The 55,781-nt window shown below is 64.3% G+C and carries 54 protein-coding genes and 1 pseudogene (1 of these 55 running past the window's edge); 30 read left to right on the top strand and 25 right to left on the bottom strand.

All coding sequences use genetic code 11. The features are described from left to right. On the top strand, positions 1-150 hold the 3' portion of the coding sequence (locus U1R88_RS18985) for a DUF1176 domain-containing protein (RefSeq protein ID WP_322432656.1). The gene continues 363 nt to the left of window position 1, outside the view; only the last 150 of its 513 coding nucleotides appear in the window; its start codon lies beyond the left edge, outside the window; it ends in the stop codon at positions 148-150. 84 nt (positions 151-234) lie between these two features. Then, positions 235-891, top strand: a complete 657-nt coding sequence (locus tag U1R88_RS18980; protein WP_322432655.1) for a TetR/AcrR family transcriptional regulator — start codon at positions 235-237, stop codon at positions 889-891. An 8-nt stretch (positions 892-899) separates the two neighbouring features. Here the strand turns inward: U1R88_RS18980 and U1R88_RS18975 are convergent, their stop codons facing one another. Further along, a complete protein-coding gene (locus U1R88_RS18975; RefSeq protein ID WP_322432654.1) occupies positions 900-1,571 on the bottom strand; it encodes a L,D-transpeptidase in 672 nt (223 codons plus the stop codon). Positions 1,572-1,678: 107 nt separating this feature from the next. Here U1R88_RS18975 and U1R88_RS18970 point away from each other — a divergent pair, with 107 nt between their 5' ends. The 3 genes from U1R88_RS18970 to U1R88_RS18960 all read left to right on the top strand — a co-directional run bounded on the left by U1R88_RS18970 (position 1,679) and on the right by U1R88_RS18960 (position 4,452). Next, positions 1,679-2,665 (top strand): LysR family transcriptional regulator, encoded by a 987-nt coding sequence (locus U1R88_RS18970; RefSeq protein WP_322432653.1) that lies wholly within the window; start codon positions 1,679-1,681, stop codon positions 2,663-2,665. A 144-nt stretch (positions 2,666-2,809) separates the two neighbouring features. Then, the gene (locus tag U1R88_RS18965; RefSeq protein ID WP_068291451.1) at positions 2,810-3,199 is read left to right on the top strand and encodes a YciI family protein; all 390 of its coding nucleotides are present in this window, start codon (positions 2,810-2,812) and stop codon (positions 3,197-3,199) included. After that, positions 3,196-4,452 carry an RNA polymerase sigma factor gene (locus U1R88_RS18960; RefSeq protein WP_068291449.1) on the top strand — a complete coding sequence of 419 codons (1,257 nt, stop codon included), beginning with the start codon at positions 3,196-3,198 and terminating at the stop codon, positions 4,450-4,452. The genes U1R88_RS18965 and U1R88_RS18960 overlap by 4 nt, the downstream gene beginning before the upstream one ends. A 68-nt stretch (positions 4,453-4,520) precedes the next feature. Here the strand turns inward: U1R88_RS18960 and U1R88_RS18955 are convergent, their stop codons facing one another. Beyond that, on the bottom strand, positions 4,521-5,261 hold the full coding sequence (locus tag U1R88_RS18955; protein WP_322432652.1) for an SDR family oxidoreductase: 741 nt from the start codon (positions 5,259-5,261) through the stop codon (positions 4,521-4,523). 105 nt (positions 5,262-5,366) lie between these two features. Here U1R88_RS18955 and U1R88_RS18950 point away from each other — a divergent pair, with 105 nt between their 5' ends. Further along, on the top strand, positions 5,367-6,293 hold the full coding sequence (locus U1R88_RS18950; protein WP_322432651.1) for a LysR family transcriptional regulator: 927 nt from the start codon (positions 5,367-5,369) through the stop codon (positions 6,291-6,293). Between the two features lie 24 nt (positions 6,294-6,317). Here the strand turns inward: U1R88_RS18950 and alkB are convergent, their stop codons facing one another. From alkB to U1R88_RS18935, 3 genes are all read right to left on the bottom strand, one after another. Next, positions 6,318-6,956, bottom strand: a complete 639-nt coding sequence (gene alkB, locus U1R88_RS18945) for a DNA oxidative demethylase AlkB (protein WP_322432650.1) — start codon at positions 6,954-6,956, stop codon at positions 6,318-6,320. 75 nt (positions 6,957-7,031) lie between these two features. Next, the gene (locus U1R88_RS18940; protein WP_322432649.1) at positions 7,032-7,826 is read right to left on the bottom strand and encodes a DUF72 domain-containing protein; all 795 of its coding nucleotides are present in this window, start codon (positions 7,824-7,826) and stop codon (positions 7,032-7,034) included. Between the two features lie 87 nt (positions 7,827-7,913). Continuing rightward, on the bottom strand, positions 7,914-8,612 hold the full coding sequence (locus U1R88_RS18935) for a helix-turn-helix transcriptional regulator (RefSeq protein WP_322432648.1): 699 nt from the start codon (positions 8,610-8,612) through the stop codon (positions 7,914-7,916). 119 nt (positions 8,613-8,731) lie between these two features. Here U1R88_RS18935 and U1R88_RS18930 point away from each other — a divergent pair, with 119 nt between their 5' ends. Then, positions 8,732-9,367, top strand: a complete 636-nt coding sequence (locus U1R88_RS18930) for a LysE family translocator (protein WP_322432647.1) — start codon at positions 8,732-8,734, stop codon at positions 9,365-9,367. Positions 9,368-9,574: 207 nt separating this feature from the next. Here the strand turns inward: U1R88_RS18930 and U1R88_RS18925 are convergent, their stop codons facing one another. Both U1R88_RS18925 and U1R88_RS18920 read right to left on the bottom strand, forming a co-directional pair. Beyond that, positions 9,575-10,171, bottom strand: coding sequence for a TetR/AcrR family transcriptional regulator (locus U1R88_RS18925; RefSeq protein ID WP_322432646.1), 597 nt, complete (start codon positions 10,169-10,171; stop codon positions 9,575-9,577). A gap of 88 nt (positions 10,172-10,259) precedes the next feature. Continuing rightward, on the bottom strand, positions 10,260-11,090 hold the full coding sequence (locus U1R88_RS18920) for a rhomboid family intramembrane serine protease (protein ID WP_322432645.1): 831 nt from the start codon (positions 11,088-11,090) through the stop codon (positions 10,260-10,262). 394 nt (positions 11,091-11,484) lie between these two features. Between U1R88_RS18920 and U1R88_RS18915 the strand changes: the two genes are divergently transcribed. The 3 genes from U1R88_RS18915 (at position 11,485) to U1R88_RS18905 (ending at position 15,481) form a co-directional block, all read left to right on the top strand. Beyond that, the gene (locus U1R88_RS18915; RefSeq protein WP_322432644.1) at positions 11,485-13,305 is read left to right on the top strand and encodes a DEAD/DEAH box helicase; all 1,821 of its coding nucleotides are present in this window, start codon (positions 11,485-11,487) and stop codon (positions 13,303-13,305) included. Between the two features lie 364 nt (positions 13,306-13,669). Next, positions 13,670-14,875 (top strand): elongation factor Tu, encoded by a 1,206-nt coding sequence (gene tuf / locus U1R88_RS18910; protein WP_322432643.1) that lies wholly within the window; start codon positions 13,670-13,672, stop codon positions 14,873-14,875. Positions 14,876-15,100: 225 nt separating this feature from the next. After that, on the top strand, positions 15,101-15,481 hold the full coding sequence (locus U1R88_RS18905; protein WP_322432642.1) for an endonuclease domain-containing protein: 381 nt from the start codon (positions 15,101-15,103) through the stop codon (positions 15,479-15,481). Between the two features lie 117 nt (positions 15,482-15,598). Here U1R88_RS18905 and U1R88_RS18900 read toward each other — a convergent pair whose 3' ends face one another. Next, on the bottom strand, positions 15,599-16,510 hold the full coding sequence (locus tag U1R88_RS18900; RefSeq protein WP_322432641.1) for a GntR family transcriptional regulator: 912 nt from the start codon (positions 16,508-16,510) through the stop codon (positions 15,599-15,601). A gap of 324 nt (positions 16,511-16,834) precedes the next feature. Here U1R88_RS18900 and U1R88_RS18895 point away from each other — a divergent pair, with 324 nt between their 5' ends. The 3 genes from U1R88_RS18895 to U1R88_RS18885 are packed head-to-tail and all read left to right on the top strand — an operon-like array spanning position 16,835 to position 20,708. Then, the gene (locus tag U1R88_RS18895) at positions 16,835-18,451 is read left to right on the top strand and encodes a sugar ABC transporter ATP-binding protein (protein WP_322432640.1); all 1,617 of its coding nucleotides are present in this window, start codon (positions 16,835-16,837) and stop codon (positions 18,449-18,451) included. Continuing rightward, positions 18,448-19,740: an ABC transporter permease gene (locus U1R88_RS18890; RefSeq protein WP_322432639.1), complete on the top strand. Its 1,293-nt coding sequence runs from the start codon at positions 18,448-18,450 to the stop codon at positions 19,738-19,740. The genes U1R88_RS18895 and U1R88_RS18890 overlap by 4 nt, the downstream gene beginning before the upstream one ends. A 47-nt stretch (positions 19,741-19,787) precedes the next feature. Beyond that, on the top strand, positions 19,788-20,708 hold the full coding sequence (locus U1R88_RS18885) for a substrate-binding domain-containing protein (RefSeq protein ID WP_322432868.1): 921 nt from the start codon (positions 19,788-19,790) through the stop codon (positions 20,706-20,708). A 149-nt stretch (positions 20,709-20,857) separates the two neighbouring features. Here U1R88_RS18885 and U1R88_RS18880 read toward each other — a convergent pair whose 3' ends face one another. Further along, positions 20,858-21,709: an EamA family transporter gene (locus U1R88_RS18880; protein ID WP_322432638.1), complete on the bottom strand. Its 852-nt coding sequence runs from the start codon at positions 21,707-21,709 to the stop codon at positions 20,858-20,860. Between the two features lie 183 nt (positions 21,710-21,892). Continuing rightward, complete coding sequence (locus U1R88_RS18875) at positions 21,893-22,813, bottom strand: metallophosphoesterase (protein WP_322432637.1); 921 nt, start codon at positions 22,811-22,813, stop codon at positions 21,893-21,895. Positions 22,814-23,118: 305 nt separating this feature from the next. Here U1R88_RS18875 and dapA point away from each other — a divergent pair, with 305 nt between their 5' ends. Together dapA and U1R88_RS18865 are read left to right on the top strand one after the other, a co-directional pair. Further along, positions 23,119-24,042, top strand: a complete 924-nt coding sequence (dapA, locus tag U1R88_RS18870) for a 4-hydroxy-tetrahydrodipicolinate synthase (protein WP_322432636.1) — start codon at positions 23,119-23,121, stop codon at positions 24,040-24,042. Between the two features lie 205 nt (positions 24,043-24,247). Further along, complete coding sequence (locus tag U1R88_RS18865) at positions 24,248-24,664, top strand: hypothetical protein (RefSeq protein ID WP_322432635.1); 417 nt, start codon at positions 24,248-24,250, stop codon at positions 24,662-24,664. A gap of 32 nt (positions 24,665-24,696) precedes the next feature. Here U1R88_RS18865 and U1R88_RS18860 read toward each other — a convergent pair whose 3' ends face one another. Continuing rightward, the gene (locus tag U1R88_RS18860; protein WP_322432634.1) at positions 24,697-25,944 is read right to left on the bottom strand and encodes an MFS transporter; all 1,248 of its coding nucleotides are present in this window, start codon (positions 25,942-25,944) and stop codon (positions 24,697-24,699) included. 141 nt (positions 25,945-26,085) lie between these two features. Beyond that, complete coding sequence (locus U1R88_RS18855) at positions 26,086-26,640, bottom strand: AAA family ATPase (RefSeq protein WP_322432633.1); 555 nt, start codon at positions 26,638-26,640, stop codon at positions 26,086-26,088. A gap of 399 nt (positions 26,641-27,039) precedes the next feature. Between U1R88_RS18855 and U1R88_RS18850 the strand changes: the two genes are divergently transcribed. Then, positions 27,040-28,614: an ABC transporter substrate-binding protein gene (locus U1R88_RS18850; RefSeq protein ID WP_322432632.1), complete on the top strand. Its 1,575-nt coding sequence runs from the start codon at positions 27,040-27,042 to the stop codon at positions 28,612-28,614. A 35-nt stretch (positions 28,615-28,649) separates the two neighbouring features. Here U1R88_RS18850 and U1R88_RS18845 read toward each other — a convergent pair whose 3' ends face one another. Next, positions 28,650-29,711, bottom strand: coding sequence for a calcium:cation antiporter (locus tag U1R88_RS18845; protein WP_322432631.1), 1,062 nt, complete (start codon positions 29,709-29,711; stop codon positions 28,650-28,652). A 211-nt stretch (positions 29,712-29,922) separates the two neighbouring features. Between U1R88_RS18845 and U1R88_RS18840 the strand changes: the two genes are divergently transcribed. Together U1R88_RS18840 and U1R88_RS18835 are read left to right on the top strand one after the other, a co-directional pair. Beyond that, positions 29,923-30,570 carry a YiiX/YebB-like N1pC/P60 family cysteine hydrolase gene (locus U1R88_RS18840; RefSeq protein WP_322432630.1) on the top strand — a complete coding sequence of 216 codons (648 nt, stop codon included), beginning with the start codon at positions 29,923-29,925 and terminating at the stop codon, positions 30,568-30,570. A gap of 103 nt (positions 30,571-30,673) precedes the next feature. After that, entirely contained in the window at positions 30,674-31,426 is a 753-nt protein-coding gene (locus U1R88_RS18835) for an SDR family NAD(P)-dependent oxidoreductase (RefSeq protein WP_322432629.1), read from the top strand. A gap of 30 nt (positions 31,427-31,456) precedes the next feature. Here the strand turns inward: U1R88_RS18835 and U1R88_RS18830 are convergent, their stop codons facing one another. Both U1R88_RS18830 and U1R88_RS18825 read right to left on the bottom strand, forming a co-directional pair. Beyond that, on the bottom strand, positions 31,457-32,092 hold the full coding sequence (locus U1R88_RS18830) for a TIGR02466 family protein (protein ID WP_245314856.1): 636 nt from the start codon (positions 32,090-32,092) through the stop codon (positions 31,457-31,459). 93 nt (positions 32,093-32,185) lie between these two features. Further along, entirely contained in the window at positions 32,186-32,431 is a 246-nt protein-coding gene (locus U1R88_RS18825) for a DUF1127 domain-containing protein (protein ID WP_322432628.1), read from the bottom strand. Positions 32,432-32,568: 137 nt separating this feature from the next. On the opposite strand from U1R88_RS18825, the gene U1R88_RS18820 reads away from it, so the two are divergent. Further along, the gene (locus U1R88_RS18820) at positions 32,569-34,077 is read left to right on the top strand and encodes a winged helix-turn-helix domain-containing tetratricopeptide repeat protein (protein WP_322432627.1); all 1,509 of its coding nucleotides are present in this window, start codon (positions 32,569-32,571) and stop codon (positions 34,075-34,077) included. 30 nt (positions 34,078-34,107) lie between these two features. On the opposite strand, the gene U1R88_RS18815 is transcribed toward U1R88_RS18820, so the two are convergent. The 4 genes from U1R88_RS18815 to U1R88_RS18800 all read right to left on the bottom strand — a co-directional run bounded on the left by U1R88_RS18815 (position 34,108) and on the right by U1R88_RS18800 (position 38,524). Continuing rightward, positions 34,108-34,500 (bottom strand): GFA family protein, encoded by a 393-nt coding sequence (locus tag U1R88_RS18815; protein WP_322432626.1) that lies wholly within the window; start codon positions 34,498-34,500, stop codon positions 34,108-34,110. Between the two features lie 1,035 nt (positions 34,501-35,535). After that, positions 35,536-36,426: a LysR family transcriptional regulator gene (locus U1R88_RS18810; RefSeq protein ID WP_068291406.1), complete on the bottom strand. Its 891-nt coding sequence runs from the start codon at positions 36,424-36,426 to the stop codon at positions 35,536-35,538. A 176-nt stretch (positions 36,427-36,602) separates the two neighbouring features. Then, positions 36,603-37,565, bottom strand: a complete 963-nt coding sequence (gene trxB / locus U1R88_RS18805) for a thioredoxin-disulfide reductase (RefSeq protein WP_068291404.1) — start codon at positions 37,563-37,565, stop codon at positions 36,603-36,605. Positions 37,566-37,579: 14 nt separating this feature from the next. After that, positions 37,580-38,524: a mitochondrial fission ELM1 family protein gene (locus tag U1R88_RS18800; RefSeq protein WP_322432625.1), complete on the bottom strand. Its 945-nt coding sequence runs from the start codon at positions 38,522-38,524 to the stop codon at positions 37,580-37,582. 211 nt (positions 38,525-38,735) lie between these two features. Between U1R88_RS18800 and U1R88_RS18795 the strand changes: the two genes are divergently transcribed. After that, positions 38,736-39,107, top strand: a complete 372-nt coding sequence (locus tag U1R88_RS18795; protein WP_082979910.1) for a septal ring lytic transglycosylase RlpA family protein — start codon at positions 38,736-38,738, stop codon at positions 39,105-39,107. A gap of 97 nt (positions 39,108-39,204) precedes the next feature. On the opposite strand, the gene U1R88_RS18790 is transcribed toward U1R88_RS18795, so the two are convergent. After that, positions 39,205-39,642: a MarR family winged helix-turn-helix transcriptional regulator gene (locus U1R88_RS18790; protein ID WP_322432624.1), complete on the bottom strand. Its 438-nt coding sequence runs from the start codon at positions 39,640-39,642 to the stop codon at positions 39,205-39,207. Positions 39,643-39,740: 98 nt separating this feature from the next. On the opposite strand from U1R88_RS18790, the gene U1R88_RS18785 reads away from it, so the two are divergent. The 3 genes from U1R88_RS18785 to U1R88_RS18775 all read left to right on the top strand — a co-directional run bounded on the left by U1R88_RS18785 (position 39,741) and on the right by U1R88_RS18775 (position 42,636). After that, positions 39,741-41,348, top strand: coding sequence for an FAD-dependent monooxygenase (locus U1R88_RS18785; RefSeq protein WP_322432623.1), 1,608 nt, complete (start codon positions 39,741-39,743; stop codon positions 41,346-41,348). Continuing rightward, on the top strand, positions 41,345-41,701 hold the full coding sequence (locus U1R88_RS18780) for a hypothetical protein (protein WP_322432622.1): 357 nt from the start codon (positions 41,345-41,347) through the stop codon (positions 41,699-41,701). Before U1R88_RS18785 ends, U1R88_RS18780 begins: the two co-directional genes overlap by 4 nt. 173 nt (positions 41,702-41,874) lie before the next feature. Further along, on the top strand, positions 41,875-42,636 hold the full coding sequence (locus U1R88_RS18775; protein WP_322432621.1) for an SDR family oxidoreductase: 762 nt from the start codon (positions 41,875-41,877) through the stop codon (positions 42,634-42,636). Positions 42,637-42,724: 88 nt separating this feature from the next. On the opposite strand, the gene U1R88_RS18770 is transcribed toward U1R88_RS18775, so the two are convergent. Then, the gene (locus tag U1R88_RS18770; RefSeq protein WP_322432620.1) at positions 42,725-43,927 is read right to left on the bottom strand and encodes a pyridoxal phosphate-dependent aminotransferase; all 1,203 of its coding nucleotides are present in this window, start codon (positions 43,925-43,927) and stop codon (positions 42,725-42,727) included. Positions 43,928-44,113: 186 nt separating this feature from the next. On the opposite strand from U1R88_RS18770, the gene U1R88_RS18765 reads away from it, so the two are divergent. The 5 genes from U1R88_RS18765 to queC all read left to right on the top strand — a co-directional run bounded on the left by U1R88_RS18765 (position 44,114) and on the right by queC (position 49,659). Continuing rightward, positions 44,114-44,530, top strand: coding sequence for a hypothetical protein (locus U1R88_RS18765; RefSeq protein WP_322432619.1), 417 nt, complete (start codon positions 44,114-44,116; stop codon positions 44,528-44,530). A gap of 161 nt (positions 44,531-44,691) precedes the next feature. After that, positions 44,692-45,435: an NAD-dependent epimerase/dehydratase family protein gene (locus U1R88_RS18760; RefSeq protein ID WP_322432618.1), complete on the top strand. Its 744-nt coding sequence runs from the start codon at positions 44,692-44,694 to the stop codon at positions 45,433-45,435. Between the two features lie 280 nt (positions 45,436-45,715). Beyond that, positions 45,716-47,773: an elongation factor G gene (locus U1R88_RS18755; RefSeq protein ID WP_322432617.1), complete on the top strand. Its 2,058-nt coding sequence runs from the start codon at positions 45,716-45,718 to the stop codon at positions 47,771-47,773. 183 nt (positions 47,774-47,956) lie between these two features. Next, positions 47,957-48,892 (top strand): oxygen-dependent tRNA uridine(34) hydroxylase TrhO, encoded by a 936-nt coding sequence (gene trhO, locus U1R88_RS18750; RefSeq protein ID WP_322432616.1) that lies wholly within the window; start codon positions 47,957-47,959, stop codon positions 48,890-48,892. 62 nt (positions 48,893-48,954) lie between these two features. Beyond that, the gene (queC, locus tag U1R88_RS18745) at positions 48,955-49,659 is read left to right on the top strand and encodes a 7-cyano-7-deazaguanine synthase QueC (RefSeq protein WP_322432615.1); all 705 of its coding nucleotides are present in this window, start codon (positions 48,955-48,957) and stop codon (positions 49,657-49,659) included. A 19-nt stretch (positions 49,660-49,678) separates the two neighbouring features. On the opposite strand, the gene U1R88_RS18740 is transcribed toward queC, so the two are convergent. Further along, positions 49,679-50,368, bottom strand: coding sequence for a lysozyme inhibitor LprI family protein (locus U1R88_RS18740; protein ID WP_322432614.1), 690 nt, complete (start codon positions 50,366-50,368; stop codon positions 49,679-49,681). Beyond that, positions 50,365-51,219 carry a PA3715 family protein gene (locus tag U1R88_RS18735; protein ID WP_322432613.1) on the bottom strand — a complete coding sequence of 285 codons (855 nt, stop codon included), beginning with the start codon at positions 51,217-51,219 and terminating at the stop codon, positions 50,365-50,367. The genes U1R88_RS18740 and U1R88_RS18735 overlap by 4 nt, the downstream gene beginning before the upstream one ends. A 160-nt stretch (positions 51,220-51,379) precedes the next feature. On the opposite strand from U1R88_RS18735, the gene U1R88_RS18730 reads away from it, so the two are divergent. Then, a complete protein-coding gene (locus U1R88_RS18730; RefSeq protein ID WP_322432612.1) occupies positions 51,380-52,090 on the top strand; it encodes a GNAT family N-acetyltransferase in 711 nt (236 codons plus the stop codon). 96 nt (positions 52,091-52,186) lie between these two features. On the opposite strand, the gene U1R88_RS18725 is transcribed toward U1R88_RS18730, so the two are convergent. Then, entirely contained in the window at positions 52,187-52,561 is a 375-nt protein-coding gene (locus U1R88_RS18725; RefSeq protein WP_322432611.1) for a lysozyme inhibitor LprI family protein, read from the bottom strand. A 158-nt stretch (positions 52,562-52,719) separates the two neighbouring features. On the opposite strand from U1R88_RS18725, the gene uvrB reads away from it, so the two are divergent. Then, positions 52,720-55,422, top strand: a complete 2,703-nt coding sequence (gene uvrB, locus U1R88_RS18720) for an excinuclease ABC subunit UvrB (protein WP_322432610.1) — start codon at positions 52,720-52,722, stop codon at positions 55,420-55,422. A gap of 64 nt (positions 55,423-55,486) precedes the next feature. On the opposite strand, the pseudogene U1R88_RS18715 reads toward uvrB, so the two are convergent. Continuing rightward, positions 55,487-55,781: pseudogene (locus tag U1R88_RS18715) on the bottom strand (GIY-YIG nuclease family protein); the annotation flags it as partial.

Raw genomic sequence — 55,781 nt, 5'->3', positions numbered from 1 at the left:
CAGACCCTGCAGGATCACCATTCCTTGCAATTGCAAGCCCTGGACGGAAGCCTCGCGGTGAATGTCTCGCTTGCCGGCGCCGCTGCCGCCTGGTTCTACATGGACGAACGGCTCGGAAGGGATGCCCCTCCCGCCGAGCCTGCGATATGAACGGTGGATCGCGGGAGGGGGAACCTTGCGCCCGCCTCTACGCACGTATACTCCTTCGACCCCGAAATCATCGCAGGCGCGGGCATGGCCAGGAAGAAAGCACCCCCTCCCCCCCAATCGAGTCCGGCGCTCCAGGCCAAGCGCCCTCGCAATGCCGCGGCGACGCGCGAAGCCATCCTGCAATCGGCCTTGATCGCCTTCTCGCGCGCGGGCTATGACGGCGTCGGCCTGCGCGAAATCGCTGGCGAAGCCGGCGTCACCGCCATCCTGGTGAATCGCTATTTCGGTTCGAAGGAAGAGATGTTCGCAGAGGCGGCCAAGATCGCCTGCGCCGACCCCAGCCTGTTCGAAGGCGATGCCGCCACCCTTGCCGACCGCGTGGCGCAGGCGATGGTGGCCAACCCTCCCGGCGAGAGCGCTGGCGTCGATCCGTTCCGGCTGATGCTGCATTCGGCCTCCAACCCCAGGGCCGCCGAAATCCTGCGCGAGACCGTCACTGCGCAATTGGAGCGACCGCTTGCCGCCGGCCTGCCCGGAAAGGACCGGCCGGAACGCGCTGCCCTGTTCCTCGCGCTAATCGCCGGCGTTGCGCTGATGCGGGACGTGATCGCCAGTCCCGCCCTCGCCGAGGCCGACCCGTCGGCGCTGGCCAAGCGGCTCGCCCAGATGCTCAAGCCCCTGGTCGACGACAAGCCGACCAAGAAGAGCGACAAGCCCCAGCAACTCAGCCTCGGGTTTTGAGACGGGCTCTAAGCGGTCGGCGCATCGGCCGGAAGCACGACCACGGCCGTCCCGACGGGAACGCGCCGATGAAGGTCGATGATGTCCTGATTGAGCAGGCGCACGCAGCCTGACGACACCATGGTGCCGATCGTCCAGGGCTCGATTGTGCCGTGCAGCCGGTACAGCGTGTCGCGCCCATCCTTGTACAGATAGAGAGCACGCGGGCCGAGGGGATTACCGGGGCCGCCAGGCAAGCCGGCGGCATATTTGGCATAGCGTTCGGGCTGGCGCCGGATCATGTTGGCCGTCGGCGTCCAACGTGGCCATGTAGCCTTGCGGGCGATGGTTGCGCGGCCTTGGAAATTGAAAGCCTCTTCCTTGCCGACACCGACGCCGTAGCGCAGGGCTCTCCCCTCCTCCAGCACGAGATAGGCATAACGAGCGGCAGGATCGACCACGATCGTGCCGGGTTGCTCCTGCGTCGTATAGGCAACCTCCCGGCGCAGATATTGCGGCTTCACGCGGCGCAGATCAATGGCAGGCACGGCGAAGGGCTCTGACTCGATGGCTCCGTAGAGCAGGGCTTGTTCCGGGTCGACCGGCACCTCCTGCATGCTTAGCTCGGGTTTGCGGTCCTGCGCGCATCCAGCAGCCAAGAAAGGCAAACCAATCACAAAACTACGCCTGCTTATCATCATCACGCCTTCCGCAACGCCACTGACACGGCACGGAGGCCATTGAGCCCGATGACACCGCTCGCGTCCATATGTTATGATGCTATGGTAATCATAACCAAGAGGCATGAATGGACATCGCGATCGCCTTGCGCGCTTTCGTCCGTACCGTCGAGCGCGCTTCGGTAACAGCAGCGGCGCGTGACCTTGCCGTCTCGCAGCCCGCCGTCACCAAACATCTGCGCAATCTCGAACGGCATGTCGGCGCGAGACTATTGGAACGGTCCTCGCGCATCGTACGCCCGACACCGCAGGGACAGGCCCTTTACGAAGCGAGCCGAGGTGCTCTCGCTACCATCGACGCGGCCCTGGAAGGTGTCCGGCATGACATGGGGACCATTGAAGGCCCGCTCCGGATGCATGCGCCCTCCTGCATCGGCGTCAGGCACCTGCATCCAATCGTCATGGCATTCCAGAAACGCCATCCCGCCGTTACGGTCGATCTCATCCTTGAGAACCGTGATATCGACCTTGTCTATGAAAACTTCGACTTGGCGGTGAGGTATGGACGCCCCGCCGGCCAGGAACTCATCATCCGCCGTCTCGGCTTGATCCGGCGTATCCTGGTCGCGGCGCCGGGTTTCCTCGCCCGGTTCGGGCCGATCGACACGCCGGAGCGACTGTCGGAAATCAGCATCGTCAGCAGTGCCAGGCTGCTTTCGCCGCGCGACACTCTGGCATTGCAGCATCGCGGCGGCGAAACGCTCGACCTGCCCGCCCAGCCTATCCTGCGAACCAATGACGCCGAAGTCATCACCGCTACGCTCTTGCAAGGGCACGCGGCCGGACCGGTCCAGCAATTGCTGGTGAATGGCGAGCTTGCCGAAGGACGTCTGATCCGGATCCTGCCCGACTACGTCGTCCGCCCAACGGAAGCCTTCCTGGCTTTCCCCTCGGTTCGCTATATGCGTCCCGTGGTACGCGCCTTCACCGACTTCACCATTGCAGCGCTGCGCCAGATCGACGGCATCGACTCGACAGAAAACGATGCATTCCAGCTCTCTTTTGGTCCCGATGCCACGATGCCGGCTCCCTGCGGCATAGAGACGACAATCTAAATACGGCTTGATTGCTATCGGTGTGTTTGCGCAGGGGCGATCGGGCCTCTCCGACTGCAGGCGCCAAAAGAACATGAATTGTTCCGCCCCCTCATGTCGGGTACCTCTTGGTTCGTTCGTCCTTGGCTCAAGAGGAAGCAGACAATGCGATATACGATCCTTTGCTACAATTACGAAGACGTCGTCGGTGCCTGGACCAAGGAAGAGGACGACGCCGTGATGGCACGCCTGCAGAAGGTACATGAAAAGGTCGCCGCGGCGGGCAAGCTTGGCCCGGTGGTGCGGCTGCTGCCGACCACCGCAGCCACCACTTTGCGCAAGACCGGCGGCGATCCCCTGGTGATCGACGGCCCCTTCGCCGAGACAAAGGAGCAATTGCTCGGCTTCTATGTGGTCGACTGCGAAAATCTCGAGGAAGCGCTCGATATCGCCCGTGATCTCGCCAAGGCCAATCCCAGCATCGGTTCCTATGAGATCCGCCCGCTTTCGATCTTCCAGCCCGGGGTACTCGGACAGAAGGCGCATGCAACATGACGGATGCGGCCTGGATCAACAGCGCGCTCGCCTCTGCCCGCCCACAGGCCATGGGAGCGCTGCTGCGCTATTTTCGTGACCTCGACACCGCCGAGGAAGCCTATCAGGAAGCCTGCCTGCGCGCGCTGAAGAGCTGGCCGAAAAACGGCCCGCCGCGCGATCCCACCGCCTGGCTGATCTTTGCCGGCCGCAATTCCGGCATCGACGCCAAGCGCCGCGAGAAGAAGCAGGAAGCCCTGCCGGACGAGGACCAGATTTCCGATCTCGGCGATGCAGAAGCCGAACTCGCCGAACGCCTCGACGGCCAGCATTATCGCGACGACATCCTGCGCCTGCTCTTCATCTGCTGCCACCCCGATCTGCCCGGCACCCAGCAGATCGCCCTTGCCTTGCGTATCGTCTGCGGGCTCAGCGTCAAGCAGATCGCTCGCGCCTTCCTGGTTGGCGAGGCGGCGATGGAACAGCGCATCACCCGGGCCAAGGCGCGCATCGCCAATGCCGACGTGCCTTTCGAGGCGCCGGGCGCGGTGGAGCGCTCGGAGCGCCTCGGTGCCGTGGCCGCCATGGTCTATCTGATCTTCAACGAGGGCTATTCGGCCGGTGTCGAGGATGACGGCAGCCGCGCCCAGCTCTGTGACGAGGCCATTCGCCTCGCCCGCCTGCTGCTGCGCCTGTTCCAGACCGAACCCGAGATCATGGGATTGACGGCGCTGATGCTGCTCCAGCATGCGCGCTCGCCAGCCCGTTTCGACGCCGAGCGCCAGATCGTGCTGCTGGAAGATCAGGATAGGCGCCTATGGAACAGCCAGATGATCGCCGAAGGCCTCGCTTTGATCGACAAGGCCACCCGACACGGCAGCCCCGGCAGCTATCAGCTCCAGGCCGCCCTCGCCGCGGTGCACGCCAGGGCAGCGACGCCTGAAGACACCAATTGGCGCCAGATCGATTTCCTCTATGCGCTGCTGGAGGAGATCCAGCCCTCGCCCGTGGTCACGCTCAATCGGGCCGTGGCCGTTTCGAAGACACAGGGGCCCGAAGCCGCGCTCGCCATGATCGAGCCCCTGGAAGCCCGCCTCTCCGGCTATTTCTACTTCCACGGTCTCAAGGGCGGCCTGCTGTTGAAACTCGGCCGGGGCAAGGAGGCGCATCAGGCTTTCGACCAGGCCATTGCCCTCGCCAGCACCGCGGCAGAGGCCAATCATATCCGCCAGCATCTGGACAGGCTGGTGAAGGACGCCGCGGCGCAGGCATGACGCCATAGGAGCCATGCCGCGCGACAACCTTCTCCCCGGGAGGTCTTCTCACTTTCGTGGGCGCGGCCTCAGATCAGCCCGCCATTGGCCCTCAAGGTCTGCCCATTGATCCAGCTGCCATCCGGGCCGGCCAGAAAGGCGACTGCCGCGGCAATGTCGTCCGGCGTACCGAGCCGCTCGAGCGGCGCCATGCGGGTATAATGCTCGATCAATTCCGCCGATTTGCCGCTGAGGAAGAGATCGGTTGCCGTCGGGCCCGGTGCGACGGCGTTGACCGTAATCGCCCGCCCACGCAGTTCCTTCGCCAGTACGCTGGTCAAGGCTTCGATGCCGGCCTTGGTCGCGGCATAGATGCCGTAGCCTGGCTGGCGCAGGCCGACGACACTCGACGAGAAGTTGATGATGCGCCCACCCGTGCGCAACCGCCGCGCCGCCTCGCGCATGGTGTTGAAGCTGCCCTTGAGATTGACCGACACCAGCCGATCGAAACCGTCATCGTCCGTCTCAGCGAGCGGGGACAAAGCGATGATGCCGGCATTGTTGACCAGGACGTCCACGCCGCCGAAAGCCGCCTGCACCGCCTCGAACATAGCGGCCACAGCCGCGGGATCGCTGACATCGGCCTGCACCGCCAGCGCCCGGCCTCCCGCGCTCTCGATCTCGCGAACCAGGGCCTCAGCCCGTTCAGTGTTGCCGGCATAATTGACGACGACTGCGAAGCCATCATGCGCGAGGCGCCGGGCGATGGCAGCGCCGATACCGCGCGAGGCGCCGGTGACGAGGGCGACTTTGCTGTCATTCATGGTCATTTTGTTCTCCGTGACGTGAGGTTGATCGCTGAAAGGTACTATCCACCTTCTGTCTCTTCGGATAATCATGCGAAATTTGATATGACTATTCGGATACGGGGAACAATGGATCGTTTCGACGCCATCAGGCTCTTCACCCGCATCGTCGAGCGCCGCAGCTTCACCCGGGCGGCACAGGACTTCGGCCTGCCACGCTCCACCGTGACCGAGGCGATCCGTCAATTGGAGACGCGCCTTGGCGTCCGCCTGCTCCAGCGCACCACCCGCGTCGTCACTCCGACACTGGACGGCGAGGCCTATTATCATCGCTGCCTTGCCATCCTTGCCGACATCGAGGATGCCGAAGCGGCCTTTGGCGACACCAAGCCCCGCGGATTGCTGCGCATCGACGTGCATGGCACGCTCGCCCGGCATTTCCTGATGCCCGGCCTCGCCGATTTCCTGGAACGCTATCCGGGCCTGCAGCTCCATATCGGCGAGGGGGACCGCCTGGTCGATCTCGTGCGCGAAGGCATCGATTGCGTGATCCGCACCGGCGATCTCCAGGACAGCTCGATGGTGGCTCGCCGCGTTGCCATGCTTGCAGAGGCCACCTGCGCAAACCCCGCCTATCTCGCCCGCCACGGCGTGCCGGCCACGCCGGACGACCTCGAGGGTCACCGCATGGTCGGCTTCGTTTCCTCGGCGACCGGTAGCGTCATGCCGCTCGAATTTCAGGTGGACGGCACCATACGCCATGTCAGCCTGCCCACTGCGCTGACGGTTACCGGGTCGGAAGCCCTGTTCGGCGGGGCGCTGGCCGGGCTGGGGCTCATCCAGGTGCCGCGTTACCATCTCCTGCCCTATTTCGCCGATGGCAGGTTGATCGAAGTGCTGCCGGCCCACCCGCCGACACCGACGCCCGTCTCCCTGCTCTATCCGCAGAACCGCCAGCTTTCGCCGCGGGTTCGCGTCTTCATCGATTGGGTAGCGAGAAGCTTCGCCGATTGGGCCGATGCCGGGGTGATTTCCCGGTCACCGGGGCCAGCGTGATAGGCTGGCGCCTCCTGTCAGGCGTCAGGTCTTGCGGAAGGTCAGGTTGATGCGATTGCGCCCCAGGCGAGGATGCTGGCCTTCCTTCAGCGGCAGGATGCCGTGATAGGCCAGACGCGCCGGACCGCCCCATACCATCACGTCGCCATGCTGCAGCGGCACCTTGCTCGGCCTGTCGCTGCGTGACAGGCCACCGAACTGGAACATGGCGGGCAGGCCGAGCGAGACCGAGACGATAGGCTTGCTGAAATCGCGCTCGTCCTTGTCCTGATGCAACGACATCTTGGCCCCGGGCTCATAACGATTGATCAGGCAGGCGTCCGGTTCGAAGCCGGGAAATCCTGCCTCCGCCGCCGCCGCGCGTGCGAGGACGGCGAAGGCCCCGGGCATCTCCGGCCAGGGCTGGTCCGTCTCGGGATCTTCCGCCGTGTAGCGATAGCCGCGCCTGTCGGTCACCCAGCCGGCCCGGCCGCAATTGGTCATTGCAACCGACATGGTGAAGCCGCCAGGCGTGACCATATGGCGGAACGGGGCGGCGGCCACCACCGTATCGAGAGCGGCAAGCAGGGCCTCTTCGCTGGCGAGGGCACGGCCGCCGAACAGCACGGCGCCCTCTGCTATGTCGAGGCGGCTGGGCTGGTCGAAGCTGAACAGATCCATCATTTGCTTGTTCTGGCCCATAATCTGGGCGCCTGTGTGACCCAACGGCAGCGTCCCTGCCCTGTTCTCCGACGGCGTTTACAAGCGCTCGATCAAGGCCTTGGCCGCAGTGGGGGCCTTGGGCTTGAAGCCGTTGATCATGAAGACGAAGACGTCGCGGCTGGCCGCCTGGGAGGGTTTCTTGTCCGAGGTCTTGTCGAGATCGGCAGGCTCGCCGCCCTTGGCCCAGGCCTTGGCCCGCTCGGCCCAGTTGTCCAGCGCAGCGGCGGCATAGCCAAGCTCTTCTTCTTCTTTCGCCGCCTGTAGTCGCGCGTAGACAAAGGGAGCCGTGACATCATGGATATGCGGAAAATCCGCCTTGTCGGTCAGGACGATGCCGACATCATAGGCCCGTACCAGCTCGATGAATTCCGGTACATTGAAGCTGTCGTGGCGGACCTCGACGACGTGGCGCAAGGCATGGCCCTCATGGCTCTTGGGCAGGAGCTTCAGGAAGCCCTCGAAATCGGCCGGATCGAACTTCTTGGTGGGCATGAACTGCCAGTTGATCGGCCCGAGCTTGTTCTTCAATTCGACGATGCCGCTGCCGATGAACATGTCGATCGACTTTCCGGCCTCCGACAGCACCTTCTTGTTGGTGGCGAAGCGGTTCGCCTTCATCGCGAAGACGAAATCATCCGGCGTCTCCGCATGCCATTTGGCGAAGCTCTCCGGTTTCTGGGAGCCATAATAGGTGCCGTTGATCTCGATCGCCGTCACCTGGCGGCTGGCGTATTCGAGCTCCCGCTTTTGGGTCAGGTCGGCGGGGTAGAAGCTGCCGCGCCACGGCTCGAAGGTCCAGCCGCCGATGCCGACGCGGATTTGGCCAGTCATGCGAATTCTCCCGATTTGTTCTCGGTCGACAACCGACCATAGCACGCTGAGTCAGGCAACCCGAAACCTCTGGCCTATGAGTGCTCCTTATCCTGCCTGCCCCTGGTTGATCTGCCAGCCCGAAATCCACAATTCACGCAAGCGGTCGCCGTCATGGCGGAAATATTGTCCCGTCGGTGTCAAGGACAAGGCACGATCGACGCGGAAGTTGCGGATTGCGTGGCGAAGTTCGCACCAGGCCACCAGGACGAAGGCCTGCGAATAATAGATCAGCGCGAGCGGGCGGATCGTTCGCCGCGTCTGTTGTCCCTGTTCGTCGCGATAGTCGAGATCGAGCTTCTCCTCGTCGCGGATGGCCCGGCGCACCAGGCCGAGGTCGATGCGCTCGGGCGTCGGCGCGATGTCGCCCCAGGCATGCAGCGTGCGCGAGGAGAACAACTGGCGCAGGGGCTCGGGCACCGCACCCGCCAGTTTCGCGCCGGCTCGCCGCGAGGCCTGCGTCAGTTCGGGATCGCCGGCGCGTTCGATCAGGGCCAGGCCGAGCATCACCGCCTCGGTCTCCTCGATCGAGAACATCAAGGGCGGCAGGTCGAAACCCGAGCGCAGGACATAGCCGATGCCCCGTTCTCCCTCGATCGGCACCCGCATGGCCTGCAGTGCGGCGATGTCGCGATAGATCGAACGCATGGTGACTTCCAGGGCCTCCGCGATGGCGGCGGCCGTGACCGGTTTCCTCGCCAACCTGAGAATCTGGATGATCTCGAACAGACGTGCCGCCTTGCGCATGAGACCCCTTCACAACTGACACATCCTTGTCAGTTGCCTCTCTCTATAGAGGCAACCAACCCTTTGAAAAAGCGGCGAGGATGTCAGCGAACAGGCCTCGCCCCTGGCTGGCAACTGACATGACCTATACCGACAATCTCTGGCTCTTCCTCATCCTGCTCGCCGGCATCATCATCGTACCGGGCATGGATATGCTCTTCGTACTCGCCAATGCCCTGACGGGCGGACGGCGCGCGGGCCTTGCCGCGACCACGGGCATCATGGCAGGCGGCGTCTGCCATACCTTGTTCGGTACGGTCGCCGTCGCCGCCCTCAGCCGGCTGGTCCCGGCCCTCGCCACCGCCATGATCGTGGTCGGCTCTGCCTACATGATCTGGATCGGCATCCGGCTGCTGCGCAGCTCGATCACCGTCGGCGAGGTCGAAACCGGCCACGCTGCGGCGCTGGCGCGCATATTCGGTCAAGGGCTGATGACCTGCCTGCTCAATCCGAAAGCCTGGCTGTTCGTGCTGGCGGTCTATCCGCAATTCCTCAACCCGCGCTTCGGGCCGCTCTGGCCCCAGGCTGTGGTGATGGGCCTGATGACGGTGCTGCTCCAATTTGCCGTCTATGGCGGACTGGCCCTGATGGCCGCCCGCGGGCGCGACGCCCTGACGTCGAGCCCCGCCCTCACCATTTGGGCCGGGCGCAGCGTGGGATTGCTGCTGGTGGCGATTGCGGCCTTCGGCCTCGCCCACAGGCTCCCCAGCCTGTGATACCAGGTTGCCGAATTGTTGACCCGTTGGTGCGAAAGGCTCTGTCATCCCCGGCGGGGTCTTCGACCCTGGGAAGGGGATCCAGGGGCTAAAGGTCGCGTCCCATGGCCCCTGGATTCCCTTCCCCTCGCCACGCTCGGCCGGGAATGACAGCGCCCGCATTGCAGGCATCGGTCAAACATTATGCGACCTGGTATAAGCGCCGCCTCAGCTCCGGCGCGCGTCCCTCGTCAAGGCGGCGAGAGCGAACTCGACGGTCTGACGCAGGCTCTGCGTGTCCGCACCGGCCTTGCCGCTGACCTTGAGGCCGCGCAGGGTCGCCTGAATGAAACGCGCGGCCCCTTTGATATCCGTGGCCGTACCGATTTCGCCCTCTGCCCTGGCCTTGCGCAGGCTGCCCTCCAGCGCCGCATCGAGCGCGGCCTCGCTCTCGGCGAGCATGCCGGCGATTTCTTCGTCGTTCCGACCGAACTCGACGATCGCGCCGACATTCATGCAACCGAGTGCCCGGAAGGAGGGATCGGCTTCCGCCACCGCCAGCAGCATCCGGCGGATCCCGGCGAGGGGCGATGCTTCCGCGTCGAGCTGCGCCAGCTGATTGGCGAGATTGACCGCCTGATAGCGCCCGAGCGCCTCCAGATAAAGGCGGCGCTTGTCGCCGAACGTGTCATAGAGGCTCTGGCGGCCGATCTTCATCGCCACAAGCAGATTGTCGGTGGATGCCGCCTCGAAGCCCTTGGCCCAGAATACGGCGGTGGCGCGCTTGAGCGCCTCGTCACGATCGAATTCTTTCGGTCTTGCCATGTCAGCAGAAACACCGTTTCGGACAGATTTGTCAATAATTTTGTTGCAATGCACAAGAGCAGGAGTCGTTCCTACCAGATCGGTCCGGCTAAGACCCGCTGTCGCCGGACATCACGCGCTCTCCCCATCGACTTTCGATCGCCGCAAATGTTGGGAACAACGCAAGACAACTCAAGCCGATATGCGGGATGTCGGCATGCAGCAGCGGCACCGTGAACGAGTGCCACCATCGTCCCTCCCCAATCCCCATCGGATGGCCGAGGCCTCCAAGGACCTGAAGGGTCTCGATGGTCGGCACGACCGGCCTTCCCGTCTCGCCGAAGGCGAAGACCTGCTCAACGATGAAAATCGCCGCCAACAGAGCCATCAATATCCAGACAAAGACCTGCCTTCTCAATTTGGCCGCTCGTTCCGGCGTCGACAATTCCGCCGCGGACAACCGCGGCGCATGGAGGATCTTCTCCATCTGCCCGGCAGCGCCGAAACGACGCCCGAACAGGGACAAGGGCCAAGCGCGGCGCTTCGAAACGTCGACGGCGATTGCCCTGGTGGCATAGCCCTTGCCACGGCTCTTATGGCCCGAGAGGCGGGACTTGTCTGTTCGGCCGATCGCACGAGAGCCGATCTCATAGATCGTGATTGCGAGTTTTGCGGAAGCCGGCAGCGAGCCGGCGATATGCCGCGCAAGACCCGCGAGGCTCTGCGCCGGCATGGTGAAGATCTTGCCCTCTGCGCTGTCGCAGTTGACGATCGCGGCAATAGAGACACGGTTGCCGGCCGATCTGGTCAGCACATAGTCGCAGTGCTGCAGCAGCTCCTCCGATTGGGGCAAGGCTCCCAGCCTGTAGCCACGTTTGGCGACCAGATAGCGAGCGTAATAGCGGAAAAAAGGTTCGCGCTCCGTCGCAGACTCTTCCATCGGTTAGCCATTCCTCTCCCGCCCGCTTCTGCGATGTTTGCATGAGCGCCTGTCTGTTTGGCAATACGGATTCGGGCGCCGACGCGCGCGCCTGCCGGGTTTGTTGCGGCGAGCAATCATCCTCCGGCGGACACTGCAGGTAGGAAGAGCACTGGCCTGCCGTGAAAGGCCAATAACGCCGTCTCCACCGCTCATGCGCTCGCCGTCATGCCGGAAACGCGCAGCAGTATCGCGTGATCGCCCTCGCAATTGCCGATGATTTGCTGTATTGGGCTCCTCCATCAGTGAAATCCTGCAGAAGTGGACGCTGGCGCGCGGACTTTATTCCCGTGGGCGCGCCGCCCCCGACCCGGCATTTCACATGACCGGTTTTCCTCATCGACAGGCTTTCCCCGTGACCCTTCCTTCCCTGAACCCGGCCCTTCGCCAGGCTCTGACCGATCGCAATTACGAAGAACTGACCCCGGTTCAGTCGGCTGTGCTGGCCGATCACGCCGCTGACCGCGACCTGCTCGTCTCCGCCCAGACCGGCTCGGGCAAGACGGTCGCTTATGGCCTGGCCATCGCACGCGACCTGCTCGGTGACGATGAGCGCTTCGAACAGGCCGATGCGCCCCTCGCCCTCATCATCGCTCCGACCCGCGAACTCGCCATCCAGGTCGAGCATGAATTGCTCTGGCTCTACCAGAAAGCTGGCGGGCGCGTGGTTTCCTGCGTCGGCGGCATGGACCCGCGCCGCGAGCGCCGCCTGCTCGCCGACGGCGCCCATATCGTGGTCGGCACGCCCGGCCGCCTGCGCGATCACATCGAGCGCAAGGGCATCGATCTGTCGGCCCTGCGCGCCGTGGTGCTCGACGAGGCCGACGAGATGCTCGACCTCGGCTTCCGTGAGGATCTCGAATTCATCCTCAAATCCACCCCCGACGACCGCCGCACACTCCTCTTCTCGGCAACAATGCCCAAAGGCATCGTCGCCATCGCGCGCACCTATCAGAAGGACGCATTGCGCATCGAGGTGAAGACCGCCGAGCGCGGCCATGCCGACATCGAATACCGCGCCATCCGCGTCTCCCCCAAGGAGACCGAGCACGCTGTCGTCAACCTGCTCCGCCTCGTCGCCTCCCCCACCACGATCGTGTTCTGCAATACGCGCGAATCCGTGCGCCATCTGCATGCGACCCTGCGCGAGCGCGGATTTTCAGCCGTTCTGCTCTCGGGTGAACTCGGCCAGCACGAGCGCAACCAGGCGCTGCAGGCCCTGCGCGACGGCCATGCCCAGATCTGCGTCGCCACCGACGTGGCGGCGCGCGGCATCGACCTGCCCAATCTCGGCCTGGTCATCCATGCCGACCTGCCCACCGACGCCGAGAAACTGCAGCATCGCTCGGGCCGCACCGGCCGCGCCGGCCGCAAGGGTATCAGTGCCCTGCTGGTGCCGATGTCGCGCCGCCGCAAGGCCGAGATCATGCTCAGCCAGGCTGGCGTGAAGGCCCAGTGGATGGGCCCGCCGACCGCCGACGAAATCCGCGTGCTCGACCAGCAGCGCATGCTGGAAGATCCGCTGCTGACGGAAGCTCCCGGCGAGGAAGACCTGGCCATCGCCAAGCTGCTGCTCGAAAACCGCAGCGCCGAGGACATCGCTGCCGCGCTTGCCCGCGTCTACCGTTCGCGCCTGCCCGAGCCGGAGGAGATCAGCGATCCCGGTGACAGCTTTGAGCGACGCGACCGCAAGCCGTCGCGTTTCGAGCGCGACGATCGCTATGGCCGCGACGAGCGTCCTTCCCGCTTTGAGCGCGACGACCGTCCCGAACGCTCCGAGCGCCCGCGTCGCTTCGAGCGGGACGAGGCGCCGTCCGATCCCAATGCCGTGCTGTTCCGCCTCTCGATCGGGCGCCGCAACAATGCCGATCCGAAATGGTTGCTGCCGATGCTCTGCCGTCGCGGCGGCGTAAAGCGCCGCGACATCGGCAACATCAAGATCCTCGACAATGAGACCGTGGTGGAGATCGCCAAGGACGCTGCCGAGCACTTCGCCGCCAATGCCCGCCGGCCGGACGAGGAGAACATCCGCATCCAGCCTTATCGCGATCGTGGCGGCGAGGAGGCCCCGCGCGAGCCAAAGCCCCACCGCAAGGGCCCCAAGAAGCCTTGGTCGGATGAAAAGAAACCTTGGTCCGACGAGAAGCCCGGCAAGCGGCGCGGGCGCGAGGGGTAAGACAAGCCGAGTGCTCGCAACATCCCTCCCCAGCTTCGTGGGGAGGGAGTCGCGCCTCATCCTGCAAGCCTCCTTCTCGAATCTCCCCTTGCATTTCCTTCGCCAAGCGCCTATTTGCGCCCCGCACTTCGTCATCCCGCCACAAGGCACCGGACCCATGCGGACGTCATCGTCGATATCGCTGATGATCCCGAGGAATATCGATTCCTCGGCCGCACGCGCTTTGCCCTAGGCCGGACCGAAATCACCTGAGATCGAGCCAGCCCGGACGCAAGAGCGGTTCCGGGCACTTTTTTGGCTCTCGTGGTGCCCTGAGCCGTGCAACCTCCCCAAGCGAGGGCCGGAGAAGCACCACAGGTGTAGCATGACCAAGGAAAAGTTCACCCGGATCAAGCCCCATTGCAATGTGGGCACCATCGGCCACGTCGACCATGGCAAGACGACGCTGACCGCGGCGCTCACCAAGGTCTCGGCCGATCGAGGTTGGGGAGCTTTCGTCTCGTATCAGGACGTGGCCCGCGCCTCCGCGGCCCAGGGCATGCGCGATGCCTCGAAGATCCTCACCATCGCCTCCGGGCATGTGGAGTTCTCGACGCAGAACCGCCACTACGCCCATGTCGACTGTCCCGGCCATGCCGATTATGTGAAGAACATGATCACCGGCGCAGCGCAGATGGATGGCGCGATCCTGGTGGTGTCCGCACTGGACGGACCCATGCCGCAGACTCGCGAGCACATCCTGCTTGCGCGGCAGATCGGCGTGCCCCGCATCGTGGTGTTTCTCAACAAGTGCGATGCGGTGGAGGATCCTGAGCTGATCGATCTGGTCGAGCTCGAGATCCGCGAGCTCTTGAGCCGGCAGAACTACGAGGGCGACAAGGTGCCCTTCATCCGCGGTTCCGCCCTGCAGGCCCTCAACGGGGCCAGGGGCGAACTGGCGGATGAGGCGATCCTCCGGCTCTTCGAGGCGCTGGACAGCACGATCGAGCTGCCCGAGCGCGCCGAGGACAGGCCCTTCCTGATGCCGATCGAGAGCGTGCGCACCGTCTCCGGCCGGGGCACGGTGATCACCGGCTTGATCGCGCGCGGTGCGGTCAGGCTCGGCGACGAGGTCGAGCTCGTCGGCTTCGGTGCCCGTCGCAAGACGGTGGTCACCTCCATCGAGACCTTCCAGAAGATCCTGGACCAGGGTCTCGCCGGAGAGAATGTCGGCTGCCTGCTGCGCGGCGTCGAGCTCAAGGAAGTCCGGCGCGGCCAGGTTCTGGCCAAGCCCGGCACGGTTGAGCCGCATGCCCGCTTCGAGGCCGAGGTTCATGTTCTCACCAAGGAGGAAGGCGGGCGTCATACGCCCTTCTTCGGCCATTACCGGCCGCAGTTCTTCTTCCGCACGGCCAACGTCACCGGCGGTATCGAACTGCCGCCGGACGTCGAGATGGTGATGCCCGGCGACACCGTCGTGCTCACCATTGCCCTCAACGAAGCCATCGCGCTCGAAGCCAATACGCGCTTCGCCATCCGCGAGGGCAATCGCACGGTGGGGGCCGGCGTGATCAACCGGCTGCTCGACTGAGGGCAGCAAAGCGGAGGGCGGGCGACTGCCCTCCGTGTTCAAGGCTTATTCCGGCTTTTCAGAATAGGGCACGGGTCCCCTCCACACGAAGCTGGGGAGGTCACGCACACAAATTGTGTACGTTGCCTCGCGCAGCGAGGTCGGGAGGGGTGCGGGCCGCTCAAACCACCTTTGCAAGGTCAGAAACAGGCTTGCAATTACCTTGCTCTGTGCCAGCATCGCCACATGGAAGAGCCTCGCCTTTTTCGCCGGACATCGCGCAAATTCGCTCGCGACGCACGCTCGCATATGACCAAGGGAGAGGCATTTCTCTGGCAATTGTTGCGTCGAAATGGCGTTGGAGCTCGCTTTCGGCGGCAAATGCCGATCGGCCCCTATTTCGCTGACTTCGCCTGTCCTTCAGCTCGACTGATCATCGAGGTCGACGGACACACCCACGACGACGATGAAGCGCAAGCCCGAGATCGCGAACGTCAAAGCTGGCTTGAACGTCTGGGGTGGACGGTTTTGCGTTTTCGGGATGAGGCGACTATCGGCGGCATGATGGTCGAGGATACCATCCACAACGCAGTGCGATTGGGGTTGACGAAGCGAAGTAAGATGTAGCCCTTCATAATCAGAGGCTGAGCAAGCGGCCTGCACCCCTCCTGACCTCGCTGCGCGAGGCAACGCACACAATTTGTGTGCGTGACCTCCCCAGCTTCGTGGGGAGGGACCCGCGCCTCATCCGGCCCGCTCCTGGCCCGCTCCGATCGCCGACTCCAGCAGGGTGCGCACCGAGGTTTGCAGATGCTCTTCGAGCCGCATCTGCGCTTCTTCGATCACGCCGGATTTCAGGGCCGTGAGGATGCTCAGATGCTCGGCCAGCGCCGTGCGGTAGCGCTCGATCTCGTCGTCCTTGCGCCACTGATAGTGGTAATGGAAGACGAAGGACACCACGTCATAGAAGCTCGTCACGAAGCGATTGTTGAGCTGATCCACCAGGAAGCGGTGAAAGCGACGGTCGAGTTGCGGAAACTGGCGGATGACCTCGTCCCCTCCCCGGCTCATGGCCTCATGGGTCTCGATCAGCCGGCCGATCTCCCGCCACACCGGATCAGCGCTGCTGCGTTGCGTGAAAAGCCGGATAGCCTCGATCTCGAAAGTGCGCCGCGTTGCCGCAAGCTCACGGGCGAAGGGGGCATCGAAGGCGCAGAGCCGCCAGCCTCCGCGCGGCGCCTTCTCGACCAGGCCGTAGCGTGAAAAACCGATCAAGAATTCGCGCACGCTCACCGTGCTGGCGCCGAAGGTCCGTGCGAGTTCGGCCTCCGAGAAATTGCGTCCGGGCATCAGATCCCCGGCGACGGCCATCTCGAGAAAACGTCGTTCCACCAGATCCGAACGGCTCTCGGTTTCGGCCACGCCGAAATAATCCGAGGCCAACGGCAGCCGGTGCAGCAGGGTCCGCCGGCCGTCGCGCCGGACCAGCCCCACTTGTTCCAGGCCTTCGAGGGCCGAACGCATCGCCGTACGGCTCACGCCGACCTCGCGCGCCAGCACAGCCTCCGGCGGCAGCTGCGCACCGGGCTGCAGCTTCGCCATGATGTCGAGGGCCAGATTGGTGGCCTTCATCGAGACATTGCGCGGGCGCGGCATCGCCGTTCCTCAGGATTACAGTCGCATTTCGTTGTCGCTCGACGTCTGGTTGTCGCTGCGTGGCCCGCATAGATGCGATTCACGGCTGCACAATCAAGCAAGAGCTGAGATAGCCGGCCCAATGCGGTCGCGACGCTTTGTGCCCTTGTCGCCCCTAGCAGTGCATGCTAGTGTTCTCTATAAATAAAAGACACCTACACAACAAGGGTGTCCGAAGCAAAGCGCGTTTTGGCTAAACCGCGCTTTGGCTCGCACTTCGGTTCGACGCGTCTTTGCGATTCGAGGCGATGCCCTCAAATCGCAAAACACTTTTGGAAACGCACAATGCTCGCCACCCGGCTCGAACCGAGTGATGCCGCACTGGAAGCGCGTGGCATCTCCAAGCGGTTCGCAGGCGTCCCCGTCCTGCATGATGTCGACTTCTCGGTCGCGGCCGGGGAGGTGCATGCGCTCGTGGGCGAGAACGGAGCCGGCAAGTCCACCTTGATGAAGATCGTCAGCGGCATCCTGACAGAGTTCGACGGCAGCCTGTTCAGTCGCGGTCTCGGCCTTCGCTTCACGTCGGTGCGGGAAGCCCAGGCCGCCGGCATCGCCATCATCCATCAGGAACTCAACCTCATTCCCGAGATGACCGTGGCCGAGAACATCTTTCTCGGTCGCGAACCGCGTATCGCCGGACTGTTCGTCGACCGCCGCGGCCTCGCCCACGCTGCTGGCGACCTGCTCACGGGCTTCGGCGTTTCCCTCGATCCCGAAGCCCGCGTGGGATCGCTGCGCGTCGGCGAGCAGCAACTGGTCGAGATCGCCAAGGCGCTTTCGCTGGAAGCCCGGGTCCTGATCATGGACGAGCCGACCTCGGCCCTGTCGCCGAGCGAATGCGAGCGCCTGTTCGGCATCATCCGCAAGCTTGCCGCCTCGGGCGTGGCGATCGTCTATATCAGCCATCGCATGGACGAGGTCTCCCTGCTCGCCGATCGCGTCACGGTGATGCGCGACGGGCGGCGCGTGCTGACGGCTGCCATGGCGGAGCTGACGCCCGAGCGCATCATCGCCAGCATGGTCGGCCGCGATCTCAGCCTCGCCACGCCGCCGCACACGCCTGACCGCTCGGCGGAAGCCCTGGCCGTGCATGGCCTCGGCCTCCGCCTGCCCCAGGCGCGGGGCGGTTGGAAACGCGTGTTGCGCAACGTGTCCTTCGGCCTGCATCGCGGCGAGATCCTTGGCATCGCCGGCCTACTCGGCTCCGGCCGCACCGAGATCCTGGAAACCATCTTCGGGGCCACCACGGGGCGCCGTGAGGGCCGGATCCTCGTCGACGGTGTCGAGGTCCGGATCGACAATCCGCGCCAGGCCATCCGGCACGGCCTCGCTCTGGTGACGGAAGACCGCAAGGCGACGGGGCTCCTCTTGCACTCGGCCATCCGCGACAACGTTTCGCTGCCCTCCCAGCCGCTGCTGCGACGCTTCGGCCTGCGCGATGACCCGCTGGAAACCCGGCTTGCCCGCGAGGCGATCGCCAGCCTTTCGGTGCGTTGCCGCTCGCACGAGCAGGTCGTGGCCGAACTTTCCGGCGGCAATCAGCAGAAGGTGGTGATCGGCAAATGGCTCGCCATCGGTCCGCGCATCCTGCTGCTCGACGAGCCGACGCGCGGCATCGACATCGGCGCCAAGAAGGAGATCTATGACCTCATCTTCCGCCTCGCCGGACAGGGCATGGCCATCCTCGTCGTCAGCTCCGAGTTGCCCGAACTGCTGCTGCTCTCCGATCGCGTGCTGGTCATGCAGGAAGGGCGCCAAGCCGGGATCCTCGAACGCCGGGAGGCCAGCGAGGAAGCGATCATGACCCTTGCCTCGCCTCGACGGTCGGCCGCCCTGCCCGAGCCCACCGGCATTCCACCTCTCCCGCCTGCCCCCAATATGCCGTCAATGAGCCGTCAATGACCTTTCTGAGACTTCTGTCGCGGACCAAGCTGTATTGGGGCCTCGCCGCGCTCTTTGCGATCGGCGTGGCCTTTTCGCCGGTCACTTCCAAGGGGCGGAACATCTTCCTCACCTCCGGCAATCTCTCGGACGTGCTGCGCCAGGTCTCGATCACCGGCCTGGTCGCCGTCGGCATGACCATGGTGATCCTGATCGGCGGCATCGATCTGTCCGTCGGCTCGATCCTGGCCCTGGGCACCGTGCTGGCGGCATTGCTGCTTACGCAGCCGGGCTTCACCGTGGCTGCGGGCATTGCTCTGCCCATCACCTTCCTGGTTGCGATGGTCGGGGTCGCCCTGATCGTCTCCTTCATCTCCGGGCAGGTCGGCACGGGCAGATCGGCCGCGACGTCAACGCCGATCCACCCAAGCCGCCGTAGATCGGCGCTCTCGGCAGTCTGGCTCCCCGTCGCGGCTGGCATCGTCGTCGCCGGCCTGTTGACGCTCTGGCTGGCCTCCCAGGCCGGCAGCCAGTTCGGCATGCCCGGCGTCCTGATTGCCGTCGCCTGCGTCGGGCTTGCGGTCGGCGCGCTCAATGGCGCGATCATCGTCAGTGGCCGCCTGCAGCCCTTCATCGTCACCCTGGCAATGATGGTCACCATGCTCGGCCTCGCCCGCCTGGTCGCCGGCCAGGACAGTGCCGTGGTCGCGGTCTATTCCGGCACCAACGCCACAGCCGACATCGATCTGCTGCGTGCCGTGCTATGGGGCGTGCTGCCGGTGCCAGGCCTGTTCTTCCTGGCAGCGCTTGCGCTCTTCATGGTGGTGCTGAAATTCACCGCCTTCGGCCGTTATGTCTATGCCATCGGCGGCAATGAAGAGGCGACGCGGCTGTCCGGCATCGCCGTCACGCCGGTGAAGATCTCCGTCTACGCCTTTTCCGGCATGCTCGCTTGCATCGCCGGCGTGCTCTATGTGGCGCAATACCGCCAGGGCAAGCCCGATGCCGGCGTCGGCCTCGAACTCGACGCCATCGCGGCCGTCGTAATCGGCGGCACCAGCCTGATGGGTGGGCGCGGGAGCCTGGCCGGCACGCTAGTCGGCGTGCTCATCTTCGGCCTGCTCACCAATATCCTGCAGCTTCACAACATCTCCACCAACGTCCAGTTGGTGATGAAGGGGCTGATCATCATCCTCACCGTGCTGCTGCAGGAACGCAATCTTGGCCAGATCTTCGCGTCGCTCCGGGCGAGCCCGCAAGCCGAGGCGCAGGATGAGAAGACCTATAACAAGCTGGAGGAAACCCCATGATCAACCGCCGAAACTTCATCCGCGCCGCGCTCGCCAGCGGCGGCGCCATGCTGATCCCCCTGGGCTGGACGCCGCGCGCCCTTGCCGAGGACAAGAAATATACCATCGGCTTCTCGCAGGCGACCACGCTCGAGCCCTGGCGCGTGCAGTTCAACAAGGACCTGAAGGCCGAAGCCGAGAAGCATCCGAACGTCAACCTGCTGATGGCCGATGCGGAGGATAAGACCGAAAAGCAGGTGTCGGACACCGAGAGCTTCATCACCCAGGAAGTCGACGCCATCCTGATCAGCCCGAAGGAATCGGCGGGCCTGACCGCCGTGGTCGAAAAGGCGATGGACGCCAAGATTCCGGTCTTCGTGCTCGACCGCAACGTCAATTCCGAGAAATACACCCAGTGGATCGGTGGCGACAATGTGGTGATCGGCCGGGCCGTCGGCGACTTCGTGGTCAAGACGCTGGGCGGGGCCGGCAAGGCCAAGGGCAATGTGGTCGAGATCTGGGGCGGCCTCGGCACCCAGGCGAGCCATGACCGCTCCAACGGCTATCACGAGAAGGCGGACAAGGAGAGCGGCATCAAGCATCTCCTGAACCAGCAGTCGGCCGACTGGAAGCAGGCCAAGGCCTATGAGGTGATGTCGACGGCGTTGCGCAATTTCGAGGACATCAACCTGGTCTACGGCCACAACGATCCCATGGCCTATGGCGCCTATCTGGCCGCCAAGGATGCCGGCCGTGAAAAGAACATCCTGTTCGTCGGCGTCGACGCCCTGCCCAATGAGGGTGTCAAATACGTCCATGACGGCGTGCTCGCGGCGACCTTCGTCTATCCCACGCCCGGTGCCGAGGGGCTGCGCCAGGCCCTGAAGGTCCTGGGAGGCGGAACGGTCGAGAAAAAACTGGTGCTGGATACCCAGACCATCACCAAGGACAATGCCGACACAATCCTGAAGGCGAACGGATTGCTGTGAGGTAGTCTAGGCGGAGAAGGCCTCGCCTTCTCCGCGCCGGCAACGCCAAGGCTGGGACCGCGGACGTCTCGTCCGCCTCTTGGAACCACTGCATATACAGGAAAGCAAGAAGCGGACGAGACGTCCGCGGTCCCAGCCGCTCTGCCTCCCTACCCCAACCGCATCAGCACCAGCCCGCCCAGGATCAGCAAGGCCGAGAACCCGCGCACCGGCGTGAGGGGCTCCTTCAGGAAGACCATGGCGATCAGGCCGCCGAACAGCACGCTGGTTTCGCGCGTGGCGGCAACCAGGGCGATGGGCGCCACCGTCATCGCCCAGATCACGATCCAGTAGGCGGCGAGCGACATCGCCCCTCCGGCAAAGCCCGGCACCAGGAATTTCAGGGCCGGCCGCACGCCCGCCCAGCCCTTGCGCCATAGGCAGATCACCAGCATCGGATAGGCATCGAGCGCAAACAGGGCGGCCGCATAGGAATTCGGGCTTCCCGCAGCGCGGGCACCGATACCGTCCACGATGGTGTAGAGCGAGATGGTGACGGCGGTGAGCAGGGCGTAGATCACGGCAGTCCGGCTCGGGACCAGCGAACCGCGCTGCCCTTTCAGCGAGATCAGCAGGACCCCGAGCCCGAGCACGGCAATGCCGGCGACATTGCCCCAGGTCATGGGATCGTGAATGAAAGCCAAGGAAATCGCCGTGGTGGCCAGCGGTGCCGCACCGCGCGCGATCGGATAGACTTGGCTCATGTCAGCCCGCCGATAGGCCTCGGCCAGGAACAGGTAATAGGCCAGGTGGAGGGCGGTCGACAGCGCCACCCACACCCAGGCGTCCTCGTTGGGCAAGCCCGTGATCGCCAGGGCCGGCAAGGCGATGATGCCGCAGGACACAGCGATCAGCGTCATCGCCAGGAAAGGGTCGAGCTTGATCTTGACCAGCGCATTCCACCCGGCATGCAGGGCCGCCGCAGCAAGCACGGCCAGAAAGACGGGGAGTTGCAATTCCATGGGACAGCGACTTCGAGGCGAGGGGCACCGACCGGCGACGGCAATGGTGCGGGCCGGTGGCGCACGATAGAGGGACGGGCAAAACGCCAGGCGAATTTCACCAGCGCTTTCAGTGCCCTCCTTCTCATCATGACAGTTTGATGTCAAAGCCGCTTCGCGGGGTGCGACGTTTCGCGTGCGCCTTCAGGCCGCAACCCAAACCAGATTGTCGTTGGAGAGAACGGATTCGCCGGACCAGCGATAAGCCGTCAGCACGCCGCCCTTGGCGACGCTGAAATCCAGGCACGACGCGGCGGGCGACAACAATTGCGGCCGGCCCGACAGCCAATAATGGCCGAACATCACAGGTATGGCTTCTTCATAGCAGCAATCGGCAGGCACGGGATCGTCCGGCAACTCGCTCGTTCGATCCTCCAGCCCCAGGGCCGCGAGCCGGAAAGTCGTGGCCTCCCGGTCCCACCAGCGCAGGCGAGCCTCATGCCTGGTGTGGCCGTCCTTGTCGCGGAAAGAGTGCCCGCCGGGCAGCCGCACTTCCGGTCCCTTGAGCAGGACATCGGCGGCGAGATGCTCCGGCGTGCCGCTGCGATAGGCTTTGCGTAGGCCCTCCCCATGAAAGCGTCCGGCCGAGTTGAGGCAGATTGCGGCAAGGCAGGCCTGCGAAGCGGCGTGCCAGCACGCATGCACGATCCGCAATCCGCCGAGATCGAGCCACACCGGCAGCGAGGCAAACCAGGCCAGCGCCTCGCGGTAGGCCGACGATCCCTCCCCGATCTGCGCCAGAAAGGCGGCATGCTGCTTTTCGTTCTTTTCGGTATGGGGCCGCAGGAAGCCGCCTGTGCCGTCCGGCGTGGCCCAGCCGAGTGCATTGAACTCGTGATTGCCCATGACCGCCCGAGCCGTGCCCGCCCCCGCCATGGCACGGACGACGCGGAGAACCTCGACCTGTTCCGGTCCCCGATCGATGAAATCGCCCAGGAAGATCACCGAGCGCGAGGCATGCCGATAGGCGCCGTCCCGTTCGCGATAATCCAGCCTCGCCAGTAGCCTGTGCAGCGCATCGGCATGGCCATGAATGTCACCGATCACATCATAATTCGCTATCAAGTTATTGATTTTCCTTGTTCATATCGAGATACAAGCGATTGCTCGCTTGCCCCCTTCTCCTTCCTGGGACGCCACGCCCACTCTCTCAGGGCGGGCCATGACCGCCGCTTGACAGGGAATGGCTGCCCGCGCCAAGGTAAGCCATGGCCACCTTGCGCATCATCTTCGTCGTTTCCAAACAGCGCCTCCGCATCGGGGGCAGGTGATCGCGCGCGCCATCAACAGCGAAGTCAGATCGAAAATGTACCCCGCCGGTTCGACGGGGTTCTTTTTTGCTGCCGTCTCCGGCCAATCGGAGATGATCCATGGAAATCCCCTTTTCTTCCGCGCGTTCCCAGGCCTCCCCGCAGGGCCTGTGGCTGCCCTTGATCACGCCATTCCGCGACGGCGCGCTCGATGAGGTTTCGCTCAGGCGTCTCATCCGCCATTACGGCGAGTTCGGACTGGACGGCCTCGTTCTCGCTGGCACCACAGGTGAGAGCCTCACGCTCGACGAGGGTGAAAGGCAGCAGCTGGTCGAGGTCAGCGCGGACGAGCTTGCCCGGCAAGGCTATCGACTGCCGCTCTATCTCGGACATTCCGGCAGCGATACGCGCAAGCTCTCCAAGCGGCTTCACCGCCTGGCGGACTGGCCGATCGCGGGCCACCTGATTGCCTGCCCCTATTACAGCAGGCCCTCTCAGGCTGGGCTGGTCGCCCATTTCAACGCACTGGCGAACAGCACCCGGCACTCGATCCTGATCTACAACATTCCCTATCGCACCGGCGTCAATCTGGGCAACGACGCGATGCTCAGGCTCGCCGAACGGCCCAATATCGTCGGAGCCAAGGATTGCTGCGCCGATCCGGCCCAATCGGCCGAATTGCTCCGGCTCCGGCCGCCCGGCTTTTCCGTGCTGACCGGCGAGGATGCCTTCTACCACGCCGCCCTGTCTGCCGGCGCCGACGGTGCCATCCTCGCCTCTGCCCATGTCGAGACCGCCGACTTCATCGCCATCCGCGACGCCTTTGCCCGCGGCGACGAGCCGGCCGCCGACGGTGCCTGGCGCTCCCTTGGCGAGCTTGTGCCTCTGCTCTTTGCCGAACCCAATCCGGCCGCGATCAAGTACTGGCTCTGGCGAACGGGCCTGATCCACAGCGGCGAATTGCGGCTGCCGATGACGCCGGTGAGCGCCGCGCTCGCCGCCCGCCTCGACGGCGCGATCGACCGCCTGAAGCCGGCGACTTAGCCCTCAACGCAATTCACTTGAGGGGGAAACACTCCGATTTGTCATAGCCGGGTCAAGCCTCGGCTATGACAAAGGCCTGCGAAATGGAGAACTCTTAAATGACATGCATTGGACTTAGCCTGCCCCACACCCAGGAGGCTGCGCACAGGATTGACGGGTCGCGGCGCGGGTGTAGGCTTCATTGCGGATGATGGAGGGGGACGGGATGATGAAACTGGCATCGTGCATCGTGCTGGCAACCGCCCTGATGTCCATCATCCCGGCCTTCGCCCAGGCTCCCAAGAGCACGGTTGCATCCGCCGCCGTGCAGAAGGAATTCAGCGGCTTCATCACCAAGTTTCGGGCTGCGCTGAAGGCCAATGACGCAGCGGCCGTCGCCGGCCTGACGAAACTGCCATTTCAGAATGACACCGCCATCGCCGACGCCGCGCAGTTCCGCGCCAAGATCTACCGGCCCGATTTCATCGCAAAGACCCGGACCTGCCTGCAACGCGAAAAACCCGTTTATGATCGCGATGGCGACGGCAACGACACCTATTCCATCGGTTGCGGCGAACAGATCTTTGTCTTCACCAGGACACCAACGGGCTTCCTCCTGAGTGACATCGCCATGAACGATTGACAGGACCGGCGGGATCAGGCCGCAGCCGACCTTTAGCGCGCCAATGCCGCCTTGCTGCGCTGGCGCCATCTCGGCCAGATCAGGAGCCAGCCGACCAGGACGAGATTGACCACGTTCCACAGGAAGCCGTGCAGGAAGGCGAGCCGGTAGGACTGGGTGGCGTCATAGATGAAGCCCGAGGCGAGACCGCCGCAGGCCATGCCGAGCACGGTCGCCATCAGCACCAGGCTGATGCGCGCGCCCGCTTCGCGCGGCGGCAGGAACTGGCGGATGATCACCGCATACATCGGTACGATGCCGCCCTGAAACAGGCCGAACAGGCCCGAAATCACCCAGAGCGAGGAGAGGCTGTTGAAGAAGAGATAGAGCAGCAGCGCTGCCCCCTGCATGGCGGAGCCGATCAGCAGCATTGGCCCGGCGCCGATGCGATCGGCGACAAAGCCGGAAGCAAGGCGGCTTACCACGCCCAGGCCCAGCATTAGGGAGATGATCTGGGTGCCGATGGCCACGCCATAGCCGAGATCCCCGCAATAGGCGACGATGTGGACCTGCGGCATCGACATCGCCATGCAGCAGGCAAAGCCGGCCACCACCAGGATCGCCTGCAGGGCATTCGCCGAGAGCCCGAGCTCGCTGCGTGCGGCCTCGGTGGCGGCCTCGGCCGCGGCATAGGTGGTGGTGGCAGGACGACGTGTCAGCGCCAGGGCCAGCGGCAGCATGGCGGCCGGCGCGAACAGGCCGATGCCGACATGGGTGGCGCGCCAGCCATAGGCGGACTGGAAATGCTCGATTACCAGCGGCCAGACGGCACCGGCAAGATAGCTGCCCGATGCGGCGAAGGTCACCGCCAACGCCCGGTGCTTGCGGAACCAATGCGAGAGATCGGAGATCAGCGGCGCGAAACCAGCGGCCGAGCCCAGGCCGATCACGGTCGAGAGAGCAGCGAACTGCCAGATATTGGAGGTGGAGGCGGCAAGCACATAACCGGCGCAGAGCAGAGCGGCACCGATCACGATCGGCACGACGATGCCGAGCCTGTCGGCCAGGCGGCCCATCACCACCCCGCCGACGGCAAAGCCCAGCATGGTGCAGGTATAGGGCAAGGAGGCTCCGCCCCGCAGCGTATCGAACTCCACCTGCAAGGTCGGCAATACGACCACCACCGACCAATTGCCGACGCAGGCGACCGTACCCAAAATCAAGGTGAGAACAAGACGCAGCCAGGAATAGGCGGAATCGACATCGCCAGGCCTTTTGGCCTCACGGGGCAAAGCTGACACGGAGAGTTTCCTCGTTCCGGAATATTATCCTGAATATGCATGTTTCGCCGACCGGACGGCGTGCAATGGTCAGGCTATAGCAGCTTCCTCCCCGGCTTCGCCAGATCGATCCAAGCATGGCTGGCCTTCCGGATGGATGCCTCATGCGCTCCCCTGCTCCAGGGCCCGCAATACGAATGCCGCGCGCTCGCCAACGGGCCGCAGCGGCAACGGCACCAGCTCGTAACCGAGACCGGCATAGACCTGCATCATCGCCTCATGCGTTGCCTGTGCCTCTTCCAGGCTCTGCTTGCGCTCGGCATCGCCGGCATAGATCGCCGGCCAGGGCGGGGCGATGAAGACCTGCCGCCGGTAACGGCAAAGCGCTGCAGCCTTGCGAGCCGGCCCAGGCACCGGCAAACCGCAGAGGTGGAGGTAACCGATCACATCGGGGATGCCGCGATCGAAAACCACGAGCCCCTCGACTGCCTGCACCTCGCGATAGGAGCGCATGTCGGCGGCAAGCATCAGATTCGCGAAGGCAGCGCGGTCGGCCCATGGCAGGGCATCGCCGCCGATGGCGACCTGGTCCTGGATGATCGCGCGGCCGGCCTCCGGCATGGCCTGGATTCCCTGGGCAACCAGGGCTGATATCAACGTAGTCTTGCCGGATCCGGGACCACCGGTCAGGACGACGAAACGATCGATCTGAGACAAGGCTCGATCTCCTCTTGTGATAGCGATGCAGTCAGGGGGACGCAGCAAGCATGGCAGGAACCCGTGCGAACGGGGTGCAAGCGGCAGGTCAGGAAAAGGAATTGGAGGAGTAACGTCGACCGTACACTGTCCGGGATGTCGACCTCGAGCGCATGGGCAGGACACGCCATCGGCCCTGCGACTCACGAGTTAAGGCTACACCGCCGACGGGTCGACCGAAACCCCTGCCGCCTCGCCGGCTTTCAGCGCGCTATCTCGGCGGCCCAGGAAATCACGAAAGCGTCGCCTCTCCCGTAGAGAGTGTCGGTTGCAGGTCATTTGCTCGACGCTCGAGGCAACACGATGCGGATAAAGAGGGGTACGCCGCTCATGGCACAACATCACAGGGGACAGTCAGGCATGACAGACAAGATCGGCAAGGCGGGTGCACAGGGCTTGATCGTGGATCGCCGCGAGCTGATGAAAGGAGCCGCTGCGCTCGGCCTCGGCTACGGCCTGACCGGCATTCTCGGAGGGCCGGCTCTGGCTGCGGAGACACCCAAGAAGGGTGGCACGCTGCGCATCGGCATGGAGGGCGGTTCGGCTTCCGACACCCTCGATCCGCGCTCCTTCGCCGATTCCATCCCGCTCAACTACGGCTATCAGATCTGGAACGGCCTGATCGAGATCGACAATAACGGCAATGCCGTCGGCGAGCTCCTGGAGAGCTGGGAAGCCAAGCCAGGCGCCAAGGAATGGATCTTCAACGTCCGCAAGGGCGTCACCTTCCATTCCGGCAAGACGCTCGATGCCGATGACATCATCTATTCGATCAACCTGCATCGCGGCGACACCAAATCGGCGGCCAAGGACCTTCTGTCGGGCATCACCGAGATCAAGAAGCTGTCCCCGACCCAGATCCAGATCAGCCTGAACGGCGGCAATCTGAACCTGCCCTACAACCTGACCGATTATCACATTCTCGGCGTGCCCAACGGCTTCACCGATTTTTCCAAGCCGGACGGCACCGGCGCCTACAAGCTGGAGACCTTCGAGCCGGGCGTGCGCATCGTAACCAAGAACACCGGCCATTACTGGAAGCCGGGCTGCGGCAATTTCGACTCGGTCGAGCTGCAATATATTGGCGATTCCTCCTCGCGCCTGCAGGCGCTGATCGCCGGCCAGGTCGACGCCATCAACCGTCTCGACCCCAAGACTATGGATCTGGTGACATCCTCGCCCGACGTAAGCGTGGTGCAGACCAAGGGCACCGGCAACCGCTATGCCTTTGTGGCGCTGTGCGACACCGATCCCTATTCGAATGTCGATCTGCGCTGGGCGCTCAAATATGGCATCGACCGCAAGAAGATCGTCGACACCGTCTATCAGGGCTATGCCACCGTCGGCAACGACACCACGATCAGCCCGATGAACAAGTATTTCGCCAAGGACCTGGCGCAGACGCTCTACGATCCGGAGAAGGCCGCCTTCCACTACAAGAAGGCCGGCAGCCCCCAGCTGGAGGTCAAGGTCTCGGAAGGCGCCTATAGCGGCGCTACAGACGCTGCCCTGCTCTACCAGGAATCGATGAAGCAGGCTGGAATCGAGCTCACCGTCACCCGCGTCTCGGCCGACGGCTACTGGTCGAACATCTGGCTCAAGGATCCCTTCTGCGCCGTCTATTGGGGCGATCGCCCCGCCATCGACCTGCAGCTCTCGCAGACCTATCTTTCGGACGCGGCCTGGAACGACACCCATTGGAAGCGGCCGGACTTCGACAAGCTCGTCCTCGCCGCACGGGTGGAGGAAGACGAGGCCAAGCGCAGGGAAATGTATTTCGAGGCGCAGAAGATGATCCACGACGATGGCGGCATGATCTGCTTTGCCGTCAGCGACTATCTCGACGGCTATGCCAAGAAGGTGATGGGGACCGCGCCCCATCCGCGCTACGACATGTGCGACCAGCGCATCGCCGAAAAGGCCTGGTTCGCCTGAGCCCGAACGCCCCAGCTAGGGCGCCGGTCAGCGCCCTAGCCCCACCAGAAAATGGCGGCGATGATGACGTAGAGGCCGACGAGCGCAGCGCCATCCGCCATGTCGGCCCGGCCATCCGCCGTGACGACCACGCCGATGATGGCCGACAGCATCAGGGCCACCGCCAGCATCGGCGGGATCACCAGGGTGAAGGGCGTGCCGCCCATGGCATAGCTGACGAAGACCAGCACCGGGATCAGCGCCAGCGCCACCTGCAGCGAGGAATTCAGGATCACGCTGATGGCAAGTTCGGCCTGGTTGCGCAAAGCGAACTGGATGCCCACGACGTTCTCCACTGCATTGCCGACGATGGCCACGATGACGAGGCCGGCGAAGGCCTGGGAAATGCCGAGCGTCACGATCGCCGGGTTCAGCGCCTCGACGAACCAGTCCGACACGAACAGGGCGGCAACGCCGGCGAGCGCCAGGATCGTCAAGGCCAGCCAAAGCGGCCAGCCATCCTCCTGCTGGCCATGCGCCTCGGCCGGCACGGTGCGTTCGCTGCCGCCGAGCATGACCCTGACGGAAACCAGGAAGACGAGAAGCAGGACGCCGGCGCAGACCAGGGCCAGCTTGTCCTCATGGGCGCCCGCCGGCAGGTGCATCACCGAAGCGAGTGTCGGCAGCATCAGCGCGGAAACCGCCAGAAGCAGAAGGGCCGCGATCATGCGCGGTCCTGCCGCATCGAACACCAGCACCTTGTGGCGGACACTGCCCGCGATGAAGGCGATGCCGAGCACCAAGAGGCTGTTGCCGAGAATCGAGCCGATCAGCGAAGCCTGCACCACCTCGATCAACCCGGCGCGCAGCGCGAAGATACACACGCACAGTTCAGGCAGGTTACCGACCGCCGATTGCACGATGCCGGTGGCGGCCGGGCTGAGATAGCGCCCGAGATGGTCGGTGGCCTCGCCGATCAGCGAGGCCAGCCCGGCAAGAGCGACGGCACCGATGACGAAGACGAGGATGTGAGAGGCGCCGGTGTAGTTCGCGATACCTGTGGCGGCTGATGCCCCTCCCGCGATGGCGAGCGTCACGAAATCGCGTTTCGACAGCATGGAACCTCCTGCGAAGCCGTATGGGTTTCATAGCCCGGTGCGGAGACGCAAGGGAAGGTCAATCTTGTCACGAAGAACAGGCTCCCCAGATTGAAGAGCCGCCGCCATTCGCCCGGAAGCAGTGGAGCCGTGCACGGATTTTCCATGCCACACCGGCTCGACAGGCAACATTCTCGCGCCCTACCTTCCATACCACCATGCTGGAGGGTCCATGCGCGCAACAGTCCTTTTCCCGATCGCGCTTGCGCTGACGGCCGTCCCGGCCCAGGCGGAGAACCTGCCTCCCCTGCGCCAGGGCGACCTCGTCTTCCAGCAGTCGAAGAGCCCGCAAAGCGAGGCGATCCGCCTGGCCTCGGGCAGCGCCTACACGCATATGGGCATCGTCGCCCTCACGCCCTCCGGGCCAATGGTGATCGAGGCAGCCGATATCGTCCGGCAAACGCCGCTCGAGGCCTTCCTTGCCCGCGGCATGAAAGGCCGCTTCGCCGTCTATCGGGTACGCGGGCTCGATCAAGCCAAGGCAAATGCCGCCATCACGGCGGCACGGACCTATCTCGGCCGGCCCTATGATCTCTATTTTCGCCTCGATCCGAACGCCATCTACTGCAGTGAACTGCCCTACGAGGCTTTCAGGAGCGTTGGGATCACCCTCGGGCAAATCGATCGTTTCGGTGATCTGTCGGTCCGAACCCCTGCCGTAAAGGCGCTGTTCGCCAGGCGCTGGGCCAGCCATCCCGACTGCAAGGGCAAGGCGGCGAATGCCACGGCCTGTTGGGCCCGGATCCAGGATCAGGGGATCGTCACACCGGTCAGCATCGCCCGTGACGACCAAGTCGACCGTGTCGGCGGCAATCTCTAGCGCGCTCCGGTGCAGGAGATCGTCACATTTCCGGCTTGCCGGACGGCTCGGCTACAATAGGATGTCATAAAAGCCGTCGTCACCATCGGGAGAAAGCGCTGCCATGGCCCTCTTCGCCGATCGTTTCAAAGGCCGAAGTGCCGTCATCACCGGCGGGGCTTCCGGCATCGGCCTCGCCAGCGCCAGGCGCATCGCCGCCGAGGGCGGCCGGATCATGATCTGGGACGTCGACGCCACGCGTATCGATGCCGCGAAGGCGCAGATCGGCCCGGGCACGTTCGGCTTGGTGGTCGACGTCACCAATCCGGAGGCTGTCGAGGCTGCCGCCAAGACCTCCGAGCGCCATCTCGGCCAGATCGACGCCCTGATCTGCTCGGCCGGCGTCGCCGGGCGCAACGCGCCGGTGATCGACTATCCGATCGAGGAATGGAAGCGCATCTTCGAGATCAATGTGAACGGGCTGTTCTATGCCAATCGCTTCATCGCGGCGATGATGAAGAAGCGCGGCTATGGCCGCATCGTCAACCTGGCCTCGATCGCCGGCAAGGAAGGCAACCCCACCGCCTCGGCCTATTCGGCCTCGAAGGCCGCGGTGATCGGCTTCACCAAGGCGCTGGGCAAGGAATTGGCGAAGAGCGGCGTCACCGCCAATGTCATCGCACCGGCCACGATCGACACGCCCATCCTCAAGCAGGTGGCGCAGGCCCATATCGACTACATGCTGTCCAAGATCCCGATGGGCCGCTTCGGCCGGGTCGATGAAGTCACCGCCATGATCGCCTGGCTCGCCAGCGAGGAATGTTCCTTCGCCACCGGTGCGGTCTTCGACGCCTCGGGTGGCCGTGCAACCTATTGAGACCAAGGCATCGGGTTCGATCAACCCGCCTCAACGCCAGCGATAGTTGAAGCTCACGCTGATTCGTTCTTCGTCCGCCTGGTTGACCGGCACTTCGTGCCGCAACCAGCTCTCCCACAGCAACACCGTGCCGGCCTGCGGCGCCTCATAGACGAAGGACCGCTGCTCCTGGGCCGCCTTGGCCTTGCGCGGGGGCGCCGCCATCATCAGGCCGAGCCGCGGATCCTCGAGCTTGAGCGCGCTGGAGCCCTTGGGCGTGGCGACATAATAGGTGCCTGATATCACCGAGCGCGGATGGATGTGCGAGGTATGTACGCCGCCTTCCGGCAGCACATTGACCCAGATGTCATCGAGCTTGAGCTTGTCGCGGCCGAGATCGAGCTCAAGCTCCTTGGCAAAGGCGGCAACATGGCCATCCAGTACCTTCACCAGTTTCTTGATTGCCGGAAAACGCCAGGGCAGGTCATTCAGCGATGCGTAGGACGTATAGCCGGGATAGCCATGCTTGTAGCACCAGGCCTGCCCGGCCTCGTCATCCTCGGCGAGGGAACGGCAGGTCGCGTCGATCTCGGCGAGCGGCGCTTGCGCCTCGTCGAGTTCGGCACGATAGAGCTTGGTGACGAAAAGGGTCTTGATCTCGGCCATGGCCAGGGAGTTGCCGGGCAAGGGCGCGCCTGTCAAGCCACTTGTCGCTTCGTCTTGCGTTCGGCAGCGAAAGCTCGCAAGCCCGACGCCCTGCCGCAATGCCGAAGCCCTCCCCTATTTCTGCCAGAAGGGCTTGGCGATCTCCGCCTCGACCTGCCACTTCTTCATGCCGATATCTTCGATCAAATGAGGATTGGCTTTAGCCATTTCCTCAAGGTCCCTGCGAAAATAGATCCGCTGACGCCAGATCGTGATCATCCCTGGCAGGATCGCCAGACTGCAGAGCCGGCGCAATGTTTTGCTCTCTCCAGGCCATTCCTGATGGTGGCAGGCCGACCCAAGGGCGGGAAAATCGTTCATGGCAACCTCCATAAAGTTCGAGGTCCAAGAGGGTCCCCGATCTGATTGAGGCTGGATTGTGCAAGACATGAACGGCGCCGTACTTAAGCTCTCCCAAATAGTTCTCAAAACTTCCAAATGAGCTATAGATTTTGTCCATGCAGGGATCGCGCTTTGCCTTTGGCCCGTTCGTGCTCGATTCAGGCGCGGGAACGCTTCTTCGGGACGACGCTCCCGTTGCCGTCGGGTATCGGGGGCTGAAGCTGCTTGCGGCGCTGGTCGAAAAGCCGGGCGAGGTCCTGGGCAAGGCCGCGCTGATGGACGCAGCCTGGCCCGGCACGGCGGTCGAGGAAGGCAACCTCACCGTCCAGATTGCACAATTGCGCAAGCTCCTCGGCCCGGCCACCGATGGCGGTGAATGGATCGTCACGGTTCCACGCATCGGCTATCGGTTCACCGGTGCCGTCGCAGAACTCGGCCGCAAGCAGCCAAAGCCGTTGCCACTGCCCGGCAAGCCGTCAATAGCCGTGCTGCCTTTCGTGAATGTCAGCAACGATCCCGAGCAGGAATCCTTCGCCGATGGGCTGACGGAGGACCTCATCACCGATCTGTCGAGGATCTCGGGCTTGTTCGTCATCGCCCGCAACTCGGCCTTTGCCTACAAGGGCAAGGCGATGAACGTGCGCGGCATCGCTCAGGATCTTGGTGTACGCTATCTGCTGGAGGGCAGCGCCAGACATGCTGCCGGGCGCGTTCGCATCAATGCGCAACTGGTCGACGCGGTGAGCGGGGACCATCTGTGGGCGGAGCGCTTCGACCGCAGCCTGGACGACATCTTTGCCGTCCAGGACGAAGTCACCGGCAAGATCATGGAAGCGCTGCTCCGCCGGCTTCGTACCCCTCCGCCCCGCAATCCGCCCCGGAACCTCGAGGCCTACGACCTGTGCCTGCGCGCCCGCAGGCTGATGGACGATTCACCACAGACCGCGCAGGAAGCCCATCTCATGCTGACGCGCGCGACCTTGCTCGATCCGGATTACGCCGAGCCCTATCGCTGGCTTGCCATGAACCACTGGATGGGATGGGTGCATTCAGGTGGTCCGACCGAGGCCTCTCGTAGCGTCGCGCTGGAGCTGGCGCGAAAGGCGGTGGCGCTCGATCCAAATGATGCCGGCTGCCGCTGGGTCCTGGCCTATCTGCTTGCCTATGACCGCAGCTTCGCCGAATCGGACACGCAATTCGCCAAGGCGATCGAACTCGATCCGAACGAGGCCGACATCTGGGCTGTCCTATCCGACATCTCTGTCATGGCCGGCCGGGTCGAGGAAGGTCTCGAGCAGATCCGCAAGGCGTTCCGGCTGAACCCGTTTCCGGCAAGCTGGTACTATCTGACGCTGGGGCAGGCGCAATATGCGGCCGGCGACTATGAAGCTGCCGTCGAGACGCTGCGCAGGGACGAGACCTATCGTACGAGTTCACGCCGTTTCCTGGCGGCAAGCCTGGCTCAGCTGGGCCGGCTCGACGAAGCCCGCATAGAAGTCGAACTGTTCCTCGTCGGCAACCCGCATTTCACGATTCGGCACTGGGCCGAGACGGAACCCTTCCGCGATGCCGCCACGCTCGAGCATTTCGTCGACGGCTGCCGCAAGGCCGGCCTGCCAGATTGAGAAACACGATTCGAGAAAATCGCCTCTTCTCTAATCTTCAGTCCGGTCCGTAGCTTCACGATCGCGTTCGTGGTGGCTCGTGAGCGGAAACGGCGGTAACCACGATTCGCGGCGGATGATCCAGCTTTCATAGGTGGGCATCAACTGATCGGGGGCATCGAGGGTACCCAGATGCACTTCGATTTCGTCAGCGCTGCGTGCGAAAACAGACGAGCCGCAACGGGGACAGAAAAACCGGCCGGCATAGTCGCGTGTCTGGCCCTCGATCGTCACCGCCTCTTGGGGGAACACTGCGGACGCATAGAAGAGCGCCCCATGATGCTTGCGGCAATCGAGACAGTGACACAGGCCGACCCGGTATGGGCGCCCCGATGCCACGAGCCGGACATCACCACAAAGGCAGCCGCCAGTGAATCGGTCCATGCTGCGCCTCCCCTGCGATCAAGCGATCAAATGGTTACAACGAACCGGCCGGTCATTGCCACGATCCCCGAGGGCGGTCCTAAGACCGATTCGCGCTTTTGCCGGTTCCCCTGTCTCGCTGCATTGTCATACGTCGAAAAGTCAGCTGGCCTTTCGAAGGGCGCCTCGAACCGCTCAGTCCCATGCTGCCTAAAACCTGATCCTGCTGCCGACGTATTGGCCAGGTCATCGTCTTGCCGAGACCGTCCGGCGGTATATGCATGCCGTCTCGTTCTCAGGCGGCGGTATTCTCTCCTCGACATGAAGAGCCCGAGCCCAGCTGGATCGGCGCTCGCGACATCCGTAATCGGGACTTAGCCCAGCAACTCCGGAAGGAAAAACTTTCCCTTTCAGCGTCGTTACAAAGTTGTCATGTAGCATTGTGCCGATGAAGCAGGCTGTAGAAAACTACCGCCTTACACTCTGGACAAAAAAAGACGGCCGGGACGAACCCGGCCGTAGCTTGGACAAAGTCCAAAAGTCACCATCCAGAGGGGAACGTCAGATGCTCCAGGTCGCCACCGGGAGGATGATGGCCCGAACGTCTGACAAGGCTGAGATTATATTTGCTGCCCCCCTGCTGCAACGTTTTCTTTCACATGCCGGCCCTGCGTGCTGCGCATAGATGCAATTGCTGCCAAAATGCACACCCTTGTCGCCCAATCCTTGATCATGCGGGCGTATTACGCGCCCCTGCCGCCAAAACAGGCAGGCGGCCGCCGAACGCCGCCTGCAGCAAGGAAGTTGACCCGAGCGGGAAATGCTCCGGCTTTGATCCGGCTGCCGGGAGGCCACGCGCATCGCAATCAGCAAAACACTCCTTGCCGCGCCATGCCCGACAAAGACATGCCCCGTGCAAATCTGATGGAGCCTAAACGAACCGCAGGGGCGCCACGGCATCCGACCCGATTCCGAAATCAGGCCTGAAGCCGTGAGTCATGGTTGCTGCAGCGTCTTTTGCCGAAAAGCGGGGCGTCACCTTCTCGGTACGGTGCTTTAGAAGGCCCAGCGCTGGGCCTTGCTGACCAGGAAATCCCGGAGAACCTGGATGCGAGCCAGATTCTTCATCTCCTCGGGATAGACGAAATAGGTCTCGAGCTGCGGCATTTCCGCATCGGGCAGCACCTGCACCAGCGTCGACTCACGGCCGACGAGATAATCGGGCAGCACGGCGAGGCCGACGCCCCTCTCCACTGCCGTCTTGACGCCGCCGAGATTGTTGACCTCGAATACCGGCTCGCGCGGATCCTTGGGATCGCGCCCGACGGTATTCAGCCAATTGATCGCCTGCAGGAAGCTGCCGGCCGTGCCGCCGAAGCTGATGATGCGGTGGCGGTCGATCTCCTCGATGCTGCGCGGCTGGCCGAAACGCTTGATATATTCGGGCGCGGCATAGGCATGGAAATGCACCGTGAACAGCCGGCGCTGAATGAGGTCGCCCTGCTCGGGCTGGCGCATGCGCAACGCGACATCGGCTTCACGCATGCCCAGGTCGAGCTCCTGCTCGGTCAGCAGGAGCTTGAGCCGCATGTCGGGATAAAGATCGAGAAACTCGCCGATGCGCGGCGTCAGCCAATAGGTCCCGAGCCCCACAGTGGTGGTCAGGCGCAATTCCCCGTTCGGCTTTTCCCGGCTGTCGCTGAGGGCGCCCATCGCCGCTTCCAGCTTGAGCATGACGTCCTGGGTGGTGCGGAACAGCATCTCGCCCTGTTCGGTCAGGATCAGCCCGCGCGCATGGCGATGGAACAGCGGCGTGCGCAGGTCCCCCTCCAAAGCGGAGACCTGCCGGCTGACGGCCGACTGCGACAATCCGAGCACGTCGCCCGCATGCGTGAAGCTGCCGGCCTCCGCAGCCGCGTGAAAGACCTTGAGCTTATCCCAATCCATGAAGCACCCAGTTCAGCCCAGCTCCAGATTCTGCGCTTCGACCCTTGCTTTGCTTCGGTTCAACGTCGGCCAAGTTCAACGCGTATTCGGCGACGCGCGAAGATCTGATTTGCGCAGAGTATATGATGATTGCCTAAAAGTTTGAAACGGGTGGCAAATTTAGGGCGGAAATCGATTTATTCCGCAGCTTCCCTGTGGACTTCCTCAGCTGCCAGCCATTTCTCCGCCTCGAGCGCCGCCATGCAGCCCATCCCGGCCGCAGTAACGGCCTGGCGATAGACGTCGTCGGCGACGTCGCCGGCGGCGTAGACACCCGGAACGCTGGTCGCCGTCGTGCCCGCGACGGTCTGGATATAGCCGCCATTCTTGAAGGTGAGCTGTCCGGCGAAGAGTTCGGAGGCGGGCTTATGCCCGATGGCAATGAAAACGCCGTCCGTGTCATGCTTGGTCACGACGCCGGTTTCGACATTGCGCAGATTGACATGCGTGACACCCAGCGGGATCTCGTTGCCGCCGATCTCGTCGAGCGCGCTGTTCCAGACCACCTCGATATTGGGATGCTTGAACAGGCGATCCTGCAGGATCTTTTCCGCCCTGAAATGATCGCGCCGATGCACAACCGTCACCTTGGCCGCGATATTGGCCAGATAAAGCGCCTCTTCCACGGCCGTGTTGCCGCCACCGACGACGGTAACGTTGCGATTGCGGAAGAAGAAACCATCGCAAGTCGCGCAAGCCGAAACGCCGAAACCGCGGAACTTCTCCTCCGACGGCATTTCCAGCCATTTGGCCTGGGCACCGGTGGCGATGATCAGGGCATCGGCGAAATAGATGTCACCCGTATCCCCTTCCAGGCGGAACGGGCGCTGCGACAGGTCGACCTTGGAGATATGGTCGGAAACCATGCCCGTGCCCATATGCTCGGCCTGCTTGCGCATTTCCTCCATCAGCCAGGGGCCCTGGATCACCGAGGAGAAGCCAGGATAATTCTCGACATCCGTGGTGATGGTGAGCTGGCCGCCCGGCTGGATGCCGGAGATCAGCAGGGGCGACAAATTGGCGCGTGCAGCGTAGATCGCCGCGGTATAGCCCGCCGGGCCCGAGCCGAGGATGATGAGCTTGGAGTGACGGGTAGCCATACCGAGGTTCCAATTCAGGATGCCGCGCGAAGGCGCGCGAGGATTTCTTGAGCAATCAAAGGGGTTGAATCTAGGGGGTCATAGGGGTGGTTTTCAAGATGCCCGTCGAACTTCACCACAGCCCCGTGCTCAATCAGGCCGTCGACGAGGCGCATGATCTTGGCCGGAACGCCCTTGGGCAGGTAGACATGGACGGTCTTGCCGGTCGCCGCTGCCTCGCTGAGCATGTTGGCTGAATCGGCGGTAACCACGAAAGCATCTGCCAACCCCAGCATCTGCGCATAGGGATTTGGCCCCTGCCCGTCCCAGATCCACGCCGGTTTGCCCTCCAGGGCCCGCGCGATCGCCTGTGCCATCGCGGGCGGCGTGCGGCGCGATGGGGTGACCATCAGCCCCGCCCCGCTATCGGCCAGCCGCGACAATGCCGATACGAAGCCGTCTACATCATCGGGAGCAAAGGCGACGTCCTTGGAGGGACCGCCCGCCAACACGGCGACACGCGGTTGCGGCAGGGCCGTGAGTTCGGCACGAGCCCCCGCGCGCGCCGCCGCCAGCACATCCGGCGTTTGCCGATGCGGCGAGGTCAGTGTCGCCAGCACATTGGGCCCGCGCAGACGGTCATGCGCCGGCACCCAGATGAAATCCGCCGCTTTGGTTCCGGTGCGAGGATCCTTGAGAAATACGGTCAGCGTCTCAGGCGAGCGCCGCTTGAGCCACGACAGATAGCTCACGGCGCGGCGGCCGGAGGCGATCACCAGGTCGGGCCAGGGCGGAGCCAGGTTGCCCAGGTCGGCCGGATCGGGCGGCCCCCAGGGCATGGCAAGGGCATAGAGGCGCCGCGGCGATACCGTGTACTCCACAATGCTGCCGCCGGCTTGCGCCAGCACCGCCTCGGCAACGCCGAGGCACTGCAGGGCATCGCCCGCCTTGCCGTCCGTGAGGGTCCAAATCAGAGCCATGACAGCGGTCTTAACATGTCCTTTCGCGGACACGCCACCTGGGTTTAAATCCGGCGTGTTTTTTGTCTGAAAATCCAGTCCAGATTAGCTCTCCGGAGCGCTGACAACAGAGTTAAGTCCTTGAGTTCATCGGGGCTTTTTTGTCAATCATATTGAGAACACAATTCACCTTATAACCCGGCGCATCCCCAACTATTGAGAGCTTGACTGAATGACGTCTAAAACGACGAACGCTACATTTTTTGCCGCAGCAATTACTCTACTAACGATGACAGGAACTAGCTATGCTGACTCCGTCGGTGTGGCCTCCTACTACGGCAAGGAATTTAGCGGTCGCCGCACTGCCAATGGCGAACGTTTCAACCCGGGTGGTCTGACTGCCGCGCATCGCTCCCTGCCCTTCGGAACCAAGCTGCAGGTGACGAACCTGCGCAATGGCAAGAAGGTGGTGGTGCGCATCACCGACCGGGGGCCCTTCGCCAAAGGCCGTGTCCTCGATCTCTCCTATGGCGCCGCCCGCGCCGTCGGCATGGTGTCTTCGGGCACCGCCAAGGTGAAGATGGAGCGGCTCGCAGCCCGCTGAGCGAAACAACAAAGAGAAGACGAGCGAATTGGGGCGGCCTCCGAGCCGCCCTTTTTCTTGCCGCCCACCGACCCTGGAAGCTGGCAACGACGCCTTTTCATTCCACGCTTTGGTTCAATTTGGAGAAGATGCGAACCAGTTCCGCGAGATCGGCCGAGGAAAGGGCCGCAACCTCACGTGGCGTGCGGTAATACTCGTCCATCAGTTCCTTGCGGGTCACCTCGCCCTTTTCGGTAAGCCGCACCAGCTTCACCCGGCGGTCGCCCGGCGCCGGCGAGCGCTCGGCAAGGCCCGCCCGCTCCAGCCGATCGACCAGCCAGGTCGCCGTCGAGGGATCGGCGCTCCATTGCCGCGCCAGCATGCCGATCGGACGCGCTTCTTCCCGATCGAGGGTGAACAGGACCCTGGAATCGTTGGGCGTGAGGCCGCGGCTTTGCAGGCTCTCCAGGCGCTGCGGCGAGGAGCGCATCAGATAATCGAACATCAGCCGCCAGGCTGCCGAAGCGGGGTCGGGGCTGCGATCCGGCGACGTCATCAGGGCATCCTCGGGAACATGGAAATTCGTTCGCTAAAAATATTTGACTATTATAATATTTTAGTCAATCAAAATAATAACGAACGGAGATGGCAGCCATGGGAACGACCCCGCAAACCAGAACCTCGGTGCTCATCATTGGCGGCGGCCTTACCGGCCTGACGGCAGCCGCGCTGCTCGCCCATCGGGGCATAAACTGCCTGGTGGTAGAGCGGCATGCCGGCACCTCGATCCAGTACAAATTCACCGGTATCTCGCCGCGCAGCATGGAAATCTTCCGCAGCATCGGGCTGGAGACCGAGATCCGCGCCGAGCGGACCGGCGATCAGCAAGGTGGCGGCATTGCGCGGGCAAGAAGTCTCGCCGATCCCGAGATCCACTGGAGCGATCTCGGCTGGCCGGATGCCTCCCCTTTCAGCCCCACCCAGCCCGCCACCTGCGACCAGCACGCGCTGGAGCCGATCCTGCGTCGTCATGCGGAACGCCATGGCGCCGACATCCGTTTCAACCACCAGCTCGAAGGCTTTGATGAGGACGCCGCGGGGATTCGCGCCCGCATCCGCAACCTGGTCAGCGGGCAGGAAGAAATCGTGCTCGCTGACTATGCGATCGCCGCCGACGGCGGCAATGGCGGCACGCGTGAGCGGCTGGGCATCGGTCGCAGCGGCCCCGGCCCCCTGCAGCACTGGATCAGCATCATCTTCGATACCGACCTGCCGCCAAACCTGCAGGGTCGGCGCTTCACCTCCTGCTTCATCACCGACCTCAACGGCACCGTCACGCCGCGTGCCGGCGGTCGCTGGCTGCTGGCATTGCAGTATTTTCCGCAGAAGGGCCAGCGCCCGCAGGACTTCGACACCGCCCGCTGCCGCGAACTGGTGATCCGCGCCGCTGGAAACCCTGCAATCAAGGCAGAGCCGGTCGACATCAGGGCATGGGAGGTCGCCGCTGCCATCGCCGACCGCTTTCGCGAGGGCCGTGCCTTCCTCGTCGGCGACGCCGCCCATCTGATGCCGCCGACCGGGGCCTTCGGCGGCAATACCGGCATTCACGACAGCCACAACCTCGCCTGGAAGCTGGCCATGGTGCTGAAGGGCAAGGCCGGGCCGAGCCTGCTCGACAGCTATGACGCCGAGCGCCGCCCCATCGTGCAGGCAACGCTGGCCCAGGCCCTCGCCCGGTTGCAAAGCTGGTTCAAGGATCCCTCCAACCGCCTGCCGCCAGCCGTGCCGCTCGTGCCGGATTACGACGTTGTGCTCGGCCAGCGCTTCGACGCCGGCGCCTTTCTGCCTGCCGGCCCTGCGCCGGACGCTCCCTTCGAAGCCCATGCCACGCTGGCGGCGAGGCCCGGCACCCGCGCCCCGCATCTTTGGCTCGGACGCGATGGCCAGCACCTGTCCAGCCTCGATCTTCTCGGCGGAGATTTCCTGCTGCTGGCGAGCAAGGCCGTCTGGCGCGAGGCTGCCGTGAAGGCCCAGGAGCGCCTCGACCTGCCGCTCGCCTGTGAGATCATCGGCGAAGATGGCGACCTCGTGGATGTCGACGGCCGCTGGCCGGCTGCCTATGGGCTGGATCCGGACGGTGCCGTGCTGGTACGGCCGGACGGCTTCATCGCCTGGCGTTCTTCCCGGAATGATGACGAACCCGCCGACGCCCTGCATCGTCTTGGCCTGGGCACGAGCGGAAATGCGGAGCAGGCATCATGACCGCTCGGATCGCATGCTTGCTCGCTTCCGAGATTGCGCTCTTTGCCTGCGCTTCCACGGTGCATGCCGGTCTCTTGCCTTTTGGAGAGCCTCATTCGAGAGCTGCGACCGCGGAGGCGATCATTGCTGTCATCTTGGCGCTGGGCCTCGTCACCGGCCTTGTCCGGCCATCCCTGGCGCGGCGCGCCGCCCTCGCCGCACAGGGCCTTGCGCTTGTGGGGACGCTGATCGGCGCCGTCACGATCGCCATCGGTATCGGACCGCAGACGGGCGGCGACAAGGCATTCCATCTCGCGCTGGTGGCCGTGCTGGTATTCGGCCTGTGGCTCGCGGGCAGAATCCGGCGCCGCTGAAAGGACTTTTGCCATCGGGCAGGGGTTTCGGCCGCAGCCCGGTTACCCCCGAACGGCCGACGCTCTGACACAGGTCGCAACAAGCACGCTTTGCGTCGCTTCCCGCCTCCTGTGCAAGGCAGCGGCAAGCGTAGCCTCTCCAAGCTATGACGGGCAAACCAAGGGGCATCACCATGGGCAAGCGCGTTCTGATCACGGCGGGCGGCAGCGGCATCGGCCGGGCCATGGCCGAGGCGTTCCACAAGGCAGAGGCGCGCGTATGGGTCGTCGATATCGATGCAGATGCCCTCGCCTCCTGTCCGCCGACCTGGGAACGCGAACAGCTGGACGTCTGCGATGAAGCGGCGGTTGAAGCCTTGTTCGCTCGGCTCCGCGCCGCCTGGGGCGGGCTGGACACCCTGTGTGCCAATGCCGGCATCGCCGGTCCCACGGCTCCGATCGAGACCATCGAGGTCGCGGATTGGCGGCACTGCCTGGCGGTCAATCTCGAGGGCGCCTTCCTGTTCGCCAAGCATGCGACGCCCCTCATGAAGGCACAGCGCTCCGGCGCCATCATCCTGACGTCCTCGACCGCCGGAATTTTCGGCTATCCCCACAGGGCACCCTACAGCGCCTCGAAATGGGCCATCAACGGCCTGATGAAGACGCTGGCGATGGAACTCGGCCCCTTCGGCATCAGGGCCAACTCGATCTGCCCCGGCGCGGTCGAAGGCCCCCGCATGGAAGCCGTCATGGCCAGGGAGGCTGCGGCCAAGGGTACGACACGCGATACGATCTATCGAGGCTATGCCGGCGGAACCTCGATGCGCTCCTTCGTCGGCGCCGAGGATATCGCAGCCATGGCCCTGTTCCTGGCCTCCGACGCCGCCAGACTCGTGTCGGGCCAGGTCATCGCCGTCGACGGGCATACGGAAAACCCGGATCCGAAGGCGTGACCGCGTCCGGCCAGGAAGCAGCGGTCATGCCTCAATAAGAAGCCCGCCCCATCAGGGGCGGGCCGGATAACGTCCTGATCCCCGAAGATCAGACCAGCGTGTTGCAGAAGCGCTGGATACGGCGGCCGGCCTCCTCCAGCGCCTCGGTAGAGGTCGCGTAGGAAATGCGGAAATTCGGGCCGAGGCCAAAGGCCGAGCCATGCACCACCGCCACCCCTTCGGCCTGCAGCAGTTCGGAGACGAAATCCTCGTCCGTCTCGATCACCTTGCCGCTGGGCGTCTTCTTGCCGATCGTGCCGGCGCAGGAGGGGTAGACATAGAAGGCACCTTCCGGCGTCGGACACTGGATGCCCTTGGCCTGGTTGAGCATGCCCACGATCAGGTCGCGGCGGCCCTCGAAGATCTTGCGGCGCTCTGGGATGAAGTCCTGCGTGCCGTTGAGCGCTTCCACCGCCGCCCATTGGGCAATGGTACAGGCGCCCGAGGTCTGCTGGCCCTGGATCATGTCCATCGCCTTGATCAGCTTCTCGGGGCCGGCGGCATAGCCGATCCGCCAGCCGGTCATCGAATAGGCCTTGGAGACGCCGTTGATGGTGAGGGTGCGGTCATAGAGCTTGGGCTCGACCTGGGCCGGTGAGTAATAGACGAAATCGCCATAGACGAGATGCTCATACATGTCGTCGGTCATCACCCAGACATGGGGATGACGCAGCAACACGTCGGTAAGCGCCTTCAGCTCGTCGCGGCTATAGGCCGCCCCCGACGGGTTGGAGGGCGAATTGAAGATGAACCATTTCGTCTTCGGCGTGATCGCCTTCTCCAGCGCTTCGGGCGACAGCTTGAAATTGGTGGCCAGCGTGGTTTCGGCGAAGACCGGCGTGCCGCCGCACAGGGCCACCATCTCCGGATAGGACACCCAATAGGGCGTGGGGATGACGACCTCATCGCCGGCGTTGAGCGTCGCCATCAGGCCGTTGAACAGGATCTGCTTGCCGCCGGTGCCGACGATGGTCTGCGAGGGCTTGTAGTCGAGCCCGTTCTCGCGCTTGAACTTGGCGGCAATGGCCTCGCGCAGTTGCAGAATGCCGGAGACCGGCGGATATTTCGTCTCCCCGCGCATGATGGCGTCGACCGCGGCCTTCTTGATGTTGTCGGGCGTATCCATGTCGGGCTCGCCCGCACCGAGACCGATGATGTCGCGTCCCGCCGCTTTGAGTTCGCGCGCTTTCTGGCTTACCGCGATGGTCGCGGAAGGCTTGATGCGCGAGAGGGCGTCGGCGAGAAAAGCCATGGCTGGAAACTCCTGTAAGCCGTGGGAAATGCGGGTTGAAGCGGAACATGGCGGCAGCCCGGCGGGCGGACCCCTGCCCGCCCCGCAAGGCGCGCCTCTGCTTAGGCGCCGCCCGGCCTGCATTCAAGCGCAAAGATTACGTCCAATGCACAACTTGCCGGAGAGGTCCCGCGAGTTCATTGCTTGATGGCATCGACACAACAATGCCGCGAAACTTCCTCACCGCCGCCCGAGAACGTGCAAAAGGCCGCCGTGATCGGCAGCGATGCTTTGATCGTAGCCGATGCGCTTCATGGCCACGCGAGTTCCTGGTGGTATGAGGCACAGTTGGAAGTAACCGAGTTGAGTGCCGCGTGCGTTTTCGCACTTCGTCCCGCCGGGCGAAGTTCTAGACGGAAGGACGTTAGAGGTTTTCCAGTCGAGCGTTTCGAGGAGATCACGATGGCCGTCAACCAGGCAACCGTACGCATGTTCAAGGCCGACACCCGCGCCATGCGCGTTTCGGCAGCCGAAGCGGAACGTCAACTGACCTTGGCGCTCTGGCTCGTCGGACTTCTCGCGACCGCAACAGTAGTAACAGCGACCATTGGGTTCTTCGCCTAGTCCCCCCGCAAGCGAATTGAACGGGTCGCTCAACGCGCCGGATGGTCCCCCCGCCATCCGGCGCATTTTTTTGGTACAGTCCTTCACACAATTCTTGGCACTTTTCGCTGGTCCCATGGCGCGGCTATTTCAGAACCGATCATTCTGAGACGAGGTCAGCCATGTCCCGAACCACTTCACCGCGAACCATCTTTCTGGCCGGTGCGACCGGTGCCATCGGCGCACCGCTCTCGCGCCTGCTCCTTCGCGCCGGTCACAGGGTTGTCGGCACCACGCGCACGCCTGCAAAAGCCGATGCCTTGCGCAAGCTGGGCGTCGAGCCGGTCGTGGTCGATGTCTTCGAGCGTGACGCGCTGATCGCCGCGGTGACGGCCGCCAGGCCCGAGATCGTCATCCATCAGCTCACAGACCTGCCCCCGGCCCTCGACCCCACCCGCATGGCCGATTTCGTACCGCGCAATGCCCGCATTCGCCGGGAGGGCACCGCCAATCTGGTGGCGGCCGCTCATGCGGCCGGAGCCCGGCGGATCATCGCCCAGAGCATTGCCTGGGTCTACGCGCCCGGGCCGCTGCCGCATGCCGAGGCCGATCCGCTCAACCACGGCGCCGAGGGCCCCGGCGCCGTCAGCGTGCAAGGGGTGATTGCCCTGGAGGATTCCGTGCTTCAGGCGCCGGTCGAAGGCGTCGTCCTGCGCTACGGCTATCTCTATGGTCCCGGCACCGGCAGCGACTGTCCGCGCCGTCCGATGTCCGTGCATGTCGATGCCGCGGCACAGGCGGCGCAACTCGCGATCGATCACGGCAAGCCCGGCGCCTACAACGTAGCCGAAGCGAGTGCCGAGCTCTCGACCACCAGAGCTTTGGACGAGCTCGGCTGGCGGGCCGATTTCCGCCTTCCGGCCTAACGGTTGCCCGTTCATGAAGGCGCGCGGCGCGCTATGCGTAGTGTCAGCCTCCCGGCTGACATCTTGAAACGAAGCGCTTGTCGATAAGGAAGATGTCAGCTGGGAGGCCGACACTCCAAATCCCGCTCAAATGAAAAACAAAGAATGGTTTGCCGGGCGGCATAGGCTTTGCCGCCCTTGCCTGCGCTTGTCACTTTTCCCTTGCCACGGCCTCCAATCGGCGCGACGGTTCCGATCAGCCGCCCAAAAGAGCGGCGGCCAGAACAGGAGGGACGCGACAATGACGCAGAACACTCCAAACGGCAGACGATCCAGCGGGCCGCGCTGCATCGCCCTGGTCGGCCCGTTCCAAAGCGGCAAGACGACCCTTCTGGAAGCCATCCTCGCACGCATGGGCGCCCTGCAGCGCCAGGGCACCGTGGCGGCCGGCTCCACCATCGGCGATGCCAGCGCCGAGGCGCGTGCCCACACCATGAGCGTGGAGGCCAACATCGCCTCCGTGGATTTCATGGGCGAGACCTTCACTTTCATCGATTGCCCCGGCTCGATCGAATTCCTGGCCGAGATGCGTCCCGTGCTGCCGGCGGTCGATGCCGCCGTGGTGGTCTGCGAGGCCGACGAAAAGAAGGTCCCGGCCCTGCAACTGATCCTGCGCGAACTCGAAGACCAGAAGATTCCGCGCTTTCTCTTCCTCAACAAGATCGACAATTCGCACCAGAGCGTGCGCGATGCCCTGCCGCTGCTGCAGCCCGCCTCCCGGCTGCCGCTGCTGCTTCGCCAGATCCCGATCTGGAAGAACGGGGTTGCCGTCGGCTATGTCGACCTCGCGCTCGAGCGCGCCTTCATCTACCAAGAGCATGCCGCGTCACAGGTGGTCGAGATCCCGCCGGACGAACGCAACGAAAGCAAGGATGCACGCTATTCCATGCTGGAGCGCCTGTCGGATCATGACGACGCCCTGATGGAGCAACTCCTCGAGGAGGTCGAGCCACCCCGCGACCGGGTGTTCGACGACCTCGCCCATGAACTGCGCGACGGCCTGGCCGTGCCGGTGCTGATGGGCTCGGCCGCCAACGGCAATGGCATGCTGCGCCTGATGAAGGCCTTGCGCCACGAGGCGCCCTGCATCAAGGAAACCGCCAGCCGCCTGGGCATGACGCCCGGCTCGGAGCCTGTCGGCTATGTGATGAAGACCTTCCACACCGCCCATGCCGGCAAGCTTTCGCTCACCCGCGTGCTGAGCGGCGCCTTCCAGGAAGGCATGACGGTGACGACATCCTCCGGCGAAACCGGCCGCATCGCCGGCTGTGTCCGCCTGCTGGGCCAGACCACCCAGAAGACGAGCCAGGCACAGGCCGGCGATACCGTCGCGTTGGGCAAGGTCGATGCCGCCCACACCGGCGACATGCTTGCCATCGGCAAGGCCGTGCCGCGGCCGGCCGAGATCGAGGCGCCCCAACCGGTGATGTCCCTCGCCGTCCGGGCCCGTGACCGCAAGGACGACGTCAAGCTCTCGGCTGCCCTCCAGCGCCTGACCGACGAGGACCGGGCGCTCGCCATGGAACAGAATGCCGAGCTCGGCGACACCATCCTGCGCGGCCAGGGCGAGATGCATCTGCGCGTGGCGGTGGAGAAGCTCGCCTCGAAATTCGGTGTCGCCGTCGATTCCAGCCAGCCGCAGATCGGCTATCGCGAAACCATCCGCAAACCGGTGACGGGCGTGCGCGGGCGCCACAAGAAGCAATCGGGCGGGCATGGCCAGTTCGGCGACGTGGTGATCGACGTCGTTCCCCTGCCCCGTGGCGAGGGCTTCGCCTTCATCGACAAGATCACTGGCGGCGTGGTGCCGCGCAACTACATTCCCTCCGTCGAGGAGGGCGTGAAGCACTATCTCAAGCGCGGCCCGCTCGGCTTCCCGGTGGTGGATGTCGGCGTGTCGCTGACGGACGGTTCCTACCACACGGTGGACTCCTCCGACATGGCCTTCCAGACCGCAGCGCGCATCGGCATGAGCGAGGCGATGCCGCAATGCAATCCCGTGCTGCTGGAACCGGTCCTGGCGGTGGAGATCTCGGTGCCCTCGGACGCCACGGCCAAGGCCAATGCCATCGTCTCCTCCCGCCGCGGCCAGATCCTCGGCTTCGACGCCCGCGAAGGCTGGGAGGGCTGGGACGTGGTGCAGGCCCTGATCCCCGAGGCGGAGATCACCGATCTGATCATCGAGCTGCGCTCGGCGACGGCGGGTGTCGGCACCTTCCGGGCGAAATTCGACCATCTGGCCGAACTGTCGGGCCGGCAGGCCGATACCATCGTGGCCTCCCGGCAGGCGGCACAATAGGGAGGGTCATCCCGGACAAGCTGCGGCACATCGTGCCGCGGCGCAGATCCGGGACCGCGTAGGGAGCTAAGCGCCCGTGCCGAAGAACGGTCCCGCATCTGCGGAGCAGCATTGCATGCTGCACCGCGTGCGGGATGACATGAGGAATTTGCCCCCTGCCTCCAATGGCGCTAAAGAGCGGCGATGCCGACCATCGAAATCGCCGCCTTCTATCATTTCGCGCGCCTGCCCGGGTTCGTCGACCTGCGCGAGCCGCTGGCCAAGCTCGCCTGCTCGCTCGGCATCAAGGGCATCATCCTGCTGGCGCATGAGGGCATCAACGGCACGGTGGCCGGCACGCCCGAGGCGATGGCGATCTTCCATCCGCGCCTGCGCGAGATTACCGGCCTTGATGACATCGAGCACAAGACCTCCTTCGCCGAGGAGATGCCCTTCCTGCGCATGAAGGTCCGGCTGAAGGAAGAGATCGTCACCATCGGCGACAAGAGCGTCGACCCGCTGGAGCGCGTCGGCACCTATGTCGAGCCCAAGGACTGGAACGCCCTGATTTCCAATCCGGATGTGCTGGTCATCGACACGCGCAACGATTTCGAGGTGCGCATCGGCAGCTTCAAGGGTGCACTCGATCCGAAGACCGAGAGCTTCGGCGACTTCCCCGCTTTTGTCAGGGACAATCTCGATCCTGCCAGACACAGGAAGGTGGCGATGTTCTGCACCGGCGGCATACGCTGCGAGAAGGCGACCAGCCTGATGCTGCGCGAGGGCTTCGAGGAGGTCTATCACCTCAAGGGCGGGGTACTGCGCTATCTGGAGGAGGTCCCGCCGGCCGAGAGCCTGTGGGAGGGCGCCTGCTTCGTCTTCGACAAGCGCGTCGCCGTCGGCCATGGCCTGAAAGTCGAGGACTTCGCACTCTGCCATGGCTGCCTGTCGCCCCTTTCCGCCGCAGACCGGCAATCGCCGGACTATGAGGAGGGCGTGAGCTGCTCCTATTGCGCCGCAACCCTCACCGAGATGCAGAAAGCCTCCTCGCGCGAGCGCCATCGCCAGGAGACGCTTGCGCGCCGGCGCGGCCACGCCCATCTCGGCCCACGTCTTGCCACGGCGGCTGAAGAAAGCTGAAAAAGCCTGTTACTTCAATGGCATGAGAGCACTTCGTGAATCGGCTCGGGATGGAGAAAACCATGTCTGACAAAGCCCTGGTCCTGTTCTCGGCCGGCCAGGATTCCACCACCTGCCTCGCCTGGGCACTCGAGCGTTTCGACAGCGTGGAAACGGTCGGCTTCGACTATGGCCAGCGCCACGGCATCGAGCTCGCGATGCGCCCCGTGGTTCTCGCCGCCTTGCGCGAAGTCTTTCCGGCCTGGGCCGGGCGCCTGGGCGAAGACCACCTTGTCGACCTCGGCATACTCGGCCGCATCAGCGAGACCTCACTGACACGCGACGTCGAGATCGCCATGCAGGAGAACGGCCTGCCCAACAGCTTCGTGCCCGGGCGCAATCTGCTCTTCCTGACCTTCGCCGCCACCCTCGCCTATCGGCGCGGCGCCCGGCATCTCGTTACCGGCGTTTGCGAGACCGACTTCTCCGGCTATCCCGATTGCCGCGACGACACCATGAAGGCCATGCAGCTGGCTCTCAATCTCGGCATGGAGAGCCGCTTCGTCATCCACACGCCGTTGATGTGGATCGACAAGGCGCAGACCTGGACCCTGGCACGGGAGCTCGGCGGCGACCGTCTGGTGGACCTCGTCCGCGAACAGACCCACACCTGCTACAATGGCGATCGCAGCCACCGGCACGACTGGGGCTATGGCTGCGGCACCTGCCCGGCCTGCGAACTGAGGTCCAGCGGCTACCGGCGCTTCGTAGCCGAGAGCGCTTCCTGACGTTCGTGCCCGCTTGTCCTCACTTGCTGCCGGGCGGCACCTGGAAATAGCTGCCGTCGGCCGAGCCGTTGGTGCCGCAATAGCCCACACTGCGCTCGGTCGCACCGGCCGGAAATACGGTCTCGGCCTTCAGGCTGGCGCCTTCGCGGGTGAGCTTGAGGATCGAGGCCTCTCCCTCCTGCTTGACCTCGAGCACGCCGGCGGCATCCCGGCCGCTGCCCGAGATCTCGCAGACCCAGCGCCCCATCACCGGCTCGACGACATCGCCCGAGACCGTCAAGCTGCCATCCGGCTTGGCCTCGATGTCGAAGCCGCCCGTATTGTTGTGCCAGCTCCCGACGAAGCCGTCCTGCGGCTTCGCCCTGATCCCCGTCAGGAAACGCGCCCGCTCCGTGAGACGCTCCTTCAGCGTGCGAAAGGCGCCAACCCCTTCCTTGCTGGCGCCCGCCTCGTCGCGGGCGCCGACGAACCAGCGCTGGTCGGCGTCAAGCGCGGCGGCGGCCTGGGGATCGAGGGCCTTGCGCAGCCGCTCATAGGCCGCAGCGATCTCGGCGTCGGCTCTCGACAAGGCGGGACTTGCGCAGATTGCCTTCTCCACCTCAGTGGCGGCCTTGCGGCAATCGAAGGAGGGCTTGCCAGCAGCCAGGGCGATCGCGGGCATGGCGATGGCCGGCAGGAGGCAGGCGACGGCCAGGCCGCGTACGATCATGGCTTTGCCCCGATTTCGATGGTGGAGAACAGGTCCGTCTCGATATCACCCTTCTCACCGTGCGGCTTGACGCCGCCGGCCGGGCGGTACCGGCCGTTGTCGTAGATCAGTTCGAACCGCGCCGCCTTGCCGGGCCGCTTGTCGAAGCTGCATTCGCCGGCAACCTTCTTGGAGGTTTCGTGGCTGACGGTCTGCTCGACCGTGAGGTCGCGATAGCCGAGCTCGACCTTGGGGCCGAGCTTGACGGTCCGCGTCACCGCGGTGGACTCGCCCTCGCAATCGCCATTGTTCTCGCCATTGCTGCGCTCGACGATCAGCCCGTCCAGCACGCGCTCGATGCGTCCCTTGTCGAAGGTGTACATCCACAGCGCCTGCTCCTCATAGGGATTGACGCGCGAACTGCCCGATTGCGAGGTGCGCAGGCCGAAGGCGCGCAGCCCGTCGCCGACGTCGTAGCGGGCGGTGTCGAGGCTCATCGAGCCGAACTGGATGGCGTCCGAGAACGCCATGCCCTTCTCCAGCCGCCGTGCGACGGGATTGCCGGTGGCGACATCGGCGATGATGATCTCGACGTCGCCCTTGTTCTCGCCCTCGACCGGCGGCTTGGCCTCGATCAGCGGCACCGCCGCCAGCATCAGCTCGGAGCGATAGGGCCACACCTTGCAGACCACGTCGTCCGGGTTGATCGAGCGATCATAATCACCGCCCTTCACCAGCAGGCCGTTCTCGCTTTGCTGCGCATCGGGATAGGCCTGCTTGAGCAGGGCATCGGTGATGTCGCAATCGGCCAAGGCCTGGGTGGGCAGCATCAGGGCCAGGGCAGCGGCACCGAGGGCAAGCTGAAGCTTCATGTCGGGATGATTCCATTCCGGAGGGACGGTTCCACATCTAACACGGGTCGGAACCGGCACAATCTCTTGCCCCCTCTGGTCCACGGCCTCAGTTTCGGCGGATACAGGCCTTCGCTTGCCGGCGATTGCCTGCCCGGCGTGGCCCGGATAGGTTCGGCCTATGCCTCTCGACACCGACAGCCTGCAGCCCCTGCTGAACCGCCGTCTCGACACACTCTATGCCACCGACGACCGGGGACGCCTGCTGCACAGCAATGAATGGGATTCCCGCCCGGCGCCCCGCTTCCACCTGATGCGCACGCCGGCCGGGCCGCTGTTTCGCTGCCGTGCCGACATGCCGGATGCCCTGGTCGCCCGCCTCGGCGAGCTCTGCCGCGACGAGGTGCTGGGCGAGGTGCCGCAGCAACCGCCGGCCCGGCAGCAGGCCTATCTCGACCTGCTCGGCCACCAGGCTGCGGTGACGCAGATCTGGGCCGGCCCGGTCTACCGGGCGGACACCGTGCCGCCGCCACGACGACCGCCCGTCGCCATCCATGAGGGCAATGCCGAATTGCTGCGGCCGCTCTTTCCCGACTGGCTGCCGGACGTGCCGCACCGGCGGCCCTTCCTGGCGATGATCGAAGGCGATCGCGCCGTGGCGCTCTGCGCCAGCGTGCGCATCTCGGACACGGTGCATTGCGCCGGGGTCGAGACCCATGCCGATTACCGCCGTCAGGGCCATGCCGCGGCGGTCGTCGCCAGCTGGGCACAGGCCGTGCGGGCTCTCGGGGCCATTCCCTTCTACAGCACGTCCTGGGACAACCAGGCCTCCCGCGCCGTCGCCGCCCGGCTCGGCCTGCCCCTGGTCGCCACGGACTTCCATGTCCGTTGAGGCGGTGGGAAAGCCGGCTATTGCCAGCGATGGCGGGTGTTACGCCAACGGCATAGATGTTTGCCCGATCAAGCACCGTATTTGCGAGCGTTGAAACTACTGCCCCTCGCCCAAGGCCGAGGCCCAGTCCTTCTTGACCTGGGCGATGCGCGCCACATAGGCGCGCTCGATGCAGGGGGCGCCGGTGCAGATATCGCGTACCGTCTCGCGCCAATGGGTCTGGTCCTTGCCGAAGGGATCGCTGGCCGCGCCGGTCTCGCCGTCGACCCCGCGCGTCTCGCCCTCGATGGCCTGGTAGAGCCGGTTCATCTCGTCATCGAGGCGGGAGAGTTTCGGATGGGCGCAGATCAGCTTCTCGACGGCCGTATGCGCCTTGCGGCAGTCGAAGCCAGCGGCCTGGGCGGGACCCTGCCAGCCGAGGACTGCGACGGCCGTGGCGGCAATCATGATAAAACTTGCAGGACGGATCATCCGGAAAACTCCCAAGGCGACGAACACCCCGTCGCTAGCACAGGGACACCGGCCTTGTCGTGCCGCGGGGAACTTCGCCACCTTGCTGACAGGACGTTGTCAGCAAGTTTCCGACGACAGCCCTTCCCCCCGCGCGTGACTCACCCCATTATCAGGACATGTCCGATACGCCCAAAGCCCCCTCCTCGAGCAAGACCCCTGCTCCGAAGAAACTCCGCACGCCCAAATCCAAGGCGGCGCGGCCTGCCCTGCCCTCGCTCGACGAGCATTTGAAGGCCCTGCTCAATCCCGGCCTGCTCAAGGAGGCCAAGAGTAGCCTGCGCGACGACGAGAAGCCCGGTTTCGGCGAAGGCCCGCAGGCCGGCTTCGACACCGGCGCCGTCACCGGCCTCGACCCCGAGCTTGCCGCCAAGCTCGGCGTGCCCTCGGCCGGCGGGGGCGCCGAGATGGAGGGCCGGGCGGTCAAGCGCAAACCGGCGGACAAGAAGGCGCGTGCCAAGGATGGCGGCGAGCTCGATCCGGATGGGCTCGACAAGCTCGGCGGTTCGGCCGGCACCATCAAGGCGCTCTCCGAACTGCTGGAAAGCGGCGACCCGCGCATGGTCGGCAAGCCCGTGTGGACGCCGCATCGCCCCGCGCGCCCCGACAAGAGCGAGGGCGGCATCCGCCTGGAGCTCGTCTCCGAATACCAGCCGGCCGGCGATCAGCCCACCGCCATCGCCGACCTGGTCGAGGGCCTGCAGAGCCATGAGCGCGACCAGGTGCTGCTCGGCGTCACCGGCTCGGGCAAGACCTTCACCATGGCGCAGGTGATCGCCCGCACCCAGCGCCCGGCCCTGATCCTGGCGCCCAACAAGACGCTGGCGGCCCAGCTCTATGGCGAGTTCAAGTCGTTCTTCCCCAACAATGCGGTGGAATACTTCGTCTCCTATTACGACTACTACCAGCCCGAGGCCTATGTGCCGCGCACGGACACCTATATCGAGAAGGAGTCCTCGATCAACGAGCAGATCGACCGCATGCGCCACTCGGCCACGCGCTCCCTGCTGGAGCGCGACGACGTCATCATCGTCGCCTCGGTCTCCTGCATCTACGGTATCGGCTCGGTCGAGACCTATACCGCGATGACCTTCTCGATGAGCGTGGGCGAGCGCGTCGAGCAGAAGCAGTTGATCGCCGACCTCGTCGCCCTGCAATACAAGCGCATCAGCGCCGATTTCGGCCGCGGCACCTTCCGGGTGCGCGGCGACGTCATCGAGCTCTTCCCGGCCCATTACGAGGACCGCGCCTGGCGCATCAATCTGTTCGGCGACGAGATCGAGAGCATCGGCGAGTTCGACCCGCTCACCGGCCAGAAGATCCAGGACCTGCAATCGGTCAAGGTCTACGCCAATTCGCACTATGTCACGCCGCGCCCGACGCTGAACCAGGCGATCAAGGGCATCAAGGACGAGCTCAAGACCCGGCTGCAGCAGCTCTATACCGGCGGCCGCCTGCTGGAGGCGCAGCGCCTCGACCAGCGCACCACCTTCGACCTGGAGATGATGGAGGCCACCGGCTCCTGCGCCGGCATCGAGAACTATTCGCGCTGGCTGACGGGACGCTTGCCCGGCGAGCCGCCGCCGACCTTGTTCGAATACCTGCCCGACAACGCCCTGGTCTTCACCGACGAGAGCCACGTCACCGTGCCGCAGATCGGCGCCATGTACAAAGGCGACTTCCGGCGCAAGGCGACCTTGGCCGAATATGGCTTCCGCCTGCCCTCCTGCCTCGACAACCGGCCGCTGCGCTTCGAGGAATGGGACGCCATGCGCCCGCAGACCGTGCATGTCTCGGCCACCCCCGGCAAATGGGAGCTGGAGCACACCGGCGGCGTCTTCGCCGAGCAGGTCATCCGCCCAACCGGACTGATCGATCCAGTATGCGAGATCCGCCCGGCCCGCACCCAGGTCGACGATCTCCTCGGCGAGGTGCAGGAGGTCGCGCGAAAAGGCTATCGCAGCCTCGTCACCGTGCTGACCAAGCGCATGGCCGAGGACCTCACCGAATATATGCACGACCATGGCGTGCGCGTGCGCTACATGCATTCGGACATCGACACCATCGAACGCATCGAGATCATCCGCGACCTGCGCCTCGGCGCCTTCGACGTACTCGTCGGCATCAACCTGTTGCGCGAGGGCCTCGACATTCCCGAATGCGCCTTGGTCGCCATCCTCGACGCCGACAAGGAAGGCTTCCTGAGGTCGGAAACCTCGCTGGTGCAGACCATCGGCCGCGCCGCCCGCAATGTCGACGGCCGCGTGTTGCTCTATGCCGACAACATGACCGGCTCGCTGGAGCGCGCCATCGCCGAGACCAACCGCCGCCGCGAGAAGCAGGTGGCCTGGAACCAGGCCCACGGCATCACGCCGGAGAGCGTCAAGCGCTCGATCGCCGACATCACCAATTCGGTCTATGAGCGCGACCGCGTCACCGTGGACAAGGGCCTGGCCGACAAGGTCTCCACCATCGGCCACAATTTCGAGGCCGTGACCGCCGACCTCGAAAAGCGCATGCGCGACGCCGCCGCCGACCTGCGCTTCGAGGAAGCCGCGCGGCTGCGCGACGAACTCAAGCGCCTGCGCGAGACCGAGATGGCCGTGGCCGACGACGGCTCGGCCCGCCAGATCAGCGTGCGCGAGAAAGCCGGCGCCTATAAGGGCCCGAAAGCCTATGGCGATGCGGCGAACCTGCCGAAGACGCGGGCCGCCAAGCCGGGGCTGGACAGCATGGGCCCGGGCACGGATCGCGAAGTGCCGCTGGGGGCGGAGGCGCGGCGGAAGGGTGGTGGCAAGCCTGGGCGGGGGTGGAAGCGGTGAGATTCGAATCTCGAGTATCGCTGTGCTTCCGCACTATTGGCCACTAGCATCCAACAGCACAATCTCATCTCAGCTTCGGGAGCAGCAAGATTGAATTTGGATTGCAGATTTGCGCTTCGACGATTTCACCTTGCTCGAAGTTTCGCTGAAGCCACTGCGCGATTTGTCGATTACGACCTACAACACGTACTGCCCCTGAGCTATTAGCAGTTCTGTCAATCCTGGAAATAATCGGTTCGGCGCCGTCGCCGAATCTAATCTCAAGGGGCTCACCCTCCTTCCCTAGTGGATTGACCGGGACAGAAGAGTCCTGAGGGGGATTCCTGTGCATCGAAGCCTGTGCGAATGTGTGGAATGCG

The sequence above is a fragment of the Labrys sedimenti genome (genome assembly GCF_034424805.1).
Classification (GTDB): Bacteria; Pseudomonadota; Alphaproteobacteria; order Rhizobiales; family Labraceae; genus Labrys; species Labrys sedimenti.
This window is presented reverse-complemented; position numbering and strand designations above follow the sequence as displayed.

Coding starts and splice junctions, on each gene's coding strand:
- U1R88_RS18980 (WP_322432655.1), top strand. CDS start 235: ATGGCCAGGAAGAAAGCACCCCCTCCCCCCCAATCGAGTCCGGCGCTC.
- U1R88_RS18975 (WP_322432654.1), bottom strand. CDS start 1,571: ATGATGATAAGCAGGCGTAGTTTTGTGATTGGTTTGCCTTTCTTGGCT.
- U1R88_RS18970 (WP_322432653.1), top strand. CDS start 1,679: ATGGACATCGCGATCGCCTTGCGCGCTTTCGTCCGTACCGTCGAGCGC.
- U1R88_RS18965 (WP_068291451.1), top strand. CDS start 2,810: ATGCGATATACGATCCTTTGCTACAATTACGAAGACGTCGTCGGTGCC.
- U1R88_RS18960 (WP_068291449.1), top strand. CDS start 3,196: ATGACGGATGCGGCCTGGATCAACAGCGCGCTCGCCTCTGCCCGCCCA.
- U1R88_RS18955 (WP_322432652.1), bottom strand. CDS start 5,261: ATGACCATGAATGACAGCAAAGTCGCCCTCGTCACCGGCGCCTCGCGC.
- U1R88_RS18950 (WP_322432651.1), top strand. CDS start 5,367: ATGGATCGTTTCGACGCCATCAGGCTCTTCACCCGCATCGTCGAGCGC.
- alkB (WP_322432650.1), bottom strand. CDS start 6,956: ATGATGGATCTGTTCAGCTTCGACCAGCCCAGCCGCCTCGACATAGCA.
- U1R88_RS18940 (WP_322432649.1), bottom strand. CDS start 7,826: ATGACTGGCCAAATCCGCGTCGGCATCGGCGGCTGGACCTTCGAGCCG.
- U1R88_RS18935 (WP_322432648.1), bottom strand. CDS start 8,612: ATGCGCAAGGCGGCACGTCTGTTCGAGATCATCCAGATTCTCAGGTTG.
- U1R88_RS18930 (WP_322432647.1), top strand. CDS start 8,732: ATGACCTATACCGACAATCTCTGGCTCTTCCTCATCCTGCTCGCCGGC.
- U1R88_RS18925 (WP_322432646.1), bottom strand. CDS start 10,171: ATGGCAAGACCGAAAGAATTCGATCGTGACGAGGCGCTCAAGCGCGCC.
- U1R88_RS18920 (WP_322432645.1), bottom strand. CDS start 11,090: ATGGAAGAGTCTGCGACGGAGCGCGAACCTTTTTTCCGCTATTACGCT.
- tuf (WP_322432643.1), top strand. CDS start 13,670: ATGACCAAGGAAAAGTTCACCCGGATCAAGCCCCATTGCAATGTGGGC.
- U1R88_RS18905 (WP_322432642.1), top strand. CDS start 15,101: ATGGAAGAGCCTCGCCTTTTTCGCCGGACATCGCGCAAATTCGCTCGC.
- U1R88_RS18900 (WP_322432641.1), bottom strand. CDS start 16,510: ATGCCGCGCCCGCGCAATGTCTCGATGAAGGCCACCAATCTGGCCCTC.
- U1R88_RS18895 (WP_322432640.1), top strand. CDS start 16,835: ATGCTCGCCACCCGGCTCGAACCGAGTGATGCCGCACTGGAAGCGCGT.
- U1R88_RS18890 (WP_322432639.1), top strand. CDS start 18,448: ATGACCTTTCTGAGACTTCTGTCGCGGACCAAGCTGTATTGGGGCCTC.
- U1R88_RS18885 (WP_322432868.1), top strand. CDS start 19,788: ATGCTGATCCCCCTGGGCTGGACGCCGCGCGCCCTTGCCGAGGACAAG.
- U1R88_RS18880 (WP_322432638.1), bottom strand. CDS start 21,709: ATGGAATTGCAACTCCCCGTCTTTCTGGCCGTGCTTGCTGCGGCGGCC.
- dapA (WP_322432636.1), top strand. CDS start 23,119: ATGGAAATCCCCTTTTCTTCCGCGCGTTCCCAGGCCTCCCCGCAGGGC.
- U1R88_RS18865 (WP_322432635.1), top strand. CDS start 24,248: ATGATGAAACTGGCATCGTGCATCGTGCTGGCAACCGCCCTGATGTCC.
- U1R88_RS18850 (WP_322432632.1), top strand. CDS start 27,040: ATGACAGACAAGATCGGCAAGGCGGGTGCACAGGGCTTGATCGTGGAT.
- U1R88_RS18845 (WP_322432631.1), bottom strand. CDS start 29,711: ATGCTGTCGAAACGCGATTTCGTGACGCTCGCCATCGCGGGAGGGGCA.
- U1R88_RS18840 (WP_322432630.1), top strand. CDS start 29,923: ATGCGCGCAACAGTCCTTTTCCCGATCGCGCTTGCGCTGACGGCCGTC.
- U1R88_RS18835 (WP_322432629.1), top strand. CDS start 30,674: ATGGCCCTCTTCGCCGATCGTTTCAAAGGCCGAAGTGCCGTCATCACC.
- U1R88_RS18825 (WP_322432628.1), bottom strand. CDS start 32,431: ATGAACGATTTTCCCGCCCTTGGGTCGGCCTGCCACCATCAGGAATGG.
- U1R88_RS18820 (WP_322432627.1), top strand. CDS start 32,569: ATGCAGGGATCGCGCTTTGCCTTTGGCCCGTTCGTGCTCGATTCAGGC.
- U1R88_RS18815 (WP_322432626.1), bottom strand. CDS start 34,500: ATGGACCGATTCACTGGCGGCTGCCTTTGTGGTGATGTCCGGCTCGTG.
- U1R88_RS18810 (WP_068291406.1), bottom strand. CDS start 36,426: ATGGATTGGGATAAGCTCAAGGTCTTTCACGCGGCTGCGGAGGCCGGC.
- trxB (WP_068291404.1), bottom strand. CDS start 37,565: ATGGCTACCCGTCACTCCAAGCTCATCATCCTCGGCTCGGGCCCGGCG.
- U1R88_RS18800 (WP_322432625.1), bottom strand. CDS start 38,524: ATGGCTCTGATTTGGACCCTCACGGACGGCAAGGCGGGCGATGCCCTG.
- U1R88_RS18795 (WP_082979910.1), top strand. CDS start 38,736: ATGACGTCTAAAACGACGAACGCTACATTTTTTGCCGCAGCAATTACT.
- U1R88_RS18790 (WP_322432624.1), bottom strand. CDS start 39,642: ATGACGTCGCCGGATCGCAGCCCCGACCCCGCTTCGGCAGCCTGGCGG.
- U1R88_RS18785 (WP_322432623.1), top strand. CDS start 39,741: ATGGGAACGACCCCGCAAACCAGAACCTCGGTGCTCATCATTGGCGGC.
- U1R88_RS18780 (WP_322432622.1), top strand. CDS start 41,345: ATGACCGCTCGGATCGCATGCTTGCTCGCTTCCGAGATTGCGCTCTTT.
- U1R88_RS18775 (WP_322432621.1), top strand. CDS start 41,875: ATGGGCAAGCGCGTTCTGATCACGGCGGGCGGCAGCGGCATCGGCCGG.
- U1R88_RS18770 (WP_322432620.1), bottom strand. CDS start 43,927: ATGGCTTTTCTCGCCGACGCCCTCTCGCGCATCAAGCCTTCCGCGACC.
- U1R88_RS18765 (WP_322432619.1), top strand. CDS start 44,114: ATGGCATCGACACAACAATGCCGCGAAACTTCCTCACCGCCGCCCGAG.
- U1R88_RS18760 (WP_322432618.1), top strand. CDS start 44,692: ATGTCCCGAACCACTTCACCGCGAACCATCTTTCTGGCCGGTGCGACC.
- U1R88_RS18755 (WP_322432617.1), top strand. CDS start 45,716: ATGACGCAGAACACTCCAAACGGCAGACGATCCAGCGGGCCGCGCTGC.
- trhO (WP_322432616.1), top strand. CDS start 47,957: ATGCCGACCATCGAAATCGCCGCCTTCTATCATTTCGCGCGCCTGCCC.
- queC (WP_322432615.1), top strand. CDS start 48,955: ATGTCTGACAAAGCCCTGGTCCTGTTCTCGGCCGGCCAGGATTCCACC.
- U1R88_RS18740 (WP_322432614.1), bottom strand. CDS start 50,368: ATGATCGTACGCGGCCTGGCCGTCGCCTGCCTCCTGCCGGCCATCGCC.
- U1R88_RS18735 (WP_322432613.1), bottom strand. CDS start 51,219: ATGAAGCTTCAGCTTGCCCTCGGTGCCGCTGCCCTGGCCCTGATGCTG.
- U1R88_RS18730 (WP_322432612.1), top strand. CDS start 51,380: ATGCCTCTCGACACCGACAGCCTGCAGCCCCTGCTGAACCGCCGTCTC.
- U1R88_RS18725 (WP_322432611.1), bottom strand. CDS start 52,561: ATGATCCGTCCTGCAAGTTTTATCATGATTGCCGCCACGGCCGTCGCA.
- uvrB (WP_322432610.1), top strand. CDS start 52,720: ATGTCCGATACGCCCAAAGCCCCCTCCTCGAGCAAGACCCCTGCTCCG.